At 49.0% G+C, this 57671-nt stretch carries 39 protein-coding genes (2 of these 39 only partly in view); 31 read left to right on the top strand and 8 right to left on the bottom strand.

Translation table 11 applies throughout. The features are described 5' to 3' along the window. Positions 1–206 carry the 3' portion of a stalk domain-containing protein gene (locus tag ACFQ0N_RS20900; protein WP_379329771.1) on the top strand. Its footprint begins 826 nt before the window's first position, so the window shows 206 of its 1032 coding nt (coding positions 827–1032); the start codon falls outside the window, past its left edge; it ends in the stop codon at positions 204–206. Between the two features lie 606 nt (positions 207–812). Here the strand turns inward: ACFQ0N_RS20900 and ACFQ0N_RS20895 are convergent. Beyond that, the gene (locus tag ACFQ0N_RS20895; RefSeq protein WP_379329768.1) at positions 813–1931 is read right to left on the bottom strand and encodes a GntR family transcriptional regulator; all 1119 of its coding nucleotides are present in this window, start codon (positions 1929–1931) and stop codon (positions 813–815) included. A gap of 220 nt (positions 1932–2151) precedes the next feature. On the opposite strand from ACFQ0N_RS20895, the gene ACFQ0N_RS20890 reads away from it, so the two are divergent. The 12 genes from ACFQ0N_RS20890 (at position 2152) to ACFQ0N_RS20835 (ending at position 27527) form a co-directional block, all read left to right on the top strand. After that, entirely contained in the window at positions 2152–2754 is a 603-nt protein-coding gene (locus ACFQ0N_RS20890; protein WP_379329766.1) for a TetR/AcrR family transcriptional regulator, read from the top strand. Beyond that, entirely contained in the window at positions 2729–3721 is a 993-nt protein-coding gene (locus ACFQ0N_RS20885) for a glycerophosphodiester phosphodiesterase family protein (RefSeq protein ID WP_379329764.1), read from the top strand. The genes ACFQ0N_RS20890 and ACFQ0N_RS20885 overlap by 26 nt, the downstream gene beginning before the upstream one ends. Further along, the gene (locus ACFQ0N_RS20880; RefSeq protein ID WP_379329762.1) at positions 3722–4084 is read left to right on the top strand and encodes a hypothetical protein; all 363 of its coding nucleotides are present in this window, start codon (positions 3722–3724) and stop codon (positions 4082–4084) included. It begins immediately after the preceding gene. A 454-nt stretch (positions 4085–4538) separates the two neighbouring features. Next, positions 4539–5432, top strand: coding sequence for an ABC transporter permease (locus tag ACFQ0N_RS20875; RefSeq protein WP_379329760.1), 894 nt, complete (start codon positions 4539–4541; stop codon positions 5430–5432). Between the two features lie 31 nt (positions 5433–5463). Further along, on the top strand, positions 5464–6345 hold the full coding sequence (locus tag ACFQ0N_RS20870; RefSeq protein ID WP_379329758.1) for a carbohydrate ABC transporter permease: 882 nt from the start codon (positions 5464–5466) through the stop codon (positions 6343–6345). A 76-nt stretch (positions 6346–6421) separates the two neighbouring features. After that, the gene (locus tag ACFQ0N_RS20865) at positions 6422–8059 is read left to right on the top strand and encodes an extracellular solute-binding protein (RefSeq protein WP_379329755.1); all 1638 of its coding nucleotides are present in this window, start codon (positions 6422–6424) and stop codon (positions 8057–8059) included. A 43-nt stretch (positions 8060–8102) separates the two neighbouring features. Continuing rightward, a complete protein-coding gene (locus ACFQ0N_RS20860) occupies positions 8103–10427 on the top strand; it encodes a helix-turn-helix domain-containing protein (RefSeq protein ID WP_379329753.1) in 2325 nt (774 codons plus the stop codon). A gap of 45 nt (positions 10428–10472) precedes the next feature. After that, on the top strand, positions 10473–16448 hold the full coding sequence (locus ACFQ0N_RS20855) for a CBM96 family carbohydrate-binding protein (protein ID WP_379329751.1): 5976 nt from the start codon (positions 10473–10475) through the stop codon (positions 16446–16448). 99 nt (positions 16449–16547) lie between these two features. Then, complete coding sequence (locus tag ACFQ0N_RS20850; RefSeq protein WP_379329749.1) at positions 16548–22796, top strand: CBM96 family carbohydrate-binding protein; 6249 nt, start codon at positions 16548–16550, stop codon at positions 22794–22796. A gap of 67 nt (positions 22797–22863) precedes the next feature. Then, on the top strand, positions 22864–24573 hold the full coding sequence (locus ACFQ0N_RS20845) for a hypothetical protein (protein ID WP_379329747.1): 1710 nt from the start codon (positions 22864–22866) through the stop codon (positions 24571–24573). Positions 24574–24953: 380 nt separating this feature from the next. Further along, on the top strand, positions 24954–25745 hold the full coding sequence (locus ACFQ0N_RS20840; protein ID WP_379329745.1) for a response regulator transcription factor: 792 nt from the start codon (positions 24954–24956) through the stop codon (positions 25743–25745). Positions 25746–25757: 12 nt separating this feature from the next. After that, complete coding sequence (locus ACFQ0N_RS20835) at positions 25758–27527, top strand: sensor histidine kinase (protein WP_379329743.1); 1770 nt, start codon at positions 25758–25760, stop codon at positions 27525–27527. Here ACFQ0N_RS20835 and ACFQ0N_RS20830 read toward each other — a convergent pair. Further along, entirely contained in the window at positions 27511–28446 is a 936-nt protein-coding gene (locus ACFQ0N_RS20830; protein ID WP_379329741.1) for a hypothetical protein, read from the bottom strand. The two genes, ACFQ0N_RS20835 and ACFQ0N_RS20830, sit on opposite strands and share 17 nt — an antisense overlap. 173 nt (positions 28447–28619) lie before the next feature. On the opposite strand from ACFQ0N_RS20830, the gene ACFQ0N_RS20825 reads away from it, so the two are divergent. From ACFQ0N_RS20825 to ACFQ0N_RS20805, 5 genes are all read left to right on the top strand, one after another. Next, positions 28620–30047 (top strand): ABC transporter substrate-binding protein, encoded by a 1428-nt coding sequence (locus ACFQ0N_RS20825; RefSeq protein WP_379329739.1) that lies wholly within the window; start codon positions 28620–28622, stop codon positions 30045–30047. 2 nt (positions 30048–30049) lie between these two features. Beyond that, positions 30050–30988, top strand: a complete 939-nt coding sequence (locus ACFQ0N_RS20820; protein ID WP_379329737.1) for a carbohydrate ABC transporter permease — start codon at positions 30050–30052, stop codon at positions 30986–30988. A gap of 10 nt (positions 30989–30998) precedes the next feature. Then, a complete protein-coding gene (locus ACFQ0N_RS20815; protein WP_379329735.1) occupies positions 30999–31877 on the top strand; it encodes a carbohydrate ABC transporter permease in 879 nt (292 codons plus the stop codon). A 27-nt stretch (positions 31878–31904) separates the two neighbouring features. Continuing rightward, a complete protein-coding gene (locus ACFQ0N_RS20810; protein WP_379329733.1) occupies positions 31905–37055 on the top strand; it encodes an S-layer homology domain-containing protein in 5151 nt (1716 codons plus the stop codon). A 68-nt stretch (positions 37056–37123) separates the two neighbouring features. Continuing rightward, positions 37124–37405, top strand: a complete 282-nt coding sequence (locus ACFQ0N_RS20805) for a hypothetical protein (RefSeq protein WP_379329731.1) — start codon at positions 37124–37126, stop codon at positions 37403–37405. 97 nt (positions 37406–37502) lie between these two features. Here ACFQ0N_RS20805 and uppS read toward each other — a convergent pair whose 3' ends face one another. After that, positions 37503–38210 (bottom strand): polyprenyl diphosphate synthase, encoded by a 708-nt coding sequence (gene uppS, locus ACFQ0N_RS20800; RefSeq protein ID WP_379329729.1) that lies wholly within the window; start codon positions 38208–38210, stop codon positions 37503–37505. A 568-nt stretch (positions 38211–38778) separates the two neighbouring features. On the opposite strand from uppS, the gene ACFQ0N_RS20795 reads away from it, so the two are divergent. After that, a complete protein-coding gene (locus ACFQ0N_RS20795; protein WP_379329727.1) occupies positions 38779–39279 on the top strand; it encodes a DinB family protein in 501 nt (166 codons plus the stop codon). Between the two features lie 118 nt (positions 39280–39397). Here the strand turns inward: ACFQ0N_RS20795 and ACFQ0N_RS20790 are convergent, their stop codons facing one another. Further along, entirely contained in the window at positions 39398–39547 is a 150-nt protein-coding gene (locus tag ACFQ0N_RS20790; protein WP_379329725.1) for a hypothetical protein, read from the bottom strand. Positions 39548–39657: 110 nt separating this feature from the next. On the opposite strand from ACFQ0N_RS20790, the gene ACFQ0N_RS20785 reads away from it, so the two are divergent. After that, positions 39658–40599: a helix-turn-helix transcriptional regulator gene (locus ACFQ0N_RS20785; RefSeq protein ID WP_379329723.1), complete on the top strand. Its 942-nt coding sequence runs from the start codon at positions 39658–39660 to the stop codon at positions 40597–40599. A 95-nt stretch (positions 40600–40694) separates the two neighbouring features. Here the strand turns inward: ACFQ0N_RS20785 and ACFQ0N_RS20780 are convergent, their stop codons facing one another. Further along, positions 40695–41837, bottom strand: coding sequence for an ROK family transcriptional regulator (locus ACFQ0N_RS20780; protein ID WP_379329721.1), 1143 nt, complete (start codon positions 41835–41837; stop codon positions 40695–40697). 375 nt (positions 41838–42212) lie between these two features. On the opposite strand from ACFQ0N_RS20780, the gene ACFQ0N_RS20775 reads away from it, so the two are divergent. The 8 genes from ACFQ0N_RS20775 (at position 42213) to ACFQ0N_RS20740 (ending at position 51140) form a co-directional block, all read left to right on the top strand. Further along, positions 42213–43505 carry an ABC transporter substrate-binding protein gene (locus ACFQ0N_RS20775; RefSeq protein WP_379329719.1) on the top strand — a complete coding sequence of 431 codons (1293 nt, stop codon included), beginning with the start codon at positions 42213–42215 and terminating at the stop codon, positions 43503–43505. 77 nt (positions 43506–43582) lie between these two features. After that, the gene (locus ACFQ0N_RS20770; protein ID WP_379329717.1) at positions 43583–44476 is read left to right on the top strand and encodes a carbohydrate ABC transporter permease; all 894 of its coding nucleotides are present in this window, start codon (positions 43583–43585) and stop codon (positions 44474–44476) included. A 23-nt stretch (positions 44477–44499) separates the two neighbouring features. Next, entirely contained in the window at positions 44500–45333 is an 834-nt protein-coding gene (locus ACFQ0N_RS20765) for a carbohydrate ABC transporter permease (protein ID WP_379329715.1), read from the top strand. Positions 45334–45432: 99 nt separating this feature from the next. After that, positions 45433–46629, top strand: a complete 1197-nt coding sequence (locus ACFQ0N_RS20760; protein WP_379329713.1) for a hypothetical protein — start codon at positions 45433–45435, stop codon at positions 46627–46629. A gap of 39 nt (positions 46630–46668) precedes the next feature. Then, positions 46669–47544 (top strand): sugar phosphate isomerase/epimerase family protein, encoded by an 876-nt coding sequence (locus tag ACFQ0N_RS20755; protein WP_379329711.1) that lies wholly within the window; start codon positions 46669–46671, stop codon positions 47542–47544. 34 nt (positions 47545–47578) lie between these two features. Next, positions 47579–48835, top strand: a complete 1257-nt coding sequence (locus tag ACFQ0N_RS20750) for a DegT/DnrJ/EryC1/StrS family aminotransferase (protein WP_379329709.1) — start codon at positions 47579–47581, stop codon at positions 48833–48835. A 57-nt stretch (positions 48836–48892) separates the two neighbouring features. After that, positions 48893–49933 carry a TIM barrel protein gene (locus ACFQ0N_RS20745; RefSeq protein ID WP_379329707.1) on the top strand — a complete coding sequence of 347 codons (1041 nt, stop codon included), beginning with the start codon at positions 48893–48895 and terminating at the stop codon, positions 49931–49933. Between the two features lie 34 nt (positions 49934–49967). Further along, complete coding sequence (locus tag ACFQ0N_RS20740; protein ID WP_379329705.1) at positions 49968–51140, top strand: Gfo/Idh/MocA family protein; 1173 nt, start codon at positions 49968–49970, stop codon at positions 51138–51140. A gap of 100 nt (positions 51141–51240) precedes the next feature. Here the strand turns inward: ACFQ0N_RS20740 and hxlB are convergent, their stop codons facing one another. Both hxlB and hxlA read right to left on the bottom strand, forming a co-directional pair. Continuing rightward, positions 51241–51825 (bottom strand): 6-phospho-3-hexuloisomerase, encoded by a 585-nt coding sequence (hxlB, locus tag ACFQ0N_RS20735; RefSeq protein ID WP_379329703.1) that lies wholly within the window; start codon positions 51823–51825, stop codon positions 51241–51243. A gap of 3 nt (positions 51826–51828) precedes the next feature. After that, on the bottom strand, positions 51829–52464 hold the full coding sequence (gene hxlA / locus ACFQ0N_RS20730; protein ID WP_379329701.1) for a 3-hexulose-6-phosphate synthase: 636 nt from the start codon (positions 52462–52464) through the stop codon (positions 51829–51831). Between the two features lie 183 nt (positions 52465–52647). Here hxlA and ACFQ0N_RS20725 point away from each other — a divergent pair, with 183 nt between their 5' ends. After that, positions 52648–53001 carry a winged helix-turn-helix transcriptional regulator gene (locus ACFQ0N_RS20725; protein ID WP_379329699.1) on the top strand — a complete coding sequence of 118 codons (354 nt, stop codon included), beginning with the start codon at positions 52648–52650 and terminating at the stop codon, positions 52999–53001. 310 nt (positions 53002–53311) lie between these two features. On the opposite strand, the gene ACFQ0N_RS20720 is transcribed toward ACFQ0N_RS20725, so the two are convergent. After that, positions 53312–53971 (bottom strand): YHYH domain-containing protein, encoded by a 660-nt coding sequence (locus ACFQ0N_RS20720; RefSeq protein ID WP_379329697.1) that lies wholly within the window; start codon positions 53969–53971, stop codon positions 53312–53314. Positions 53972–54138: 167 nt separating this feature from the next. Here ACFQ0N_RS20720 and ACFQ0N_RS20715 point away from each other — a divergent pair, with 167 nt between their 5' ends. Then, a complete protein-coding gene (locus tag ACFQ0N_RS20715) occupies positions 54139–56817 on the top strand; it encodes a YhgE/Pip domain-containing protein (RefSeq protein ID WP_379329695.1) in 2679 nt (892 codons plus the stop codon). A 78-nt stretch (positions 56818–56895) separates the two neighbouring features. Further along, a protein-coding gene (locus ACFQ0N_RS20710) for an MFS transporter (RefSeq protein WP_379329693.1) crosses the window boundary here: on the top strand, positions 56896–57671 show its 5' portion. 655 nt of this gene lie beyond the right edge of the window; only the first 776 of its 1431 coding nucleotides appear in the window; the start codon lies at positions 56896–56898; the stop codon falls past the right edge of the window.

The raw sequence follows: 57671 nt of genomic DNA, 5'->3' as shown, positions 1-57671 counted from the left end.
AGAAAGGCAAAGAGGTCAGTGTGGACGAGCTGCGAAAAGGCGATTTGCTGTTTTTTAGCGCCCGGGGGCTGCCGATCGGCCATGTCGGCATCTATGCAGGCAATAATCAAATTTTACATACCTACTCAAAAGAAAAAGGCGTTCATATCGGCGAGCTGGATGACAAGTGGATGAAGCGGTTTGTGACTGCGCGGAGAGTATATTGATTGGCGGATGTTCGCGGATTGTTGTATGTTGTACAACAATAAACGGTGCGAATGGGTCCGGGAGGGAGAATTGTTGTATGAAATACAAAAATTTGGGGTTCGTGTTGTGGTAGCGGGGGCAGATTGTTGCAAAACGTACAGCATTTTCGGAAAAAGTGTCCATCATAATGAAAAATATTGCGTTTTATACAACAATCCAGCCTGGAGAAAGCGTTGAGCCGTCTTCGCCGAGTCCCGAAAAGGTCAGCTAGGCGTGGGCCATGAGGCATGCGGACATATGTTCCGTTATTGCTCGAAAAACAGGCGATTGGATGCTTTCGCGGACAGAGGATCCGTTATTTGCGTCATTTTCATGATTTTCGCGGTGATTTGAGGCCAATAACGGAACCACGGTCCGCCGGCCTGCCGTTTCGGCACATTTGTTCACAGATAACGGAACGACGGTCCGTCTCAGGTCCGCCCAGTTTCTGCTCAGGTCCGCAACGCAACGTAATTAGTGGTGTTTGCCCGCTATTCGCGGCGCGATTTGCTGCGAATAACGGAACCTGTATCCACGCCCCGCCGTACCTGCCGTTTTGTGCACCAGCCGTTTCTTCACCGTGCCGCTCAGGTCGTGCGCCTTTCCCTGATCGACACTGGAAGGACAACTTCGCGGGTGAGGGAAGGTTCATCGATCGCACTGAGGAGAAGGGATAGCGCCTCTTCCCCCATCTTATCCACTTGTTGTTCGATACAGCTGAAGTAGCGGCCATGCAAGTCATGGACCGGCGGATTGTCATACGATAAAATGGCAAGCTCCTCCGGCACCTTCCTGCCCAGTTCGCTGGCGGCTCTTGCCACATAAACAGCCATCCCGCACGAAAAGGCGAAGACGGCAGTCAATTCCGGCTGGGACTGCAGCCACTCGGTAACGATGCGCTGGCTGGCTTCCGTATCCATATATGTAATTTCATCGGTCCGCGTCAGCCAATGGGCCGGCTCGATTTTTAGCCCGGCTTGCCCCGCCATTCCCAAATAACCGGAGAACCGGTCCTCGGAGCTGGAGGTTTTCGATCTAGTCCCCGAAACAATCCCGATTCGTTTATGGCCCTTTTGAATCAAATATTCGGTTCCCAGATAGCCGCCTTGGTAGTTGTCCGAATAGACGGCATTCGTCTTAATTCCGGGCAAATAGCGGTCGACCAGCACAAAAGGAAAGCCCGTGCTTTTCAAGCCCAAAATCGCATCGCTGTAGGCTTCGCCGTCTACAGGAAATATGAGCAAACCATCAACATCGGCTTCAAGCAGAAAGTTGATGCCGTCCCTTTCCTCCGATTGGGTAGTTGCTGTACGGACAATAAGGATTACATTTTGCTCTTTGCAGGCTTCCTCGATGCTTTGCAGCAGCTGCATGGAAAACTCGTCATTGGTGAAAGGGCTTAAAAAACCGATTTTCCGCTTATGCGCTGCCTGCTGGCGAGATACTGCCTTGATTGGAGCTGCAGCGGCGGCTTCTGCAGGATCGGCGACAAAGGTACCTTTGCCGGCAATGCGATAGACAAGATCCTCTTCGACCAACAGCTTGATCGCATTTTTAATGGTTATGCGGCTGACGCCGTATTGCTGCACAAGTTCGGCTTCAGTCGGAATTTGGTCGCCGGGCTGCAGCTCGCCTCGTTCGATCTTTTCTTTGAGCATGGCCCTGATTTGCAAATAGAGCGGCTGGTTGCCGGTTGGTTGTGTCATAGGGATGATGGAGTCCTTTCCTGAACATTGAAAGTATTATATTGTATTATATCATTTGCGGCTGCTGGCGGCTAGTAGCCGTATGACGAGAAAGATTCGCCTCTCTGATGTTGCCAGCAAGAATTTGTTGTTGCGCAAGAGCAGCATTAATTGTAAAATGACTACAGTCATATATGACTGTAGTCATTTTTTGTGCTGTTCGAATGTAGAGGTGAAATAGATGCGAAGAGAAGCGCGTAAAAAACAGATTGAGGAAACGATCATTAAGCAAGCCATCGCTTTGTTCAAGCAGAAAGGGTACGACAACGTTACAGTGGAGGAAATTACACTGCAAAGCGGTATAGCCAAGGGTACTTTTTTTAACTACTTTCCTAAAAAAGAGCATGTTTTGCTGCATGTGGCCACCTCACATATTAAGCTGATGGGAGAGATTGCTGCGCGTCATGCCGAAGGGGCTGTCAAAGATAGAGTGCTCCATATTTTCCGCGACCTGCTGGCCATTTATTTTCAACATGCGGAATTGTTGCGTCTGACATTGGTCGAGACGCTCAGGTCAGCGATCGAGTCTAAGGAAGAGACGTCCAATATCGCGATTTTTCAAGACACATTGCGCACGATCATTGAAGAAGCGAAGCAAAAGGGCGAATTTCGCTGCCGCTGGGATTCGGATATGGTGGCTTCGATTTTGGTCGGATTGTTTTTCAATGCGTTAATCGCTGGCTCTGCCAGAATGGACGAGCAAGCGATTTACGACTCGCTCTGTGCGCAGCTTCAAGCGATTTGGGAGGGGATTGCGAATGAACCGGCTGAAAAAAATAGCTAGAAGCAAAATCGTCATCGCGCTGCTGCTGCTGGTCGCATTTATCTACCTGAACAACAGCTCCTTACTGATGAAGGCGCGGAGCGGAGAGCCGCATTTGCTTGCGCATCGCGGGCTTGCCCAAACCTATCCGATGGACGGCATCGCCAATGATACCTGTACAGCGGAGAGAATCTACCCGCCGGAGCATTCATTTTTGGAAAATACGATTCCTTCGATGGAAGCGGCATTTCTGGCAGGGGCGGACGCTGTAGAATTTGATGTACATATTACGAAAGATGAGCAATTTGCCGTCTTTCATGATTGGACGCTGGATTGCCGCACGAATGCGGAAGGTGTGACGAGAGATTACACCATGGCCGAGCTGAAAAAACTGGATATCGGGTATGGCTACACCGCCGATCAAGGCAAGACCTATCCCTTCCGCGGAAAAGGGGTCAGTATGATGCCTTCTTTAACTGAGGTACTGGACCGATTTCCCGACAAAGCGCTGTTAATCGATATTAAAAGCAATGATCCGTATGAGGGAGAGCTGCTTGCCAAATATTTGTCAGCGCTGCCCAAGCAGCAGCAGGATTTGCTGGCTGTGTACGGAGGAGACAACCCGATCGCCGCCCTGAAGGAGAGAATGCCCGAGATGCGCGTCATGTCCAAGGCGACGATGAAAAGCTGCCTGATCCCTTATGTTGCTGCGGGATGGACAGGGTATATGCCGGCTGCATGTAAAAATACAGAGCTGCACATTCCGGAGAAAATTGCCCCTTGGCTTTGGGGGTGGCCGGACCGCTTCCTCGATCGTATGGACGATGCCGGGACTCGTACGATTGTAGTCGGAGGCGATGGCAGCGATTTTTCGAGCGGCTTCGATACGGCTGATGATCTCAAGCGGCTGCCTGAACAGTACAGCGGCTGGATTTGGACGAACCGGATTGACCGCATTGCACCTTTATACAGGGAGGCGGAGGATTGAATGGATGAGAAATTTTGGTTAGTGGTACAGTATCCCTTGAAAAGCGTAAAAGGAAACCAACGCGATGAATGGTTAAAAAATAAAGTAATGGAATATTTAAATATATATTTAGCCGAAGCTGAACTTGGCTATGTCGATGGTTTTGACATGGGGAAATGCGTGTCTGAGCCGTATAAATATGCACTTAACATATTTTGTGTCATTACGGATGAAAAACGGAGTATTGCCTTGATAAAAAAAGTATTAAGAGAACATAGGCTTGACTATACTCGAATAAAAATTGCAACTATGCCCTTTGAGGACGGAGATACATACACGCTTAAATATGCCTATAAGAAAGGCGTGACCGATTTTTCTCTATAACAGGATAGTGCGGGCCGCGCACGTTTTCATGCGGAGATGACAGGCTGATCCGCGCTGAGAAATGGATTTCTTATTTACCTACATAATATCCAGTTAGTGAATATGTCTAGTGGGAAGTAACCTATTGACGAATATCGTCATAATAGGTGCTTCCTTTTTTGTCATACGGTAGCCGTTAAAACATTGTGACGGAAATCATCGCCGATTTCGATGAGTGACTCATAATAACTGACGTCCTGACCAAGCGAAAAAAACATGTTCGGTAGTGTGTCCAAAAGCCCGAAAACACTGGAAAAAATCGAAAAGGAGTACCATCACAAAAATTGTAGATGGGGCATTCGGCGATAAGGAATAGCATCATAAAAACTGGAGATTTTCGAGCCGGGGCCGGGCATGGTAGGTTGAATGTGCAGCGTTGAATGAACGAACATACGAAAGGGGGAGAACCAAAACGATGAAGCATCTGTCGCAAAACCGGTTTCTCTATTTATTGTTAGTGCCGGTTGCCATCTATTTGCTGCTATTCAAATATGCGCCGATTGGCGGAGAGATCATCGCCTTCAAAAATTATCGTCTGGCTGACGGCATTTTGGGCAGTCCTTGGGTCGGCCTGGAGCAATTTGAAAAGCTGTTCGCAAGCAAGGAGTTTTACGTGGTCTTGAAAAATACGCTCCTGCTTAATTTGTATCATCTTTTGTTCGCCTTTCCGGCGCCCATTATATTGGCTCTCCTGCTTAACGAGGTCAGAGTAGAGTGGTATAAACGGACATTGCAAAACCTGCTGTACATCCCCCATTTTATTTCATGGGTGGTGCTGGGCAGCATCATCATTGCGCTTTTGTCGCCATCGACAGGCATCGTGAACTATGTGCTGCAGGCATTCGGCTTTGAGCCGATTTACTTTATGGCAGATAAGTTCTGGTGGCCGGTCAGCTTTATTGGGTCCGCCATTTGGAAGGAAGCAGGATTCGGAACGATTCTTTATTTGGCGGCGATGGCCGCAATTGATCCAACCTTGTACGAAGCGGCCAAAATCGATGGGGCCAACAAGCTTAGACAAATCTGGCACGTTACCCTGCCGGGCATTCGCTCCACAATTGCTATTCTGCTCATCTTGCAGGTAGGAAAAATGATGGACGTCGGCTTCGAGCAGGTGTATGCGCTGCGCAATCCGGCAGTAACAGGGGTTGCGGAAGTGATTAGTACGTATGTGTATACGCGCGGTCTTGTCAATTTGCAGTACAGTTATACGACAGCGCTAGGACTGTTTCAATCGCTGATCGCACTGATATTGATTATTTCGGTTAACCGGATCATTAAAAAGTTGGGAGAACGTGGACTCTGGTAGCCTGCCAATTCCGGAAAGGAGTGAGTAGAGCTTGAAAATACGCAGCCAAAAGACATCATCGTCATTTTTTCGTTGGCTCAATTATATTTTGCTGGCGCTTGCCGCCTATGCGACTATATTCCCTTTTATTAACATTATTGCTGTATCATTGAGCAGCAGCAGAGCGATTAATGCGGCAGAAGTATTTATGTGGCCGATCGATTTCAATGTAGAGGCATATAAGACTTTGCTCAAAGACGGACAGCTCGTCATTGCCATGAAAAACACGGTCATCATTACTATAGTTGGCACCTTTCTCAATATGCTGCTGACCATCATGGCAGCCTATCCGCTGTCCAAGCCGAGACTTAAAGGCAGAGGAATTATGCTGATGGCGATTTTATTCACGATGCTGTTCAGCGGAGGGCTGATCCCTAACTTTTTGCTGGCGAACAGCTTGGGACTCGTCAACACTTATTGGTCGCTATGGCTGCCTGCACTTATTAGCGCTTACAATATGTTCGTTATGAAGTCCTTTTTCGAGGGACTGCCGGAGGAGCTGGAAGAATCGGCTGCCATTGACGGCGCCAGCGAGGCCACGATTTTGTGGAAAATTATTTTGCCGCTATCGAAGCCGGTTATGGCCGCATTAACGTTATTTTACGCGGTTGGCTGGTGGAATTCCTATATGAATGTACTGATCTATATTCGCAGTACCGACAAATTATCTTTAATGGTGAAGCTGTACCAAATGATCGATCTCGTCAGTCCTGATTTGCTGCGCGGCGGGGAAGGTGTGAACCAGGTGATGATTACGCCTGAAGGGATACGGGCGGCGGCAGTCGTATTTGCGATCGTACCGATCCTGTGCGTCTACCCGTTTTTGCAGAAGCATTTCATCAAAGGTGTGCTGCTTGGTTCGATTAAAGGCTGACGGCAATGTCGAAAGATATCAACTGCGCATTTTAGTCGCATTTTGATATAATTAATAATATTCTAGGAGGTTGGCTATGAAGAAAGGTATGAAACATAGGGGGAAACTGGCCTTGATGGCTTGCATCGCTATTGCGATGCTGGGAACGACGGCTTGCTCAAGCAATAGCGGAGGCGACAGCGGCAACGGAGGCAAGGGAAGTAATGGCGGAACCGAACCGGTAAAACAAAACAACAATACCGGTGAGAATAAAGGGGATGCCGCCGATCCGTATGAAGGGTTGCCGAAAAAGATTAGCATTTCGACGTTTGACCGCGGCCAAGTATCGAGTGATGAGGGCACTTATGAAGACAATCGCTGGGTCAAATGGATTCGCGAGAAATCCGGTATTGATGTATCGATCGTGCCTGTCGCACGCAATCAGGCGCAGGATAAGCTGAATATATTGTTTGCTTCCAACCAGGCGCCGGATTTGGTATGGGAATATGACCGCGGTTATATCGGGAAGCTGGTTACACAAGGGGTTATTCAGCCGATTGGCGACTATATCGATAAATACAGCACCACATACAAAAAATATTTGGAAGAAAATCCGGATTTAAAGGCGCATCTCACGTTTAATGGTGAAATTTATGCCATTGCAACAAAGCGCCCGGTCACCCAAATTGCCAACCACGGGATCTGGATTCGCCAGGATTGGCTGGATGAGCTGAAGCTGGAAAGGCCGAAAACGATGGAGGAGCTTGTTAGTGTTGCCAAGGCCTTCAAGGAGCATTATGCCGACAGCACGCCAATTGTTGGTTATACGACCTTTGATGTTTACTCTGCGCTTTATGGCGCAATCAACTCGCAGTGGTATTTGGAAGACGGCAAAATGACTTATGGCGGGGTCCTGGATCGCTTCGCAGACGTTATCCAACTGGAGAAGGAGCTTTATGAGCAAGGGCTTGTGGATAAGGAATATTTGACGGACAACAACAACCAGCGTGCCAACCAGCTGTGGACGACAGGAAAAGCCGGTATTCTCATGGGTCAATGGGGCGGCGGTAATATCGATATTTTGATGAAGGACCTAATCGCTAACGTACCGACTGCCAAGCCGGAGCCGATGGAGTCGGTCTCGACGCAGTATGGTCACTATGGCGCTTATCAAGAATCCTCGCCGTTTATATATGTCGCGTTCAATAAGGAAATGAAAAATCCGAAGGCGGCAATTGAATACTTGGATTGGATTATGGAAAATGGCTGGTTTACGCTTGTGAATGGGGAAGAGGGCGTGCATTATCAACTGGTTGATGGTGTGGCGAAGCGTACTGACGTTGATAAATTCAACAAAGAGGTGCTGTACGCAGGCGAATACGGAGTTGTGCGGAAGGAAAATATGAAGCCGGAGGATTTGCTAATTCAGGCTGCAGAAGATGAGCTGTCGCAACGCATGGCTGCACTTTCGGTAGAATCCGTGAAATTGGCACTGAAAAACGAATTCCGACGCGATACGCCATATCAGCCGATTTTTGATGAAATTAATGAGATCCGTGCGACGCTGGATACTTTTATCCGTGAGACAAGAGCGACGGCAGTTACACAGGGTGACAAGTATACAGGCAAGTGGGCGCTTGAGGAAATTCGCAAGGAATGGGATCGTCTGGGCGGCGCCAAAGCTACAGAAGTTGCTCAGCAATGGTATGAGGATAACAAGGCAAGCTTTCAATAATTGAAGATGTACGATCAGAGAGAAGACAAGAGGGGGACTGGGCATGAATCTATTTCAAAACCGGCGTCTGGTTAAGGCGGCTGCGATTTTATCGATGATTCTGTTTCTCCTTGTCTTCTCTTCTATTTTTATTACGTACTTAGTGTTCAACGATCAATTGAAGCGTCAGCTTGCCGATACAAATATGGAACTGCTGCGGCAGCTTGACAACAAGTTGGAGCTGACATTAAAAAATTTGGATAAATCTGCGATTCAATTGATGAAGCATGATGAAGTGATTCGTTTTTTTGATCATGAGCTGGATGAGCAGGAGAGCCGGAACAATTCATTCCGAGTTTCCAACTTGATTACAAACATCGTGAACAGTACAGAGCAAATTTTTTCGATGGATTTATACTCCTATAGCAAACAGCGGCTTGTAAGCGGCAACACGTTGACAGAGCAGGATATGCTGCAGGACTTCAGCTGGATCAACCAATTTGCCGAATTTGAAGGCTTATCGCACTGGATGCCGACGCATAAAGTAAAAATGACCCTGACGAATTATCCAATTTACCGCAATGTGGTAACACTTGTCCGTACTTATCCGTTACTTCATACGCCTGGCTCGCGCAAAGGAGCGATCGCGGTCAATTTGAAGGAGGATGTGCTTTACAATTTGATCCGCAACACCGATAGGATGGAAGAAGGGCAAACCTTTGTCATTGACGGCGAAGGTGTCGTCATTCTTCATGCGGACAAAAGCAAGCTGGGCAAGGACATTAGCGAGTTTCCCTATATTAGCCGCCTTTTGCAGGGACAGCAGGACGGTTATTTTCAATCTGAGGTAGAGCATATCAATTCTTCTGTTTTCTATGTGCATGAAGCATACACGGACTGGAAAATTGTAAGAATCGTTCCTGAGGATCAATTGACAAGACCCCTAACGGTGGTTCGAAATGGGTTAATTATACTTGCGCTTGTGCTGTTTGTGGTGGCAACCGGGACAACTGCTATCGTCGGTCGGTGGACATATAAGCCTGTCAATCGCTTTATTCGCACGATGAGCAATCGGCTGGCCGTGCATCCGAGACAAAATAATGCTGATGAATTCCAATACTTTGAATCGACTGTGGAGCATATTTTGCAGGATCGCGAGCAATTGCATATGCAGGTCAATGAAAGCAAGCCTTTGCTTAAATGGCGGCTATTGTCAGAGCTATTATCCAATCAGCGCAGCAGTCTGCAAGCTGTCGAGCATTATATGGATCGGATCGGCATCCGGCTGCATCCGAATCGTTTTGTCGTTATGAGCGTTGATTTTGACAATAAGCAGGATATTGCCTCGCCAAGAGATCTGCAGCTCTATGCTTATGCGCTGTGCAATGTGGCGGAAGAGCTGATGAATGCGGAAAACCGGGGGATAGCCGCCGAAATGGATACCGGCAAGTGCGCGGTTATTATGAGCTTTGATGACAGCGACGAGGCAGAGGCGGAGCGCCACCTTATGCGGGCGGTTGCCGTAGCGGATCTGATGAAAAACTTTGTGCAGGAATACTTTAATCGCACCATTACAATTGGCATAGGCGATGTTGTAGAGCAAGTAGGCGCGATCCGCTATTCCTATAAGCAATCGCTTGAGGCGCTGCGCTATAAGCTCGTCATAGGCGGCAATACGATCATTACGCAGGAGGATATTGCAAGCGGTCAATCGCCGCAATTCCACCGGCTGCTTGTGATGACGGACGGAATGATCGCTTCCATTAAAGTGCTGGATGCTGAAAAATTGCGTCAGCAGGTGCGCAGATGGTTTGAAGCCTTTGCTGAGCATAGCGTTCCACCGGAAATGATTGTGCAGCTTATTGTGCAATTTTTGATGAAGGCTTCGACAGTAGCTGCGGAAATTGGTGTCGAAACCGAGGAGTTATTTCCCGAGCAATATCGGATTGAGCTGTTGAATCAGTATGAGCGGCTGGAGCATCTGGAGCAATATACGGTGAACGCCCTGGATATTTTTATTGAACGGATCAAGGAGAAGCGCAGCAGCCGGGAAAAAAATGATGTGATCGACCAAGTGCTGCTCTATATTCAGACGCATTACATGCGCAGTGATTTGTCGCTCAATTTGCTGGCCAGCGAGTTTCGCATTAGCGTCTCACATTTGAGCAAGCTGTTTAAGGAGCAAAAGGAGTGTAATTTTATCGATTTCCTGATGGAAATACGAATGAATAAAGCTAAAGAATTACTAGCAGAGTCGGAGGAGAAAATTCGCGATATTGCCGAGCAGGTCGGCTACACCAATGTAAACAGCTTTGTGCGGATTTTTAAAAAGATTACCGGGCTGACACCAACGGAATTCAGAAGCCGGGCGCAATCCGAAGACGCTTGATCAGAAAAGTATAGCTTCACCAATAAAAATTTGGGAGGCATGACGATGATTGGAGCAAGTCGATCGGCTAAGGCTGTAGCCAAAATGCTGGTGATGACGATGTTATGCTCATTATTTTGGCAAATAGGCGCAGTGAGTGCCGAGCCGCTGCCGACAGGAGCGGATGAAGGATCAGGAGCAGGAACTGGATCGCCGTCAACAGTAACGGAACAGGTCTATTTGACACCGGTGGCAGACGCTTATGTAAACGCCGGCAGTAAGAGTGCGAGCAATTATGGCGGCGAGCCCCTTTTGCTGGTTAAGAACAAAGCGGGAGACGGGGATCGTACACGGCAAAGCTATATGAAATTTGATCTCGGCAACATTCCTGGTGTGATCGAAGCGGCGACATTAAGAATTTTCGGCGAACTGACCGATGGCGAAGGCAACCAGGTGGACATTCAAGTCCATACAGTAGCGGATAATTCATGGAGTGAAAGCGGGATTAATTGGAACAACAAACCGCAGTATGACGCTGTTATTGGCACCATTGCGGCAACCAAGGCCAGTCCGGCAAAAAGATGGTATGAGGTTGATGTCACCGATTACATGAAAGAGCGAATGAACGGGGATCGTCTGGCCAGCCTCGCGCTCGCTCAAGCTGCAAGCAACGGGCTTATCGTTCAGTTCAACAGCAAAGAGAACAGCGCCAATCAGCCGGAGCTTAGCGTGACTTATACGCCGATTGCAGATACAGAACCGCCGGTGTGGCCGGCAGGCAGCCATGTAACGGCAGTCCCGGCGCAAAATGGCGGTATGCAATTGGAATGGACGCCTGCCGAAGATAATGTATGGGTAGCGAGCTACCGCATTTATCAGGATGGGCAGCAAATTGCCGAGGTGAGCGGCAGTACGCATACCTATATTGTGAACGGACTGAATATGGCGCAAAGCTACAGCTTTAAAGTTGTAGCTGGTGACGCTGCGGGCAACTGGTCGGCTGACGGTCCATCTGTTGCGGCTGCTTTGCCGAGAACAGAGCGTTTCAATGCCAGCGAGGATACGCATGTTAATGGCGGTTCATACAGTGTTTATAATTATGGTACGAATACAGAGCTCATCGTCAAAAATAATAGCAGCGATGCTGGCATGACACGCCGCGCTTTTATGAAATTTGATGTGGCAGCGTTTACAGAAGGGGTAGGCACGGCAACTCTGCACTATTACGGGATGGTCAATGATGGGCAGGGCAGCATTGTCGATACCGTTCTCTATGGCATGGATGATAATTCCTGGGAAGAGTCGTCGATGAACTGGGACAATCAGCCGGAGATGGATCACTATATTAAAGCTGTAACCATGAACAGTACCGCAAAATGGCACCAAGTCGATGTGACCTCTTATGTGAAACAAAAAATCGCGGAAGGAACTGTCAGCTTCGGATTTGCACAGCTTAAGCCGGCAGGTCTCGTGGTCAAAATCAACAGCCGGGAAAATGCGGCGAATCAGCCATACTTGGAATTATCCAGCGCCCGGCTGAACGATGCAGCACCAAAATGGCCTGCGGGCAGTGCTGTGCAAACGGTTCACATGACCGAGACAAGCGCAGATTTGCAATGGAGCGCGGCGGGTGACGCAGCGGCGGTTACTGCTTACAATGTGTATCAAGACGGCGTGCTTATTGCCGAGCTTAATGGACAGACACTGAACTATTCGGCAAGCGGTCTGCAATTAGGCGGCAAATATACGTTTAAAGTAGAGGCGGTAAACGCAGCAGGTCAAGCGAGCACGGACGGCCCCTATACGACAGTGAAGATTCCTGCGACAGAGCTGCAGCAGACGACGCTGGGCAATGTATTTATTGCCGGAACGCCAATTGTATTCAAAGTACCGACAGTAAGGGAACAGGTTGTATGGAAGGTGCACGATCTAAACGGTGCCTTGATGTCTGAGGGAACTGTGAATACGGCTAATTTGGAAGCTGTCATTGAGGTGCCGTTTACGAAGCTGGGCTATTTTATGCTGGAGGCTTCCGTCAATAGTCCAGGCAGCCAGCCGATTGTGCTGCGTACCCCATTTACGGTGTTGTCCGACTATGATTTTCGTGCTGTCGATGATTCCCCATTCGGTGTAGCGGCTCACTTGCATCGTACGATGTTTGGCTGGAGTGCCGATCTGGCCCAGCTGATCCGCTATATGGGAGCGAAGACGGCTCGCGGCGGCATGGAGTGGGCAAGTGTCGAGAAGGAAAAAGGCAAGTACACGCTGTCTCCTCAGCCCGAGTTATTTATGAACAAGCTGGAGGAAGAAGGCATCAAAGCGCTATTTGTGGCGGGTTACAATAATCCGTTCTATGACAATAACGGGACGCCTTATACAGATGAAGGCCGCAAAGGCTTTGCCGGCTATGCCAATGCTTATGTTAACGCCTACAAGGATCAGCTGATCGGCATGCAGGTGTATAACGAGTTCAACGGCGGATTCGGCAAGCGGGGCAACAGTCCGGCTAACTCTCAGCCGGATTACTATTTTGATTTGTTGAAGGAAACTTACAACACGATCAAGGCGGACAATCCGAATTTTACAGTGAGCGGCATGGTTACGGCGGGGGTGCCGATTACATGGATGGAAGAAGTATTCCAACTGGGCGGACTAAACTATCTGGATAATGTGGCGGTTCATCCGTATCGGTATCCGCAGACGCCAGAAGGTCTCGACGGGGTCCTCAAATCATTGCAGCAGCTCATTCGCCAGTACAATAACGGCAATTTGAAGCCGATCTGGATATCGGAGCTGGGCTGGCCAACGCATCAGGATGCAAGCGGTGTTGACGAAAAATCGCAAGCGGACTATCTCGTGCGCGCCTATGTCATTGCCCTGGCAAACAATGTAGATCGCATGTTCTGGTACGATCTGATGAATGACGGCATTAATCCGAACGACAATGAAAACAATTTCGGTCTTATCCGCAATAAGCTTGACGCGTTAGGAGCATATACGCCGAAGCCGGCTTATGTCTCTTATGGCGTTATGACAAGACAACTGACGGGCGCCGAATACGTGAGCAAAGACAACTTTGGCGCTAACATCCAAAGCTATGTCTTTGAACGCAACGGCCAGAAATCCCGTGTCATGTGGGCGCTTGAAGAGCAGCAAATTGCGCTGGAGACAAGCGCACCGCTCGCCATTACGAAGATGACAGGCGAAACGGAGCAATTTACTCCTTATAACGGCAAAGTATATTTAACGCTGACGGGAGAGCCGATTTATGTGCAAGGTGAGGTGCTGGGAGCAGCGGCAGACGCTACCTTTGCAATTGAGGGAGATGAAGCTTCACCAGGAATGCCTGTTCAATTGACGGTGTTGGTGAATAATCTGTTACCTGCGCCACTAACGCTGGATTTGTCTGTGGAAGGCAAGCAATATGGGATCACGGCTGAGCAAGGGAAGCAGACTTCCAAATTGATCGAGGTTGCTGGGGCAGAGGCAAACAGCTATCGTCTGGTTGTCGTAGATATTAAACAAGGTTCGAATAAGATTGGCGAGCTTCGTTACCGTCTTATTGCCCAGACGATGCACACGGTGAAAATTCGTCCTGACCTGGAAGCGAGCGGCGACGCATTCACACAAGCGCTGCGCATTGAGGTGGATAACGGAAGTAAAGTAAAAGAGCTTGCAGTAAGCAGCGTCAAATGGAGCATTGGCGAGCAGTTCGGGGAGGAAGCATGGGCTGCGGTTATTAAACCCGGAGAGAAGCAGCAGCTAGCCATTTCGCTGAAATCGCTGGAAACAGTGACGAATTATCCGGCCAAAGTAAGCGTTATTTTTGAAAATGCCGATGCCTATGAATATACGGGCAACATCAGCTTTAATCCGATTTATGAGCATACCGTGAACATGGCTGGCGAGTGGGATAAGGCAGTTGAAGCGCATGAGGCGACGATCAACAGCGATGACGGTCATATGCGCCTTAACGGCTATACGGGACCTGACGATATAAGCGGCAAAGTATGGCTGAACTATGACAAAGATTTCTTTTACTTGTCTGCCCAAATTACGGATGACGTACATTATGCGCCAATGAAGGGCTCAGAAATTTGGAACAATGACGGCCTGCAATTTTCATTGACGTCAGGTATACCAGGGGAGAGCCGCAGCTGGTATGAATACGGGATTTCCGATACGCCGGACGGCCCGCAAATTTACCGCTGGACGGTACCGGAAGGCAAGGAGGCAGGAATAGTTAAGAACGGTAAGCTGACTGTAACACGTGATGAAAATAGTAAACAGACATTCTACCAATTGGCGCTTCCTTGGTCGGAGCTCAAGCCGATTCAACCAGGCCACAAAGAAGCGATGAGCTTCTCGCTGGTGTTCAACGATAATGACGGAAAAGGCCGCAAAGGCTATATCGAATGGGGGTCAGGCATCGGATCAGAGAAAAGTCCAAAGCTGTTCAGAGCGATGCAGTGGATGCCTGCCGTTCAATCGGTTGCCCCAGTCGCGCATGACAGCTCATTTACCGTAAAGGCTGGCGAGACGCTGCAAGGCGTGCTGACAGCAGATGCGGCAGAGGCTGCTCTTGCTTATGAAATTGTCGATAACGGCAAGCAAGGGAAGGCGAAGCTGATGGATGCGGCGAACGGCAAATTTCAGTATGTATCGAAGCCTAATGCGGCGGGAACGGATCAATTTACGTTCCGCGTATTTGACGGCAGCAGCTATTCCAATACGGCCACCGTATCGATCACAATCGTGAAGGCAGGCGAGGATGCCACGCTCAAGGATTTGCAATTGGACGGGGTGACAGTGCCAGGATTTGCTCCGGATAAAACCTCTTACGATGTCGTGCTGGATAAAGGAGCTGCGCTGCCGAAAATTAGAGCTATTGCTGCAGATACTGAGGCGAATGTAGAGGTAGAGCCTGCGGCGGCAGTGCCGGGTAAAGCGACAATAAAAGTAATCTCAGCTGATGGAAAGCATAGTCAACAATATGTTATTTCCTTCACAGAGCGTCAGGTTGAGCCTCCTGTCAATCCGCCTTTCTATCCCGGAGCAATAGATCCTTATCAATCTTATTCGGGGCAGCTATACTTGCCAGCCGGAGTGGCGGGCGAGATCAGCCTTGGTCAGCAAATTAAGCTGACAATCCCGGCTGGAGCTACAGATACGAGCAGACAGCTTAAAATTGCCGAGCTAGAAGGGCAAAAGCTGCATGCTTTGCAAGCAGAGAATTTGCTTAGTCCGGTATTTGAGTTAAGTCAGGAGCCGGCAGGCGAGTTCAAGAAAAAGGCAACGCTGCGCATCGCCTTCGATGCGAGCAAGGCAGGGAAAGAGCAAGTGCCTGCCCTGATGCGTTATGATGACAAGCAAAAAACGTGGGTAAAAATGGATGGCAAGGTCGACGGAAACAGCTTCGTCGCCGAGATTGACCAACTGGGCATATATGCTGTTGCTGCTTTGAAAGATAAGAGCGCCGAGCCGCAGCCAGGGAATGAGCTGAAGGATATTGCCGGCCACTGGGGGCAGTCCTGGATTGAAAAAGCGGTGCAAGCAGGTATCGTAAAAGGCTATAGCGATCATACCTTCCGTCCGGATCAGGCTGTCAGCCGCCAAGAATTAGTGGCGATGCTGGTGCGGGCGCTGCAGCCGCAAGCTATCGGAGGCAAAGCTCAAAGCTTCACAGATGAAGGGCAGATCGGGAATTGGGCAGCGGATGCTGTAGCGGCAGCGGTGCAAGCCGGCTGGATTACCGGCTATAGCGATGGCAGCTTCCGGCCGCAGGAAGGCATGACGCGAGTGGAACTGGCAGCAGTGCTGGCGCGCGCATCAGCTAGCATGGGTGCTGAAGGAGCCGGACAGCTGAGCCAATTCCGCGATGCGGAGCAAATTCCGGCTTGGGCGAAAGGTTATGTTGCGGCAGTTGCAGATAGCAGCTTGATGGAGGGCACGGGAGGCGGGCTGTTCAAGCCGGCAGGCATCGTTACCCGAGCGGAAGCAGCGGCGATTGCTGTGAGATTGCTGGAACAGGTATCATCTTAGTTTGTGTACGAAAACTTGGTTAGTACTAGAAGCCCTCCGCAGCCTTATGTGCTGCGGGGGATCATTGGATAAAGGTAATTCAGACTGGGAGGATTGAACATGATTAGAATAATTCGTTCGTCCAGAGCTTTAGCTCAGATACTCATCCTGACCATGATATGCACTCTGTTTCAAATGAATGTCTCACCTATCTATGCGAATGAAGGTGCTTTAAAAGCAGATCAAGCAGGAGAAGCAAGGCTTCACTCATTCCAGTTGTTACCGTCAGATGATGCATATGTGCGAAGTTCGAATGCTTTAGCTGATAGCAACTTTGGTGAGGATAAGGCCTTGGTTATCAAGAAAGGCAACCCGGATTTAACCCGGGAAAGCTATATGAAATTCGACTTTGCAGGCTTCTCTGCAGAAGTGGAGTCTGTAACACTAGTTGTGTATGGTGCTGCCGGGGAAGGGAATCAAGCCAGTATTCAGCTTCACAAGGTGACGGATAATAATTGGTCTGAAAAGACGATCACCTGGAACACTAAACCATCGTATGAATCCCAAGCACTGTCCTCCATTACGTTGGATAAGACAGTAAAGAGCTACGAGATTGACATAACTGAACAAGTAATTGAACAACTGGCGGCGGATAAGATGGTTAGTATTGCCTTTGTCCAGCCTGAAATGCCAGGAGGGCAAGGTTTAGTAGTCATTCTGAACAGCAAGGAAAACACGATTCAACAACCTTATGTGGAAGTGAAATATAGAGCTCCGGAGGATGCTGCAGCGCCAGTCTGGCCGAGCGGCAGCGAGCTAAAAGCGATTCAGTCTGCAGATGATGCGGTTGATCTTCAATGGACATCGGCCGTAGACAATCAAATGGTTGTATCCTATCGGATTTATCAGGATGATATGCTGATAGCCACTGTGCCAACAACACAAAAGCATTATCGTGTAGAGGGATTGGCGCCGAAGCAAAGCTATTCCTTCAAGGTGGAAGCGGGAGATCCGTCGAACAATTGGTCACTGGACGGTCCGGAAGCAGCTGTAACCATGCCGAATCTTGTGAAGCTTCCTGCTATTGAGGACACCTATGTTAATGCAGGCGGCGCAAGTCAGATGAATTATGGAACGAGTGACAAACTGCTCGTTAAAAATATGAAAGCAGATCCGAATGTGACCCGCCAATCTTTCATCAAATTTGATACAGAAGCGCTTACGGATGAAATCGGCACGGCAACACTGAACTTTTATGGAGCAGTTGCAGATGGTGGAGGCAGTGCAATCGATACGGTTGTATTCGGATTGGAGGATCACTCCTGGAAGGAAGCTGAGATGACTTGGGCCACAAAACCGGAGGCAGTCCATTATCTCAGCAAGGTTCCAATGAATGTGACCCGGAAATGGCATCAGGTTGACGTTACATCCTATGTGAAGGATCAAATCAGGAAAGGAAAAGAGAAGGTTAGCTTTGGTTTGCTGCAATTGGTCGATGTTGGGCTCGTGGTCAGCATCAATAGCAGGGAAAATACAGAAAACCAGCCTTATCTATCGATCAGCAGCTCACAAGCGAACGCTGCAGCGCCAAGCTGGCCAGCGAGCAGCATCTTGAAGCTGCAGAACATGGAAGAGGAAGCTGTAGATTTACAATGGGGGGCTGCTGCAGACCCGGCAGGTGTGACACAATATCGCATCTATCAAAATGGTACATTGATTGACACTATTAGCAGTCAAGCGACTACCTATTCGGTTGAAGGCTTGACGGTAGGCGAGCGTTATACGTTCAAGGTAGAAGCAGGGAATGCGGCAGGAGAGTGGAGCCAGGATGGTCCGCTTCTAACCGTTACCCTGCCAAACACGAAGTTCAAGCAGACTGTGCTTGGCAATGTGTTTTTGAATAATGAGCCTGTTCAGTTCATCGTTGAGACAGTCAGACCGAATGTGAGCTGGAAAGCCTTCAATCTGAATGGCACGAAGGTTGCTGAGGGCACAGCACAAGCCCATAATGGGCAGGCAACGATTACAGTTCCCGATCGTGGGCTAGGATATTTCACACTCGAAGCACAGGCTGAAAATAGTGGCAGCTCGCCAATTATGTTGGAAACAACTTATTCCGTGCTTACACCTTTCACAGCACCGGCGAATGGCAATTCACCTTTCGGGTTTAATACGCATTTGCATCGCATTGCATACGGCTGGAATGCGGATCTTGTGAAGCTTGTGAAATATGCAGGTGCCACCTTTGTTCGTGATGGTGTAGAGTGGCAATATATTGAAAAAGAAAAAGGAATATATTCTTATTTTCCTGATCTGGAAAATTATATGGCTAGATTGAAGCAGGATGGCATTCCGATGCTGTTTGTTGCTGCTTATAATAACCAATTTTACGACAATAACGGAACCCCTTATACAGATGAAGGGCGACTAGGCATGGCGAATTACGCCAAAGCATATGTGGAGAAGTACAAGGACCAGATTATCGCCATGAATGTGTACAACGAGTTTAACGGCGGCTTTGGCAAGCGCGGCAACAGCCCGGCAAATTCACAACCCGACTATTATTATAAGTTATTGAAAAAAACCTATGAGGTTGTGCATGCAGAGCATCCGGACTTGCCGATTGTCGGTATTGTATCTGCTGGCATCAGCCTAGACTGGATAGAAGAAGTGCTCAAGCTGGGAGGTATGGATTATCTTGATGCCATTGCAGTACAGGAATATGTGTATCCCAACGCTCCTGAGGAACTCGCGAAGAAGCTGGAGGATCTGAAAGCATTAATTAAAAAGTATAATGATGGAAAGCTGGTTCCGATTTGGCTGACGGAGTTCGGGTGGCCAACCTATGTTGGTTCTCGTGGAATCAATGAGAAGCTGCAAGCAGATTATCTGCTGCGAGGGCATGTCATCGCATTAAGCAGCGGTGTGGATAAGATGATTTGGTACGATCTGATGGATGATGGCATGCAAACGGATCTGAATGAAGATAATTTCGGAATTATCCGAAATGAAAAAAGCTTGTTGGGGGCCCATACAGCCAAGCCGGCTTATGTCAGCTATGCGGTAATGACGCGAGAGCTGACCGGCGCACAATTTGAGGAAGTTGAGGCAGTCGATGAGCCGATTCACAGCTACCGCTTTGTTAAGGATCAGCAACCTGTGCGGGTTGTTTGGGCGACAGAGGATACGATCATCAATATTGCCACAGATACGCCAATCGAAATTACCGATCTGATGGGTAACACAGAGCTGTACGCGCCGCTCAACGGAAAAGTTATATTGTCCCTTACTGGCGAGCCGTACTATGTGAAAGGTGATGTCGGCCAAATCTCCGTGGAACCTTCCATTACAATTAATGGCGAAGCAACTGTGATAGGGGATGCAGGTCAATTTACAGTATCCATGACAAACACGGGCAAATCCAAACTTTCCTTCACAATGGATGTAGAAGGGAAAGCGCATTTGGTTACGATCGAACCAGGTCAATCTATTGAAAAAGCAATCACTGTAGAGGACACTCGCGAAGGCTATCGGTATATTCCGGTTTATTTAATGGTGGGAGAGCAGAAGGTTGGTAAGCTCGGATATGAACTTAAGGTTGATAAAGCCAAGGAAGTAAAGGTGCGTCCGATATTGGAGCAAGCAGAAGGTGCGGAAGGTCAGTATGATCAAGCATTGCATATTGAGGTGACAAACTTTAGTAAGCTGCATGCACTACAAGTAAAAGAAGTTGAGTGGAGTGTAGGTAATCAGTCTGGACGGCAGGCATGGAATATCAGTATTCCTCCAATGGCATCAGAGCAAATTCGTATTCCGCTGCCTGCATTTGGATTTGGAGAAAATTACAAGGCTTCTGTACGTGTGAAATTTAACGATTTGGATGTGTATCAATACGAAGGGAATTTTGGCTTTAACCCCATTCTGCAGCGTACTGTAAACATTAGTGGAGAGATTGAGCCAGAGCTTGAGGCTTTAGCTCCAACAATCGATTTATCAAAAGGCAAGGAAGTTCTACTGTCAGGTTTTAGCGGAAAGATCGATGTTCGCGGCAAGATATGGATGAATTATGACCGTGATCATCTCTATCTGACAGCACAAATTAAGGATGAGATTCACTCTGCAAAGGCTGTTGGAAACCAAATTTGGAATAATGACAGCATTCAATTTGCGGTTACATCCGGTGTACCTGGGGAAAGCAGCAGCTGGTATGAAATCGGCTTGTCGGATACGCCAGACGGTCCGCAAATGTATCGCTTTGCAGCTCCGCCGGGAATCGATAAAGGTCCTATTAAGAATGGCAAGCTCGTGGTAAAGCGAGATGAAAGCAAGAAAGTCACTGTATATCAAATGGCATTGCCGTGGTCTGAGCTGTCACCGGTGCTTCCGCTGCGTAATGAAGTGATGAGCTTCTCTTTGCTTGTCAATGACAACAATGGCAACGGAAGACGCGGATGGATGGAATGGGGATCAGGGATCGGTCTTGAGAAGCGCGCAAGTTTATTCCGTACAATGCAATGGGTGCATACGGAGCTTGCTCCGGTCGCCTTCGACGGATCCTATACCGTTAAAACCGGCTCGGAGCTGCAAGGAACGCTGCAAGCCGATCATGCCGAAGGAACCGCATTGACTTATGAAATTGTCGGGCAGAGCAAGCAGGGCACGGTAGAGCTGACCGATGCCGTCAAGGGCGAATTCGTCTATAAGCCGAATGTCTCGGCGTTGGGAGATGATGCGTTCACGTTCCGGGTTCATGACGGTTACGGCTATTCGAATACGGCGACGGTCAAGATCGCAATCGTGCGGCCTGGCGAGGACGCCTCGTTGAAGGAGCTCCAGCTGAACGGAGTCACGGTGGCTGGATTCGACCCTGACACAACAAAATATACCATAGTTTTGGATAAGGGGGCAGAGTTACCGGAAATAACAGCGGTCGCGGCAGATGAGAAGGCAACGGTGACCATCAAGCCTGCGAAGCAAGTGCCAGGGGTGGCCAAGGTGCAGGTAACATCGGAGAGCGGCGCGCAAACTCGGATCTATGAGATTCATTTTCAGCTTCGTCCTGTAGAACGGCCATTGCCGAAAGCGCACAACGCATCGTATACGACCAAGGCAGGGGTGCCAGTCGAAGGGCAGCTGAGGGCGGACCATGCGGAAGGAACGACGCTAATTTATGAGATTGCCGCAAGCGGCAAGAAGGGTACCGCAAAGCTGACCGACGCCGCGCAAGGGAAGTTCGTTTATACACCAACTGCTGGGGCTTCGGGCGAGGATACGTTCACATACCGCGTGCATGACGGGCATAACTATTCGAACACGGCAACGGTGACGATTGCGATTGAAAAAGCTCCAGTAGAACCATCGGTGGATCCGCCTGTGTATCCGGGTGTAATCGAGCCTGATGTTTACCGAACGAATACGGGTCAGTTATATTTGCCGGGCGGAGCGGCTGGCGAGGTGAGTCTAGGTCAGCAGATTACGCTGACGATTCCAGCCGGAGCTACGGATACCGGCAGCCGGATTATTATTGAAGAGCTTGAGAAGCTGGACGGTCCACAACTGCAACTGCTCAGTCCGATGTTTCAATTGCGAAGAGAGCCGGCGGGAGAACTGAAGAAAACAGCTGTGCTGCGTCTGGCGTTCGATGCCAAGCAGGTTGGGAAAGATCAGTATCCATCTCTTCAACGCTATGATGAGCAGCAGAAGAAATGGATTGAAATCGGCGGCAAAGTGGAAAATGGCGGCATAACTGCTGAGATCAGCCAGTTTGGAATCTATGCTGTATTCGCGCTGGAACGTCAGTCGGCGGGTCCGGAGCCTGAGAACGAATTGAAGGACATTGCCGGACATTGGGGACAGTCCTGGATCGAAAAGGCTGTGCAAGCAGGTATCGTAAAAGGCTATAGTGACAGCACCTTCCGTCCGGATCAGGCAGTCAGCCGCCAGGAACTAGTGGCGATGCTGGTACGGGCGCTGCAGCCGCAAGCTGGCACTGGCAAAGTTCAAAGCTTCACTGATCAAGCACGGATCGGAAACTGGGCGGCGGATGCAGTAGCGGCAGCGGCGCAAGCAGGCTGGATTACCGGCTACAGTGACGGCAGCTTCCGCCCGCAGGAAGGCATTACGCGAGTGGAGCTGGCAGCGGTGCTGGCACGTGCATCCGCTGGCCTGACTGCTGAAGGAGACGGACAGCTCAGCCAATTCCGCGATGCGGAGCAAATTCCGGCATGGGCGGCAAAATACGTTGCCGCAGCTGCAGCCAGCGGACTGATGGAGGGCACGGGAGCCGGGCTGTTCAAGCCAGCCGGAATCGTTACCCGGGCGGAAGCAGCGGCGATCGCGATGAGATTAATTGAACAAACAGCAAAATAAATTTTAGAAAAAGCACCCGCAGCCGCATCAGCAGATGAGGCTGCGGGAAACAAGGAGAGGAAATACCGTGAATAAACAACTTCAGCAACTAGAGGAACTGCAAATGCTGCGCCGGAAAATTGAATCAAAAGAGTCGGCGTATAATCCCGAGATTCAGATGCTCACCTCGCCATTCAGCAGCCCGGGGTACCATACGACGATCAAAAAAGCCGAAACCATTCATTCCACGCTCAACTCGCTTATTTATGCGCTTGGCTTGCTTGATACCGGGGAGGAGCGTTACCGGGAGCGCGCATGTGAGATTATCCTTCAGGTCGTTTCATTGCAGGATACAGACCGCAGCCGCGATACGTTTGGTATCTGGTCATGGTTTTATGAGGAGCCGCTGGACCAGATGTCGCCGCCGGACTGGAACTGGGCGGACTTCTGTGGCAAGCTTCTTGTACTGGCGCTGTCACGCCACGGCAATAAGTTTTCCGGAGAACAGTATGAGGCGGTGAAACAGGCGATCTATAACGCATGTGACGCGATTATAAAGCGTAATGTCGGGCCGGGCTATACCAATATTGCGATTATGGGCGCATTTGTCACCTTGATCGCCGGTGAGCTGTTTGGCGAAAAGAAATACGAGATGTATGGTTTGAACCGTCTGGAGAAGCTGCACCAGTTCACGCAGGTACGGCAAGCTTTTCAGGAGTATAACAGCCCGCCGTATACGACAGTGGCTATTCTGGAATTGTCCAAGCTGCACACGGAAACAAAGCTGGAGCGTGCCAAGCAGCTGAGCGGGGAACTGCTCGATATGACCTGGAATTCGGTAGCCGACTATTACCATACGGCTACAGGGCAATGGTCGGGGCCGCACAGCCGCTGCTACAGTACCTTATTAAGCGAAAATCATAAGGCGTTCCTGCAATATGCAACAAGAGGCAAGCTTAAATTCTATGAGTGGTCTGAGTTTCCGTATGAAGAGGAATGGTATAAAAGCGGTCTTCACTGCCCAGAGGACATTGCAGAGCGCATGCTGATCTCTGAAGAGCGGGAGCTGCGCAAATGCTTTGCCGTGAATGAACATGACCAATCGGAAAAATGGGCGACGACCTTTATGACGCCGGCCTATACGCTCGGCAGCTTTAATAAGGAGATCATGTGGAATCAGACGCGGACTGTGCTTGCTTATCTGGATAACGGCGGTCAGCCAACCTATATGCATCTGCGCTGTCTGCACGATGGGTACGACTATTGCTCAGCAATATTGAGCAGCGTACAGCGTAAAGAGCATGTGCTCTACGGCGTTCATTTTATGACGAATGGCGGGGACACACACCCGAATCTGGATAAAATCGACGGGACGATCGAGGCGGCAGATTTCCGGCTTCGTCTGGAGATTGGCGGCTCTATAGAGCGGGTTGAAAGCAAGCTGGAAGCGAAGGAGGCCATCATACGGATCGGCGGAGAAGCCGGGATTACGGTGCAGTTGTATAATTGGTTTGCCGCCTTTGATGACCGTCAGAGCGGAGATGCCTTCTGGCGCTGGGAAATCAATGAGGAGAATGGCGTGCTCGGCATTGATTGGGTCATTTACTCTGGAGAGCGGAGAACGATTGATTTTCGCGAGCTTAACAAGGCAGCTCTCCTATTCTCTATTATGCTGAACAATGAGGAGCAGAAATTCTCGCCGTCGGTTCAAGAATCAAACGGACAGGTGGCAGTTACAGGGACTTGGAACAATGAGGAGATGAGTTTGGCCATTCCGCTGCAGGCGACTGCGCGGTAAGCAAATATAAGCCGGTTCACAGCGTTATTAATGCGGTGAGTCGGCTTTTCCGTTAGGGCACGGTTATGCGCTAACGAAATAAATACTTTTAAGCCAATCCTCAGTCATCGGAATTTCGATGTGGGTTGGTTTTTTGGCCGCAAAAGAGTTTGGCTTGAAGGCTGTCCCATAAGTAGGTTTTAACTACCGGGGAAAAGCCCCTTTCTCGCTGGAATGTGAGGTAGGGGATTTTTGTAAGCATGGGAAAGTCCATGAGTATATGGCATAGATTTTTTTGTTATTATTCACCAAATATAATTTGTTAATTGTTGAAAAGAGAATCTGTAGGTAGAATAGGAGATGCAGCAAGAAGGAGATGCGGCAAGCGGGAGGGGTATTCGATGATTAAAGCATTGATTGTCGACGATGAGTATTTGGTGCGGCTCGGATTGCGTAAGACGATTGCTTGGGAGCAACTCGGGATTGAAATTGTCGGAGAGGCCGAGGATGGGCTTACAGGATATGAGGAAGCGATGAAGTGTAAGCCAGAGCTTATTATTACAGATATAAAGATGCCGTTTATGGACGGAATTGAGCTGATGAAGAAAGTTAAGGACAGCAAGCTTGAAGCCAGCTTTATCGTATTGAGCGGTTATGGAGACTTTGAATATGCCAAAGGAGCGATTCGTTATGGTGCTGTAGAATATTTGCTCAAGCCGATTGAAAATGTGCAGCTGGAAGAGGTGCTGCATCGTGTGGTAGAGCGGATTGCCGGCGAGCGGACAGTTGTACGGCTTGGAAAGGAAAAAGTGCTGGAGGATCTTGTAACCACATTAAAAAAGGTGCGCATGCAGAAGTCGAAGCCATCCTCCAAATTAATTGACGATGCACTCGCCTATATTCACAATTATTATGCTGAGGAGCTATCAATAGCAAGTATTGCTGATCATTTACATATAAGTGCTTCTTACCTGATGCATCTATTCAAGGAAGCAATGCAGTGTACCGTAATCGATTACGTAACTGAATACCGCATGAGTGAGGCGAAGAAGCTGCTAAAAACGCGCAATTACAAAATATATGAGGTTAGTACGTTGGTAGGCTACCAGGATCATCGTTATTTTGGCCAATTATTCAAGAAAGCAACGGGACTTACTCCACGAGAGTTTGTGAAAAGTACTTTATATGATTAGAGGAGAAATACTGTGAATGTACTGCGACGATGGAGGCATTGGAGCGTCGGAGCCAAGGTTCTAGCGCTGTTATTTGCTGTGGTGCTGCTGTCCTCAGTGCTTTTGTTTCAAACGACCAGTTGGTTGACACAGAAGGCAGTGCGTGAGTTTATGTACAATTATGTCATAGTTAATCAAGAAAAGGCACAGACGGGCTTTGAGTTTTTGATTGGTGAAATAAACATGCTGTCGGTTCGCTTGTTAACGAAAAATGAGATTTATCGGGCGATGAAGGATGAGAAGGCAAGCGAAGAAGAACGGGAAGCTGAGATCAGGCATTTGCTTGAGGATATGAGCATTAATCGTGATGTTGTTTGGCATGTTGCGATTGTAACGGAGGAGGGGCGTTACTTTGAATATGGGAACGAACACATCGTAGAGCGCCCTGATCCGCTTTTTATCGAGCAGATCAAGCAGTCGAACACGCCCGTGTGGGGAGACATTCGCAAAGATGAAACAGGAGATGCTTCGTTAATGCTGGGGAGAAAATATTACAATTTCTATACCGGCGAACGCATCGGCTATTTGGTCGTATATATTCGCGAACGTGCGCTTTATGAGGTGTACAAAAATATGGTGTCCGCCAATTGGGGTGACGCCATGCTGCTTGCGAATGGACGCTATGTGCTGTCAGCACCTGATCCGTTGTTGTCTGGAACAACGATCTATGACTCGCAATTGTTCGAGGTCGGTCAGGAGGGGTACAAACTTATTAAGCTTGAAGGGCGGCCGGTTATTATTTTTAATTATCAATTGACTGGCGATGTTCAAAAGAACAGATTGGACTGGAGAATAGTAAGTATCATCTCTCAGGAAGAGCTGTTTAAGCAACTGCAGCATATTAAGCGCTACAGCTATATTCTACAACTATTGTTAATTACCGGCGGTTTTATGGTGGCATGGTATATGGCTAATCGGATCGTCAATCCGGTTAATCGGCTGGCCAGAACGATTCGCAAATATCGGGAGGGCGGCAGCGGAGATGTGCTTGATCCGCGTGCTTACCGTCATAATCATGACGAGATTGCACTGCTTGAGACGAGCTTTAGCGATATGGTCATTCGTATTGAAGAGTTGATTGGCCGAATCAATGAAGACAAGGATAGGCAGCGGGAGACCGAATTGATAGCTTTGCAGGCACAAATTAATCCTCACTTTTTATATAATACGCTGGATGCGATCGGCTGGATTGCCAAATTGAACAGCCAGAAGGAAATTGAGAAGATGATCGTCGCTTTGGCAAGCTTTTATCGGCTTAGTCTGCATAAAGGAGATAAATCTATTACAGTTCGTGAAGAGATAGGCATCATTCGCAGCTATGAAACGTTGGAACAAATGCGTTTTCCGGGGAAATTCAGTATGGTCTATCAAGTGGAGGACGATATGCTAGATGAGGCGGTTTTGAAAATTATTTTGCAGCCGCTGGTAGAAAACGCGATTAAACATGGAATCAGCCAGAAGCGCGGGCATGGCAATGTATGGATCCATGGTTATCGTGAGGGACAGGATCTCGTGTTCGAGATTAGAGATGACGGGATCGGCTTTGATCCAGATATGCTTCATCGTCCAACAACTGCTAATAAGGAGTATAAGGGCGGCGGTTATGGGATTCGCAATGTAGATGAACGCATCAAGCTGGAGTATGGAGCAGAATATGGCGTCAACATCGATAGCCGATTGGGGGAGGGAACGACGGTCGTCGTCCGTCTCCGTTCCACCTCAAATGCTAGGCTGAAGAACTGAATTGTCGCATATTTTTGTATAGCTTGGCGAGCGGCTTGACAATACTGTCCCGCAAGCGCCGGAAGGTAAAGAAAGCAAGCACGATAGAAACAGCGGCAAGCAGTCCGATGGTCAGCGATAATTCGCGCATCGGCTGTTTGGCGTTGGCCATCGGCACGCTAAGCGTCAAATCGATATTAGATTCGTGAACTGAATTGCGAATAATAATATGTGTGCTGCTGCGGCTAATTGTTGGTGTGGCAGCATCAGCGGTGCTAGAAAAACGATTGGCGCGTCCAATGGTTGTCTCCGCATGTTGGAATAGTGCATTGGAGGATTCAAAATATTGCTCCAAGCGCATCGCATCCATATCGGCTATCATAATAGCCGAGGGCTGCTGTGTATGCTCGGGTATTTTGAGTACATAGGAAAAAATGCCGGTTGTCGCATACTTTTGCGAATAGTAGGATAGATCTTTGCCATCCCGGTATATCCATATACTGTGGGCGGAGGGATTGGTATAAAACTGTTCAAATTCAGCGTTAGCCCGCAATTGTTCTAGTGTCGGAATGTCTGAATAATTGGTTGGCGTGTAGCTGTAGCCTTGCAAGGTGTAGATGGTTGCACCGCGCAAATCCATATTTAACTTATAGACCATGCCATTCAACACCTCGATGACATCAGGCATATATTCAGGCGAGGAAATGGCGGTGGCAACAGAAGGGTGATTGGAAATAACCTTCAATGTCTCCTCTGTATATGTAAGATATCGGGTCAAATTGCTGGCGGAAGTGTTATAAAAATTGGCAGCAATATTGCTGAACTCGGAACGAATGAGATAGGTGGAAAAATAGTAGGATACGGCGCTTGCGATGGTCACACCGATCAAGGTAGTAAGCATACAGGCAAGGATAAGTCTTCTGGATAATTGCCTAAACAATAGGAGCACCTCCGAGAGTAGTATAGCATACAATCATCCTCTTTGTATGAAGCGCTTACTAAAAGAGCAGGATGGTACACTTTTTTAGAGGAATGTCTTATTTTTTTGTTATCTGGCAATCGCTACAATGGAAATCGTGAGTAAGTTTGCGAATGAAGAGAGGGTGTTGAGTTTTGAACAAAAAGTATAGTATTAGCCTGTTATGCATCATGATGTCGACTACGGCAGCACTGACGGCTTGTACGCCTGAGAAAAGCAACCCAAATGTTGAAAGCGGAACCTCGAAAGGGGACGGGAAGACGTCTGCTGCATCAGTCGTATTTACGAATGGCGATTGGCCAAAGCCGACAGACGCTTCACTGGCACAAAGCGAGGCCTGGAAAGCGACATTTGATGCAAAGTATCCGAATGTGGAGATGAAAACCGAGCATTTTGAGTTTGATACGAATACGTTTTTGCCGAAAGCCGAGAGTGGTCAGTTGCCGAATCTATTCACGACTTGGCTGACTGAACCGCAAAAGATTATTAATGCAGGCTACGCTGCCGATCTGACCGACGTCTTAAAGGAGTATGGCTATGATAGCGTACTCAATCCGGATATGCTGTCGATGATGCAGAAGGACGGACGTACATATGGTATCCCGACCAATGGCTACTATATGGGCGTCTGGTATAATGTGAACTTGCTGAAGCAGGCAGGTTTGATGGAGGAAGGCGGTGTGCCGAAATTTCCTCAAACGTATGAGGAGTTAGTGGAAATGGCCAAAACGATCAAGGAGAAGACGGGCAAGCCGGGATTTTTTCTGCCAACGAAAAATAATCAGGGCGGATGGCAGTTTATGAACATCGCATGGTCTTACGGTACGGAGTTTGTCGTGCAGGAAGACGGAAAGTGGAAAGCGGTATTCAACAGCCCGGAAGCAGTGGCAGCGCTGCAATTGATCAAGGATATGAAGTGGAAGCATAATGTGCTGACTGATAACGTATTGGTCGATATTAATGATTTGTTCAGATTGTTCGGAACCGATCAAGTGGGCATGAGCTTCGGCACGCTGGATTGGAAAAATGACCCGATCAATGATTACAAGATGAGTAGAGACAATTTGGCGATGTCTAAAGTGCCTGGCGGCCCGGCAGGCCGTTATACACTGACAGGCGGCGGTCTCTACATGTTCTCGCCAAGCAGCTCTCCTGAACAAATTCGGGCAGGTCTTGACTGGTTGAAAATCAAAGGCTTCTCTCCGGAAGTTGCAGCTGAGTCTTTGCAAGGCTTGGAAGAACAGCTTAAAGGTGATGCGGAGCTGGGACGTGTCGTCGGACCGCGCGGACTGAAGATGTGGATCAATGAAGACCGTCTGCAGGCGGAGCAAGCGATCTATGACAAGTTTACGAATGTCGACATGGCACTCTGGAATGATTATATCAACAATGAAGGCGTAACGATCCGACCGGAGGTTCCGGTGAATGCACAGGAATTGTACAAGCTGCTCGATGGCGTCATTCAAGCCGTCTTAACGAAGGAAAACGCTGATCCGCAAGCTTTGCTGGACAAGGCTGCTGCTGATTTCCAGCGTGATTATCTCGATAAGGTGGAACAATAGCAATGAATGGTTCGAATCCTGAATTGTCGTCACCGCTGCCGATGGGAACAGGCCGGGCGCGCCGGCAATTCAAACAATTATTGCGGGAGTTGCCGTCCTGGTTATTAATTCTGCCTAGTATTGTATTTTTTACGGTATTTTCGTGGCAACCGCTGTTATCGGGTTTCTATTTATCCTTTCAGCAGACGAGAGGCTATGATGCCGTTAAGTTTATCGGTTTGCAAAATTATATCGATGTGATCAGCAACTCGGTCTTTCAACAAACATTCATAAATACGATTGTTTATGTTTTCTGGTCGGTTGTGATCGGGTTTGCTGTCCCGATTATTGTTGCTATTCTCATCAATGAAATGATGCACTGGCAGTCCATTTTTAAATTTTCAGTTTATTTTCCCAGTATGGTACCAGGTATTGCTGCCGCCTTATTGTGGGTCTTCATATTTGATCCAGGACCAAGCGGATTACTCAATATGCTGATGGATAAGCTGGGAATTGCTTCGGCCTCCTGGCTTCAAAACCCTGACTGGACGATTCTGCTTATTGTCATTACGATGACTTGGCGTGGCTTTGGCACGACGGTTATTTTATATCTGGCCAGCCTGCAAGGAGTCAACCCGGAACTGTATGAGGCTGCATCGATTGACGGGGCAGGGATTTGGAGACGGATCTGGCATATTACCTTGCCGCAAATTGCCCCAATTATTTCGATTATGCTCGTGCTGCAAATGATTGGTGTATTCCAAGTGATGTATGAACCGCTGACAATGACAGAGGGCGGGCCGAACAATGCTTCAATGTCCTTGATGCTGCAAAGCTATTTTTACGCCTTCCGCTACTTTGAGGCAGGCCGATCACTGGCTGTTGGTGTGATTACATTTTTATTTTTGCTTGTATTCACAATTATCTACTTCCGGTTAAGCAAAAAAATTAGTGATCAATAGAGGTGATACGATGGGCAAGCCGATGACGGGCATTATTGGAGTGCTCGATTTGAAACGGCCGGGCGTAAAGCTGCTATATTGGGCGGTATTTGCTATTATGATAGGCGTCTCGCTTCTTTGTCTGTTGCCGCCGTTATGGATTATGCTTTCAAGTTTGAAGGACGTCAAAGAGTTTTTCACAATTCCGCCAACCATTATTCCGCAAACACTTGATCTATCCAAAATCGTTAGTACGTGGAAACTGCTTGATTTTGGGAGATTATACTTGAACACTTTCATTATGACAGCAGGATGTCTGTTATTTGCCCTGGTGTTCAATGGTTTGCTAGGCTATTTTCTTTCCAAGCTGCGGCCGCGAGGAAGCTCCTTTATTTTTGGGATGGTGCTGTGGACGATGCTGCTGCCGAATACATTGGGCATGGTTCCTATTTTTAAAAATATTATCGATTTTCCCGTCCTTCACATCAATTTCAGCAACACGTTTTGGCCGATGTGGATGATGATTGGGGCGAACGCTTTTTATGTGATCGTCTTCAAAGGCTTCTTCGATAATATTCCTCATGCGCTTGTTGAAGCGGCACGGATCGATGGCTGCAGCCTGCTAGGCATTTTTTGGCGGATTGTACTGCCTCTTAGCAAGCCTGTTATGATGGCGATTACGATCTTTACCATTCAGGCGACATGGTCGGATTTCTTTTGGCCTTATATGGTGTTGAAGGATCAGTCGCTATGGACGGTGATTGTCGCCATCTTTAATTTGAAAGGAACGACAACGCTGGATATTCAGTTTGTTGCATTAACCTTTTCGATTATTCCGCCGGCGATTTTATTTCTATTTTTCCAAAAATATATTATGCAAGGATTTACGTTCTCTGGTATTAAAGGTTAATTCATCTGGAGGAAAGGGAGAAGTGCTATGATTCGTTGCTGCCAAAGGCCGCTGCTCGCCATACTTACACTTGCACTTGTTGTTACATCTATTGGATTTACTGCATGGGGAGAAAATCGGACATACGCTGCATCTATTGTAACAGAAGAGATGATCAGCCAGTTTGAACAGGAGGATGAAGGCTGGAGCCTGAATTTGGGGACGGAGTTTCCTGGAGCTGCAGGTGCGCTGGAGCGGGTGACAGATGATTCCTACGCCGGAAACTTCGCCGGCAGGCTGTCCGGTGATTTTACTGCTGGCGGCGCATATGTCAGCATTGAGAAAGAATTGAATCATCTAGATATACAGCAGCTTGATTTCATGGTGAAGACGACGGATTTAAGTGCGATTCGGATTCGGATTACAGATGCAACCGGACAGGTGCATCAGCAATCGCTGCCGTTGAGCTCGGCTGACGAATGGCAAGCAGTGACAATTACAGAGTTTGCTGGCGGTATGAATTATGGGCACTGGAGCGGGGCGAATGATGGTGTCTATCATGCTCCGGCCAAAGAGATTGCATTCCTGATGGAGCGCTCGGAGCTGAACGCAGGCAAGCAACGAGGGGCTATTTTGCTCGATCAGATTGTCGCCAAAGTGCAGCTGCCGCCGCTAGTAATTGAGCAGCAGAAGCTGGGCAATGTGTTTACTGATCAAGATGAGGTGGCCTTCCGGCTGAAAACGTCTGGTGATCTGGTACGCTGGACGGTTCATAATATGTGGGGAGAACAAGTAAGACATGGCGTGCAAACGATTGCAAGCGGTAGCGGCGCCATACTTACAATTCCGCAAGTTGAAAGCGGCTATTATCGTCTTCATCTTACGGCTGAATTGGAAGGTTCTCCGACTGCTTCTGCCGAAACGGTGTTTGCGGTGCTGGCTCCATTTGATCTGGGACAGGTGAGCGATTCGCCATTTGGAGCCGCGACGCATTTTGGCCAATGGTGGGAGCCTGAGCTTATCCCGCTTATTCGTCAAGCAGGTATGAAGAACGTCAGAGACGAGATGTATTGGGGCTATGTTGAGCCGCAAAAGGATGTCTATCAATTTCCAGAATCCTATGACAAGTATATGAATCAATTGAAAGTCCATGATCTTGATCCGTTGATTGTATTTTCCTATACCAACAATCTTTATGATGGCGGCAGTACACCGTATACAGATGAAGGAAGGCAAGGATTTGCCAACTATGGTCAAGCGATATTACGGCAATATGACGATCAGATCAAATGGGTGGAAGTGTACAATGAATTTAATATCGGACCTGGTGATCTAGGCGACGGTCCTGCCGATTCCAAACCAGAGTATTATTACAAACTTCTGGAAAAAACGTACAATACCGTGAAGGCGGAAGATCCGAATATCATCGTTGTTGGGCCGACAGCTGCCCAAATTCCATGGGAGTGGATGGAGGAACTGTTTGCATTGGGCGGGTTGAGATATATGGATGCCGTCTCGGTTCATCCTTACCGTTATCCGGATACACCAGAAGGCTTGGTAGCGGAATTAACCCGTCTGCAAAATTTGATACGGAAGTATAATAATGGACAACCAAAGCCGATCTGGATGACGGAGATGGGCTGGCCGACCCAGCTCGATCATCGTGGTGTTACTGAAACGAGGCAAGCTTCTTATGTTGTAAGAAGCCATGTTGGTGCGCTGGCTAATGGTGTGGAAAAATATTTTTGGTATGATTTTATGAATGATGGCTTGCAAACTGACAATAGTGAGGATAATTTTGGTCTTATTCGTCATCCGAAAGATCCGCTTGGCGCCTATACTCCCAAACCGGGATATGTCTCGTACAGTGTAATGGCTCGAGAGTTGACGGGGGCAAATTATGTCGCCCAAGACAGTTACGGCGATGACATTATGAGTTATCTATTTAATAAAAATGGCGAAGCGCTGCGTGTCATGTGGGCACTGGAAGACTATATTGTTGCAGTGGAGACTGATCAGCCATTAGAAGTTACCGACATCATGGGCAATCGTGAAACATTTATACCTCAACAAGGGAAAGTGTATTTAACACTATCAGGCGAACCGCTTTATGTAAAAGGCAACGTGAATAAAGTAACCGCAGATGGTACAATCGCCGTATCTGGCGAAGAAGCGTTTAAAGGGGAGCCGGTTGAGCTCATTGTCGCATTAAATAATACGACTTCTGGCAAACCGCTGGCTATGACGATGGAAGTTGAAGGCAAGCGATATGAATTGGCTGTTTCGCAGGGACAGACGAAGAACCAAGCGATTACTTCTTACGGCGTCCAAGGAGAGGACTCTCGGATCGTTTTCATTTACTTGCTGGATGGGGACAGCAAGGTTGGCAAGCTGCGATACAAAGTACAAACGGGGATTTCACATCAGGTTAAGGTACGTCCGTTAATTGAGATGAAAAAAGATCAGCTGGAGCAATCACTGAATATCCAAGTGGACAATGTGAGCAAGTCAAGAGAGTTAGTAGTAGAGGGTGCAGAATGGCGTATTGGTGATCAAAGCGGAGTTATCGACTGGAATACTTTGTTATTGCCTGAAGAAAGTCGCAGATTTACAATCCCGCTAAAAACGTTAGCGGCGGAAAGCGACTATCCAGTCGCTGTTCGTATCAAATTTGCTGGTAGAGAAGACTATGTTTATGAAGGAAGTTTCGGATTTAATTTGATTATACCAGCGACGGAAGCAATGGCAGAGTTAGGTCAGAGTGATCCGGCATCGGGTGGACAACAGGCGACAATTGATTTATCCGGAGCGGCAGTGAAAATGGCGGATTATGCCGGAAGTGATGATTTGAGTGGCCGCATTTGGCTGCATTATGACAAGGATTATTTTTATTTGACAGCTCAAATTATCGATGATGTTCATTCGGCAGAAGCAAAAGCAGCTGACATATGGACGAATGACAGTATTCAGTTTGCCATGTCGCCTGGTGTGCCAGGCGAGAGCAGGGAATGGTACGAATACGGCATTTCCGACACACCGGCTGGGCCGCAAATTTATCGTTGGACGGCACCCGGCGGAATGGCGACAGGCCTTGTCGAAAATGGAAAGCTGACGGTTAAGCGGGATGAAAAACGGAAAATGACAATCTATGGACTTAAGCTCCCTTGGACGGAATTAGCTCCGGTTCGTCCTGTACGCAACGAAGTGATGAGCTTCTCGCTTCTGGTCAATGATAACGATGGTAAAGGTAGAAAAGGTTGGCTGGAGTGGGGCTCTGGAATCGGCAATGAGAAGAGGCCGAACCTGTTCCGGTCGATGCAGTGGATGTATGATCAGGCACCTCCAGCCACCTACGATGCTGCTTATAACGTCAAAGCGGGTCAAATAGTGCAAGGTATATTGCATGCGAAGCATGCAGAAGGGGCAGAGGTGAATTTTGAAATTGTTGAGAATGGAGAGCAGGGAACGGCTGCAATTGTCGATAGCGGAACAGGAGAGTTTGTCTACACGCCTCTGGCAACGGCATCAGGAGAAGATTCCTTCACCTTCCGCGTGTCCAACCGTTACGAGTATTCGAAAATAGCAAAAGTAACGGTAACGATCGATCGTCCCGATGCGCCTGGTGACGATGCTTCGTTAAAGTCACTTTACCTGAATGGTGAGTCGGTCGCAGGATTTGCTCCGGAGAAGCTGCAGTACACGGTCGTCCTGGAGAAAGGAGCAATGCTGCCGGAAATAACGGCGACTGCGAACGATGCGAAAGCGACGGTGGGCATTGAACCGGCCAAACAGGTGCCGGGCACAGCCAAGGTGGTCGTTACTTCCGAGAGCGCCGCTGTGGTGCAGGAATATCGCATCGCATTTGAGTATCGTAAAGCTGAGCCAGTGATACCTAGAGCGCATAACGGTTCGTACATAACCCCAGCGTTCAAAGCTGTCTCTGGGCAGTTAACTGCCGAGCATACAGAGGGGACGAAACTGACTTATGAAATTGTTGCAAACGGAAAGCTGGGAACGGTGAAGCTCAGCGATGCGGCGACAGGGAAATTCGTGTATACGCCGTATGACGATGCAACTGGAGAAGACCGGTTTACCTTCCGGGTTCACGACGGCCATAATTATTCGAACACAGCGGCTGTGGTCGTTACAATCGATGCCTTACCAGTTGTCGAGCCTCCATTCTATTCGGAAGCAATGGATCGCTATCAATCCTATTCCGGGCAATTATACTTGCCAGCAGGGATTGCAGGCGAGGTCAGCCTGGGCCAGCAAATTAAGCTGACAATCCCAGCTGGGGCAACAAACACAAGCGGACAGCTTAAAATTGTCGAGCTTGAGGGGCAAAAACTGCAAGATTTGCAAACGCAAACAGTGAACCTGCTTAGTCCGGTATTTGAGCTGAGCCAAGATCCGGCTGGTCAGTTCAAGAAAAAAGCAATTCTGAGCATTGATTTCGATGCGGGCAAAGCAGGGAAGGAGCAAGTACCCACTCTTATGCGTTATGATGACAAGCAGAAAACATGGGTAAAAGCGGATGGCAAGGTAGACGGAAATAGCTTCGTCGCCAAGATTGACCAGCTTGGCGTATATGCCGTTGTAGCCTTGAGTGATGAGGCGGTTGAACTGCAGCCGGCAAGTGAGCTGAAAGATATCGCAGGCCATTGGGGCCAAGCCTGGATTGAAAAAGCGGTGCAAGCAGGTATCGTAAAAGGTTACAGCGACAGCACATTCCGTCCGGATCAGGCTGTCAGCTGCCAGGAATTAGTGGCGATGCTGGTGCGGGCGTTGCAGCCGCAAGCTGCGGGCAGCATCCAAAGCGCAGACAGCGTTCAACGCTTCACGGATCAAGCGCGGATCGGAAACTGGGCGGCGGATGCCGTAGCGGCAGCGGTGCAAGCAGGCTGGATTACCGGCTATAGCGACGGCAGCTTCCGCCCGCAGGAAGGCATAACGCGGGTAGAGCTGGCAGCTGTTCTGGCGCGTGCATCAGCTGGCATCGCCGCTGACGGAGACGGACAGCTCAGCCAATTCCGCGATGCGGAGCAAATTCCGGCATGGGCGAAAGATTATGTTGCCACAGTTGCAGCCAGCGGCTTGATGGAGGGCACGGGAACCGGGCTGTTCAAGCCGGCGGGCATCGTTACCCGGGCGGAAGCAGCAGCAATCGCGATGAGATTAATGGAACAAACAGCAAAGTAAACGTTAGAAGAAGGACCCGCGGCCGCGTCAGCAGATGCGGCTGCGGGAAATAAGAAGAGGAAAATACCATGAATAAACAGATTAAGCAACAAAAGGAATTACAAATGCTGCGCGGTAAAATTGCTTCAAAAGAATTGGCTTATAATCCCGAAATTCAGATGCTCACTTCCCCATTCAGCAGCCCGGGGTACCATACGACGATCAAAAAAGCCGAAACGATACATTCCACGCTCGAATCGCTTATTTATGCGCTGGGCTTGCTTGATACCGAGGAGGAGCGTTATCGAGAATGCGCGTGTGACATTATTCTTTCAGGTCGTTTCTTTGCAGGATACGAAGCGCAGTCATGATACGTTCGGTATCTAGCCATGGATTTACGAGGAGCCGCTGGACCGGATGTCGCCGCCGGACTGGAACTGGGCAGATATCTGCATGGGTATCCCTCTTTTATTCCATAGACCTTGACTTACGCTGCTGGTAATCGACAATTGCCTGAAGTAATAGATGTCTATTAAAGCTGGGCCACATCGTATCTGTAAACCATATTTCCGCTTGCGCGGACTGCCACAAAAGGAAACCGCTGAGCCGTTTTTCCCCGCTGGTTCGAATAACCAGTTCAGGTGATGGACAAGCGGAAGTGTACAAATATCGCTCAAAATCTGCTTCGCCAAGCTCATTCGCGCTATCGGCCTCAATTGCCAGCTTTACCGCACGGACAATCTCGCTGCGCCCGCCATAATTCATCGCAAAATTGACGGTCATCCCTTTATTCAAGCTTGTTGAGGCTGCTGCCTGCTCCATCAATCGCTGCGTATTTTTAGGGAAACGTTGCAAATCGCCTATAAAATGGACACTGATATCGTTGCTGTTCATTTCCTCAATAAGCTTGTCATTTACAAATTGATCAATCAGGCTAATGATGTAGTCTACTTCCTGCTTTGGCCTTTTCCAGTTCTCCGTAGAAAAAGCGTATAAAGTTAAATATTTTATATTTATATCCCGGCAATTGCGGATCGTTTCTTTCATTGTATTCATGCCGGCATAGTGGCCTGCAGCACGGGACAATCCTTTACTTTTTCCCCACCTTCCATTTCCATCCATCATAATAGCAATATGTTGAGGGAAGTCATGATGCCAATCAATTCGTTTTTCCAATCGCCTTGTTGTGATTCCTTCAAAAATACGCAACAATGCCACATCTATCACCAGCCAGTTTTTTTATATTTTCCATAATTTCGACATTATTTAGGCAGCTTCCTGCTTCTGGAATCTGGAAACTGTATAAGAAATGCGTTCCCTCCATCGGCGACCTCTTATTGAGGAACTATCCTGAAAATTACCCCGATGTTGGCGCGAGTTTCATTCTTCTGATGGTGCCAGGAGAGTGGTGCGGACGTCTAACTGTATTTTATGCGGATAGATCCAAGCGAATGGCCGAAAGGGAGGAGACTAACTAGAAAAATGCATTTAATATGGATGATTCTTTGTCCCTATGGATAGCGGAAATTTTTTATTGGCGATAAAAACTGCCTCATGCTGAATAACTATGACAATCCTTGTCACTATTAGCCATTATGCTTGAGCTAGAGGGGAGGGGAGGGGAGGGGAAAACATATGCTGGATTCGGACTATGAAATCGCAGAAGCGTTCACGGCGTCCACCCGGAGGATTTAAAAGGTTGTTACCATGTAGTGAAAGAATTTCAAGAAGGAGATGAACCGATATGTATATAACAGTTTCGGATTTTATCACAGAATGGAAAAACGAAGCGGCACTGACTCAAAAGGTTTTAGACAGTTTAACAGATGAATCGTTACTCCAGCAAGTATATCCTGAAGGCCGCACCTTGGGAAGAATTGCGTGGCATTTTGTAACGAATATCCCTGATTACTTGACTGAGTTTGGACTTGTAATCGATAAGGTTCAACATTCAGAGGAAGTGCCATCTGCCCAAGAAATTGCTGAGACCTTTAAAAACGTAAGCTCTAATGCAGCTCAAGTTGTTAAAGAACAATGGACAGATGATGCTTTAAAGCAAGTACAAAATTCTTTTGGAAGGCAGGAATCGAATGCCACTATCTTTATGGGATTGATTAAGCACATTGTCCATCATAGAGGACAAGTTACTGTTCTTATGCGTCAAGCGGGGCTGAAAATACCGGCGGTATATGGTCCTTCAAAGGAAGGTTGGATAAAGATTGGTGTAGCAACCCCGCCACTTTGAAAGGAGGTCACTGAAAAAGTTCCTTTCATGCAAAAAGGTATAACCACTTGTGAAAATGAGGAGGTTATACCTTTTTTCTGAATCGAAGTCACGCTGTTTATGACCTTGCGCGGTGCGCTTAGGAAGCGGATGCCGATTCCTGGGCAGAATGTTCCGTTTTCCCCTGAAGTACATTGCCGAACAGGAATGTTCCAAGTGAGACTGCAAGGCATACCGCCGAGAAGATGCCGATCGATGAATATCCGCCGAACTGGACATAGAGTATCATACATTGATCACTCCCAATCATTTATTATTGCTTGCTCAATTATCTTAAGGCATAATGATGACAATACTTGACATGAATTCATTTATTCCTCTAAAAAGAAGGTATTCGGAATGTCCAAATCGAAACGGCAAATCGAATTGATGATGACGGTTAATCGTAAACGGCGATTCAAGGTTCAGGAGCTTGCGGACGAATTCGGCGTCTCAAAGCGCACGATTCTGAGAGACTTGCAAGAATTGAGCGAGCTGGGGGTGCCGCTCTACTCTGAAGTGGGGCCGCATGGGGGCTATCAGGTGGTAAGGGAAAGGGTGCTGCCTCCGATCGCATTTACGGAGGGGGAGGCCGTGGCGATGTTTTTTGCGGTTCACGCCCTGCGCCACTATTCTTCACTGCCATTTGAAGCAGAGTCCGCTTCCGCGCTGAGCAAGTTCTATCTCCATATGCCTGGGGACGTCCGGGACCGGATCGATAGCATGAAGGATCGGGTCGACTTCATTACGCCGACCAGGCGGGGCGATGCGCCCTGTTTATCCGTTCTCCTTGATTCAGCTATTCATCGAAAGGTGCTTGATATCAAGTACAATTCAAAGGGTGAGGGGATGAGCAATCGGCTGATTCAGCCTGTATGCATCTATGCGAGTAACGGTTTCTGGTATTGTACAGCCTATTGCTTCCTGCGCCATGGTTTTCGCGTATTCCGGTGTGACCGAATTCGTGAGGCGGTCTATGACACGACCGGTGTGGAGCCGCTCGATCTGGGCGACATCCGCCTTAGCCGGCGGGAGGTAGCCAAGCCGCGGGAGCTCATTCACCTTCGTGCAAAGTTGAGCCGAACCGGCGTCCAGCGATGTGAAGCCGAACTGTGGCTAGCTCCAATGCTGGTCGTGGACGAAGATGGAAGCGGCGTGATCGATACGGACGTGCCCCGCAGCGACATTCCTTTTTTTACGGAGTTCTTCATTGCACTGGGGAATGAAGTCATTCTGCAGGAGCCGGCGGAATTGAAGGATTCGATCCGAACCAGACTGTCCGAGTTGTTGGCTTATTACTAATGAACAGGAACAAACACCTTCAAGTGCATTCGTTCATGTCGTAAGACATGAAGAAGCTTGAAGGTGTTTTGTAATAAATGCAGCAGGCGGCCGCTTCAAGGCGTATAGTCGGAAAGCTCGCGAATAAGACGGGATTTAGCCAATGCCAGAGTGCCTACGATGCCTTGCCTGCCGCCGAAGGAGGTGTTCTCCAGCTTCAGGCTCAAGGTCGAGAAGCGATTAGCGCGCAAGGTGATGGTTCGTTTCGTCTCATCCAGCATAAGCGGCATTTCGGTGAACATGGGACCGCCGATGAAGATCGTATCCGGATTGAACAGATTGACCACATTGCTCAAGGCAATGCCTAAAGCTTGACCGGCATCGATGCATACGTCGAGGGCGATCTTGTCGTTTTGCCGGTACGCTTCGATAAGCAAGCCGGAGCCCCCTCGTTCCTTGAAGTCTTTTTCCAGCATCGGAAAGGTTATGATATTTTCCAGGCAGCCATAGTTGCCACATGTGCAGCGGGAGCCATGAGGGTCGGCGGTAATATGGCCCAGCAACCCGGCTGTATTGTTGACACCACGCAGCAATTGCCCGTTAATCATAATGCCCGCGGCAATTCCGTAGCCCACCTGAACGACGATAAAATCGGCGATATCGCTCGCTTTGCCCGTCATTTGTTCGGCTATGGCCATCGTCCGCCCGCCCTCGTCAAGGAAGACGGGGCAGCCAAAGTGTTTGTGCACGAGGGAAACCAGATTGATGTCATCCCAATAAGGTGCGTTTGGCATGTTCAACACGATTTGCCCGCCTGCATCGACGATCCCGGTAATGCCAATGCCGATTGCATCGAGCGACGCTGCATCGGCCCCGCATTTCGCTAAAAACTCATCCAGCTTGCGCAGAAGAGCTTCTGCCCGATTTTCTTGAGGCAGCAAATCTTTCATCAAGCATTCGTCCTCGTGCAGTAAATCCAGGCAGTTGTCAGACAGCGCAAAGCGAACGGCATGCCCCCCGATATCGACGCCAAGATAAGTGAATTTGCGCGGGTTGGCATACAGCAGTACCTCTTTTCTTCCCATCCCGCTGCCGATCCGCTCGCCTTCGACAATAAAATGGTGCTCGAGCAGCAGCTTCGTCATATTCGTGATCGACCCCTGCGTCATGTTCAGCAGCTCTGCAATTCTTTTGCGCGATATTCCCTGCCCGAAACTGATTAGCTCCAATATTTGTTTTTCTGAAGAATTTAATTTCATAAAGCAGCGATCCTTTCTGCGCAATAAGTACGTGTAATTATTGTACCGCATTTCTGATGAAAAGTTAATTTATAAACCTAAATTTGTAGAAAACAGTTGGAATATCCGCTAAATTTAATGAGAAGCGCTTGATTGTAAGTCGATATGCAGCCAGATTTTTATAAAATGAAAGCCTTTACACAAAGGTAGTGTTATTATATAATTAAAAAAATAAATTAATTGAATAGGCTTCACGCTGTACCCTGCACCTGATTATGGATTCAAATGAATCACACCTATTATCCATAGCGGCAACAAGCTTGTCTTAAGGCGATAGCAAGCCGTCTGCAGGAAGCAGATCGCTTACTATAAAACTATTTTGCTGGGGGTATCGAAATGGTGAAAAGGTTTGGAGTATTGTTTTTGGCATTATCGATTGGACTCATCGTTTTTGCAGGCTGCAGCACGGGGACATCGTCGAACGATTCGAAGCCGGGGGAAGATGCGGACGGTAAAGCCGTAGAAGGGAAAAAGGTGACCCTTACATTCTGGAAGGCTCCGCACGTCAAGACGGAAAAAGAGCTGTGGGCAAAGATCATTGAGAAATTCGAAGCAGAAAATCCGAATATTAAGGTTGAGTTTCTGGAAACGCCGTGGGACGGATGGGATCAGAAGTATACGGCTGCATTTGCCGGAAGCAATCCGCCCGACGTTTCTTATATGTCTGAATATTTCGTGAAATTCGCGCAAAACGGCAAGCTTGCCGATCTCACGAACTACTTCTCCGAAGAGGAGAAAAGCAAATATTCGCCAAGTGTCATTGATTATTTGACGATTAACGGGAAGGTTTACACGAAGCCGTTTTTGGCGGGAACTTCCGTTGTTTTTTACAACAAAGAGCTTTTCGAAAAAGAAAAGATTGAAATTCCGCAAACATGGGATGAGCTTGTTGAAGCGGCCAAAAAGCTGACCAAAGCGCCGGACCAATGGGGGATCGGAAATCTGGATGCGCTGAATGCGGTTGCTTTTATGGGGCAGGCCGGGGCCAATTTGTATGCGGATAACAACAAAGACGTGACAAAACTGGGATTTGATACGCCAGAGGGCATAGCCGGGCTGCAATTTTATACCGATCTGGTGCTGAAGCATGCGGCAGCTCCGCCAATGGATTTCTACAGTACGTCGGAACAGGAAAATCAGGCGTTCTTCGACGGTAAAATCGGCATGCTCTTATCACAAGTTTCCTTTAGCTCTACGATTAAAACGAACGCGCCCAATTTAAAATTCGGGGCATTTCTGAATCCTGCAGGTCCAGCAAGCGATCCGGCAAAACAAAGGGAGGCCTATGCGGGCATAGGGACGCTGGCGATTGCCGAGGCATCGAAGCATAAGGATGAAGCCTGGAAGTTTATCGAATTCGTTACCGCGCCGGAAAACGCCAAAATGTATCTTGAGCCTGCGGGCTTCTTCTCCCCGCTGCCGGATGCGAACGAGGAAATGTACGCAGGTGATGAGGTGATGGAGGTTGCGAAAGAATCCATTAAAAATATGATTTTGTGGACGCCGAATGAAAAGTTTGGCAAGGTTCTCGATATTATCAAACAAATGAGAGAAGCCGCTTTCAGAGGCGTGAAGACGCCGGAACAGGCGATTAAGGATGCAGTGAAGGAATTTGAGAGCCAGTCTTAAAACGCCTTGTGCAAGGATGCAAGGCTGGGATAGCTCTCAACCTTATATGCGGAATTAGTTTACAAGAACTGGGGGCGATGAACATCGTTTCGCTGAATGCCAAAGTAAAGCATCATCTCATTTCGTATTCGTTCATACTGCCGTATATGCTTTTTGCCGTTTTGTTTACCTTTCTTCCCTTTTTCGTCATTATTGTACTCAGCTTTTACCAAGGTACGCTGCTTGATCTTTCCAGTCTGAAGTTCGTAGGGTTTGCAAACTTTGCCAAAGTATTCTCCAATGCCTCTACTTATTTAAGCGCTTTCTATAACTCTTTGTTTTATGCTGCCGTTATTATCCCAGCGGGGCAAATAACCGCCCTGGTGCTCGCTTTTTTGATTCGCAGAAAAAGTAAATTGAACGCCTTTTATGAAACGGTCTTTTTCAGTCCGATTATCATTTCGATGACGGCGGCTGGCGTTATCTTGGCCTATGTGCTGGCGAAAACCGGTCCTTTAAATTATTTGCTGTCGCTGGCAGGCTTTCCGGAAATCAATTGGTTTGGCGATCCGGTCATGGCCAAATTGGGAGTCGGCGTGCTGGAGATATGGAAGGGGGCGACCTTCTATACGTTTATCTACATTGCCGCATTAAGAAACATTCCGGCGGATTATTTGGATGCAGCGAAGATTGACGGGGCGAATTGGTGGCAGGAGATATGGAGTATCTCGCTGCCGCTCATTAAAAATGCGATTTTGCTCGGGATTGTGATGACGACGATTTTCATGTTTCAAATTTACGATTCGATTTACATTTTAACGGGCGGAGGTCCGCTCAGAGGAAGCGAAAGCGTCGTATTCTTCATCTATCGCATTACGCTGCTGGATGATCAGATCGGACTTGGAGCCGCGATGTCGATCTTATTTTTGATTTTTATTTTAATCGTTTCTTTAGTGCAATTAAAACTGCTGAAATCCGACACCGAATACTGATGAAAAGCAAGGTGGTGATGCAGATGCAAAAAACTCACTATGTATTATCGTTTCTGAAAGCTGTCGTGCTGCTGTCGGCCGTTTGCGGCATTGTTCTGCCCGTCTGGCTGCTGTTTGTCTCATCGTTCCGGGAGACGACGAATGTGCTGACCTACCCTCCGAAGCTGTGGCCGGATGACGGGAGCTTTGCCAACTATTTGGAGCTGTTTGCCGGAACGACCTACCATTTTGACAAATGGTTTTTGAACAGTGTTATTGTAGCTGGAATTAGTACGATTTTGAGCTTATTGATATGCGCGATGGCCGGATATGCGTTTGCGAGAAGGGCGTTTCCGGGCAAAACGATTTTGTTTATGCTGATTATGTCCACCATGATGGTGCCGGGGATCGTCAGCTTGATTCCCAGCTTTTTGATTGTCGATAAGCTGGGCTGGACGAATTCCTATATGGGGCTGATCTTTCCGACGGTCGCCAGTGCTTTCGGCGTCTTTTTGATGCGGCAGTTTATTCAAGTGCTTCCGAAGGAGCTGGAGGAATCGGCAAAGCTGGATGGCTGCAGCGATTACGGTACATTTTTCAAAATTATTTTGCCAATTACTGGCCCCTCATTAGGCGTGCTGGCCATTTTCCACTTTGTTGGCAATTGGGGAAGCCTGATATGGCCGCTTGTCATTACGACAGATGTGACGATGCAGACGCTCCCTGTCGGAATTGCCGGCATGAAAACATATGAGTCGAACTCGTCCGGGACGATTATGGCAGCGACGTTTTTATCGTTTGTTCCGTTATTTATCGTCTTTTTGTTTGCGAGGGAAAAGTTTATTGAAGGGGTTACGGCAGGGGCGGTAAAAGGTTGATTAGCTCTATATTTATTAATTTTTAAAAATATATTCCGAAAAACATCTTGATATAATTTAAAAAATAAATTATATTGCAATTAAGGGATGGTGATGATGATGGCATCTGTGTTAAGGGCCGCATTTGGTAAAGTGAACATTACGCCGGAAGAGACGGCTCCGCTGCAAGGGTATGACCCTGAATTATATGTGGCCGACCCGGAAACCGGAATTTTGGATGATCTGTACGCAAGAATCGCGATGCTTGACGACGGCCGGTGCCGAACGGTTATTGTAAGTGTCGATTGCGGCCTGACGAATGAAGACTTTGTAGCGGTGCCCGATCCGGGCGAGCGCAAATGGATCTATCGCGGGTTTGTCAATACGTTTCCGCCGGGAACGAGGCGATCTTGGGCGGAGGCGGCCGGGACGGGCGAAGCGTGCATTTCTGTCCATGCCACCCATACCCATAGCGCGCCCGCTCATTTCCCGAAGAAATATACAGCCCGTATCCAGGCCGAAATTGCCGAATTGGCGAAGCGTCTCGTTCCGGTTACTGTCAGTATAGGCACTGGCAGCAGCGGTCTTGCCGTTGCCCGCAGGCCGTACTTGAAGGCGAATGAGGATATACCGATCGACAAGTCGCTCCATGTCGTGCTGTTTCGAACGATGCAGGGGGAGGCGCTCGGCAGCTTCGTGAACTATGCCGTTCACCCAACGGTGTTATGGAATCCGCCGAACCGGGTAAGTGCAGAGATGGTGGGGCTGGCGATGGAAAAGCTGGAGCGCGAGCAGGGGAACGGCTTCATTTCCTTGTTTATTCAAGGCTTTCAAGGAGATGTGGGACCGCGTGTATGCGGACCAACATCGGGCAGCGGGGAAGATACGTACCCGTTGGTCCAGCAGAACGCGCAGCAATTGTACACCGATATTGCCGCGGCGATGCAGCATTTGCGCGAAATTCGGGAAGTGCCGCTGGCGGCGAAGCAGGCAACGGTCGCTTTGCCTGCACGCGAAACCTATCACCGTCCGGAAATAGACGTTACGTTAATGGGAATCCGCATTGGCGATATTGCGCTGCTAGCAGTCAGCGGAGAAATTTTTAACGGGTATGTCGGGCAGCTGCGGCCAGCCTCCCAATTTCCATACACGCTGTTCTCCGCCTGCGCCAACGGGTACGCCGGCTATCTTCCGACTTATGAGGCCTTTTATGACGGGCTGGGTGGCTACGAGATGAGTACGACACCATTTACGGACCAGGCTTGCGACCGATTTGTTAGCGCTTGTGCAGAGGTATTGCAGCAGCTGCGGCAATAAGGCATCCAACGAGGGAAAACGAGAGGAGCAGAAGGGGAAATGAGCAAATTTGCCGGAAAAATATCGGTCCATGCGATTACATGGGGGCAGGAGCATATAAAGGCGATGGAGGAGGCGGCGCGGCTCGGTTTTCGGGCGATGGAGCCGTGGCCAAGCTTTGCTTTGCAGTACGCCGACCGGCCCGATGAGTTAAAGGAACTGCTTGATCGCCATGGACTTATCATGAGCGCTTTATACGGCGGGGCTTCGGGCGAAAGCGGCCGCAGATTCAGCGATCCGGCAAGCCGGCAAAGCATTATCGATTACAACGTCCGGCTGGCAAAAGTGGCTGCGGCCTGCGGCGCCGGCCATCTTGTATTCGGTCCGGGCGGACCGCGCAACGCCGCTGCGACGCTTGACGAGCTGAAGACAGCGGCGGAGACGATCAGCGAAGCGGCGAAGCGGACGCTGGAGTTGGGCGTGAAGGCTTGCGTCCATCCGCATTTGTGGACGGAGCTGCAGGACGAGAATGAGCTGGATGCGATTATGGAGATGTGCGACCCGGAAACGGTATTTTTTGCGCCGGACACCGCGCATTTGACGGGAGCAGGGATGGATGCGGCGGAAATGATCCGCCGTTACAAGGAGCGGGTCGCCTATGTCCATCTGAAGGATTTGATGCCGGAGGATGCACGCAAGGAAGATTTTCCGATGCTGCTGGGCAATGAAGCGCTGCCTGTATTTTGCGAGCTCGGTCTGGGACCGATTAACTTCCAGCCGATTATCCAGGCGCTGATGGAGATCGGCTATACCGGCTGGATGACAGTAGAAATTGACCAGTCGACGAGCACGCCATACCGCAGTCTGGAAATTTGCCGCGATTTTGTGGAGCAGCAATTGGGGATTCCGATTCAGGGCGTTTCGGTGAGCCAGTAATGAAATCATCAGGTAAAAGGAGAGATAACAACCTATGAAAATAAATCATGATCAAACGCCTGTACGTACGAAGCCGTGGGCGCCGCCTTTTCTAAGCTCGGAGGAGTTTGACGATACGGAAAAGGAGTATGTGCTGCAGGTCATCGACAAGAAGCGGGTGTTCCGTTTTTACGGCAATCAGGAGGAGTCGGAAACCGCGAGGCTCGAAGAGCTTTACCGCCAGCGGCTGAACGTGCGCCACTGTCTTGCCGTTAATGCCGGCACTTCCGCGCTGATCGCCGCAATGATCGGCGCCGGCATCGGGCCGGGGGATGAAGTCATTGTGCCGGCATATACCTATATTGCGACCGCATCGGCTGTCCTGATCGCCGGCGCCGTTCCGGTTATCGTTGAGGTGGACGATACGCTAACCTTGGATCCGCAAGCATTCGAAGCGGCGATAACACCTTATACGAAGGCGGTCGTACCGGTTCATATGAAAGGCTTTCCTTGTCAAATGGATGAAATTATGGCAATCGCCCATAAACATGGATTGATTGTCATTGAAGATGTCGCCCAAGCGAACGGCGGCGCCTACAAAGGGAAACAGCTTGGCTCGATCGGCGATGCGGGCTGCTTCAGCTTTCAGCAGTTTAAGCTGATCACGGCCGGCGAAGGCGGTATGGTCGCGACCAATTCGGATACCGTTTATGCGCGTGCAAGTATTTATCATGATTCCGCATACGGATTTTGGGGAACGCGGCAGTATCCGGAGGTCGAGCTGTTTCCCGGGCAAAATTACCGCATGAGCGAGCTTAACGCAGCAATGGGATTGGCGCAATCTCAGAGAATTGATGCCGTGATTTCCCGATTGCGGCATATTAAAAAAACGATTGTGGAAGGCATTCAGGATATACAGTTGTTGAAGCTGCAGCGGCTGTCCGATCCAGAAGGCGATTGCGGATATAGTCTTGTCTTTTTTCTCCCGAATGCGGAGATGGCGGGCCAATTCTCCAGCCTGCTGGCAGCGGAAGGGATCCCGAACGGGACGATCGACAACAATGGCTTCGCCGATCGCCATATTTTTAAAAACTGGACGTATATATTAGAAAAACGCGGCGCGTCGGAACGCGAAACGCCGTGGACTTGCGCCAGCTACAAAGGCAACGTGCACTATTCGCCGGATATGTGCCCGAATACGCTCGACTGGCTTAGCCGCGCAGTCTCGATCAGTCTGCATCAGAGTCTGACGGATGAAGATTGCGGTGACGCCATCGCGGCGATTCGCAAAGTGTCTGCGATGCTGGAATAAGAGCGTGTCTATGACGCGCTGAATAACACTTATTTACGAGGAGGATTTATAACCGATATGAAAACGAGCTCCAAAACATTTCGTTATTCGGTAGGACCGTGGAATATCCACACTGGAGCGGACCCGTTCGGCCCGCCGATTCGGCGGGAAGTGCCGTTCGCCCGCAAACTGGAAATGATGAAGGAGATCGGCTTTGATGCGATCCAGCTGCATGATGACGATGCCGTTCCGAACATTCACGATTACGACGATGCGACGTTGCGCGTCAAAGCGCGGGAGCTGAAGCGCGAGCTCGACGCTGCCGGGTTGGCGGCAGAGTTCATCGCCCCCCGTTTGTGGGAGGATGCCAGGACGCGCGACGGAGCTTACACCGCGAACCTGAAGCAATTGCGTGAATATGCGGATGAACGCAGCAAACGGGCGATTGACATTGCCGGAGAGCTGGGCACGAACCTTATTGTGCTGTGGCTGGCGCGGGAGGGCAATTTTGTGCCGGAGAGCAAGTGTGCCGTGAGATCGTTCGAATATTTAGCGGAAGCGATCAACCGGATGCTGGAATATAACAAGGATATACGCATCTTGATCGAGCCGAAGCCGAATGAGCCGGTCGACAAATCGTTTATCCCGACCGTGGGCCATGCCTTGGCCCTCAGCCATGTTACGAGCGATCCGGGCCGGGTTGGCGTCCTTATTGAATCGGCGCATTCGCTCCTGGCGGGGATCGATCCGGCGGACGATATGGCGTTTGCCCTGGCACAGAAAAAGCTGTGGGGCGTTCATCTTAATGATCAGAACGGGCTGAAGTTTGACCAGGACCGCTCGTTCGGCTCAGTCAATTTGCGGCAGGCATTCAATCAGGTTCGCGTACTTCTGGACAACGATTATGGGCAGAACGGCGAATATGTCGGACTAGATGTGAAAGCGCTTCGTACGCAAAGCGATGAGAAAGCTTACAAACATTTGGCCAATTCATTATTTGTCGTGGAGCGGCTGGTTGAGAAAGCGAGATCGCTGGATAAGGAAGAACTGGCGGCAAGGCGGCTGGATATGGATTATGAGGAGCTTGACCGGTATATGATCAATCATTTATTAGGCTGATACATTTCTGAAAACTTCGGAACAGGAGGCGTCTATGGGGCGGAGCAAAAAGAAAGTGCGTGTCGGCATGATTGGATATAAATTTATGGGCAAGGCGCACAGTCTTGCATACCGGAACCTGCCGTTCTTTTTCGATTCAGATGCCGAGCCTGTCATGCAGGCAATTGCCGGGCGCGACGAAGCGGGCGTGAAGGCGGCTGCGGAGAAGCTGGGATGGTCTTCGTACGAGACTGATTGGCGCCGTTTGCTTGAACGCGACGATATTGATTTGATCGACATCGGTTCGCCGAACAACACCCATGCGGAGATCGCGATTGCGGCAGCGGAAGCAGGGAAACATATTCTTTGCGAAAAGCCACTATGTATGAATATGGAGGAAGCGGTCCGCATGCAGCAGGCGGCTCACAAGGCGGGAATCGTGCACATGATTTGTCATAACTACCGCTACGTACCGGCTATCCGCTATGCGAAGAAGCTGATCGACGGAGGCAGGCTCGGAACGATCTATCATATGCGCGCGACCTATTTGCAGGATTGGATTATGGACCCGCAGTTTCCGCTCGTGTGGCGTTTGCGCAAAGAAGTATGCGGCTCAGGAACGCATGGCGATTTAATGGCGCATTCGATTGATTTGGCGCGTTATCTTGTCGGTGAGATGACAGAAGTGTCCGGTATGATGGAGACCTTTATCAAACAACGGCCCCTTGGCGAGATGTCCGGCGGCTTGCAGGCGGCGGCCAGCGGAACCGCCGAATATGGGGAGGTTGACGTCGATGATGCCGTAGCCTTTCTGGCACGTTTTGCAAGCGGTGCATTGGGCGTCTTCGAGGCCACCCGGTTTGGCAAGGGCAATCGCAATGGAAATACCCTGGAAATAAACGGATCAAAGGGCTCGCTCCGCTGGGATATGGAGAACATGAACAACCTCCATTTATATTTGGATGAGGATGAGCGCGGCATGCAAGGCTTCCGAACAATCAATTGCACGGAGCCGGAGCACCCTTTTGCCGGAGCATATTGGCCGCCCGGGCATATTATCGGCTATGAGCATACCTTCATCAACCTGATAAGCGATTTGATGCAGGGCATTGCCGGCGGTTACAGCCCTTCACCTAATTTCGATGATGGCATACGCAATCAGTTGGTGCTGACAGCTATTGAACAATCGGCCCGCAGCAAGCAATGGGGGAGCATACCGGAGTTCTGAGACGAAGACAACACCAGGTTTACAAGCATTTTAGACGATAATAGAGAACTCCAAGAAGCCTCCAATCTGCAATGATGGAGGCTTCTTGGCATGTAGTCAGTTATTCCAAGTTAGCATGCCGCCCGAACATAGCCGCAGCATCGATGTTCATCCGCTCCATATAGCGGAGGACAATGGCATCGAACAGCAGCAGCAGGCTTTGCTCGAACAGAGAACCCATAGGCTGAATCGTCGTGATGCCGCTGCCGGCGCCGCTACCGGTGCTGCCTTCTTTAGCAGCAGCGGGCACCAGAATGACGGTATCGGCCAGTTTGCCGATCGTCGATTCCGGGCGTACGGTGGCGATGGCGACCTGGGCGTTCAGCTTCTTTGCCTTAGACGCCATATTGACGAGACTGCCGGTTTCACCGGATCCGGAACCGATAATGAGCAGATCATCCGCTTCCAGCCCCGGGGTCGTCGTATCGCCGACAACATGCACCTGCAGGCCGCTATGCATCAAGCGCATTGCGAAGGCCCGCATCATCAGTCCAGAGCGTCCGGCTCCGGCGACGAAGATCCGTTTTGCTGCCGCGATCTGGTCGATTAGCTGCTCAATATCGTCTTCAGGGATGGATTTCACTGTGACATTCAGCTCATGAATAATACTATGAGTAATCGCAGTTAGTGCGGCCAGCTTTGTCATTGTTCAGTTTCCTTGAGCAACGAGCTGCCGCATTTGCTGAGCGGTTTCTTTTTTGTCTGCCGCTCCGGTAATGCCGCCGCCGACGATTACGAGGTCGGGCTGGGCCTGGATGACTTCCGGCAGTGTATCGAGCTTGATGCCGCCGGCAATCGCCGTTTTGGCCTGCTTGACGACGCGCTTGATGGCAGCCAAATCCTCGAAAGAGTTCTTGCCGTCAGCTTGATGGTCATAGCCGGAATGTACACAGATGTAGTCAACGCCCATCGCGTCAATTTGCAGTGCGCGCGCCTCGATGTCGGGGACGTTAATCATATCGACCATAATTTTGCGGCCTTGCTTGCGCGCTTCCTCTACAGCGCCGCGAATGGTAGAGTCGTCAGATACACCAAGCACTGTAATAATGTCGGCTCCGGCTTCGGAGGCTTTCATCACTTCATAGCCGCCGGCATCCATAATTTTCAGATCAGCCAGAACCTTCAGGTTTGGGAAAGCTTCTTTAATTGCTTTAACGGCATGCAAGCCTTCGTTAATGACGACAGGCGTGCCAATTTCTACAATATCAATGTAGGATTCGACCTCTTTTACCACTTCCTTCGCTTCCGGGATGTTGACCAGGTCGAGTGCCAATTGCAGTTCCATTTTATATTCGCTCCTTCAGATAAAATGTAATTCAGGTGTTGTGTTTTTTTGTAACACGCTTTATTCTAATTCTTGAGTTTCAATTGAGGAAGTACGCACTTTGAAGTGATGTAGTTACCGTAAGGATACTATTGAGAGAATTCAAGGGATAAAGAGAGCGATAAAAATAGGAGGGAGCGCATAATGGCGAATGAATTGAAGGAGCGAATCAATTTAAAGGAAATCAATTGCGAGAAGGAGCTGACGCTTGCTGTCATTGGCGGAAAATGGAAGCTCATTATATTATGGCATTTGGGGCTTGAGGGAACAAAGCGCTTTAGCGAGCTGAAGAAAAGGATCCCCTCGATTACGCAGAAAATGCTGACCAATCAATTGCGCGAGCTGGAGGAGGATCAGCTTGTTTCGCGAAAAGTATATGCGGAGGTACCGCCGCGCGTTGAATATTCGCTTACTTCTTACGGCGAAAGCTTAATGCCGATTCTGCAGATGATGTACAGCTGGGGCAAGGATTATGGCGAGAAGGTGGTATGGAAGTGAGGGGGAAACGGGCTGCCTAAGGCATGATTTGCAACAGCCCTGCAGGTTTTTGCAATATTCTCCGGCAAAAGGAAAGGGGGAAAATGACGTAGAAATTTGGCTGGGCCTTAAACTAACTGGGTTTTATGTAGGTAGTCGGCCAAAGAACGATCTGTCAAGGATATTCGAGTCAATTCCATAATACCGCTGGCCGCTGTAATCAAGGCTAGATGTTGAGCAAAGCAAATTTATTTGTCTGCATCATTATGAAATTGACTCTTTTCTACAACAATTTCTTGCGAATCTCGAATCTAGGTCACTGGAAGGCCTATTATTTAGCTTTTACAGCTTTGGAGCTGATATGTACAGTTTCTCCATCGGCTTTCGAAATGGAAGCCCCGGTGGACTGGACGGCAAAGCGCAGCGGCAAATAAGTGAGACCGCCAATGGTGACGGAGTTGAACCCGGAATATTTGCCGTTCAGATCGATTTTGTTCGTACTCGTGTGGATCTTTAAAGAATATCCTTTCTTTGATAAAATGATATTCTTGGATTTGTCTGTATCTAAAGTTAAATTGAATACTTTGGCAAAATCCCTTACATAGATATAAGTATTATTTTGAACGGAGACCAGTTTCTTGTCTGTCGCTGCCGCTTTGTTATCGAGCTTCAGCGTTGTATTGAGGCTGCTGTATTCGACCCCTTTATCGGTTACAGGGGAGGCCGGTTTTGCTTTAGGCTTTGGCGCGGCCGCGGTTGTGGTCGTTGATTTTTTCTTTGTAGTAGACGAACTGGCCTTAGGTTTAGATGAAGTGGCGTTTGGGCCCCGATGATAGTGGTAGCCGGTGCACAGTCCTTTGCGCTTGGATTTTTCTGAGCAGTTGTGACCGCCGTTGCTGTCCAGCCTTCCCGAATGCGCAAATGCCGCAGCAGGAATGAGGAGAGCCGCTAATAAACTAGCAATTACAACTGTGATAGACAATCTTTTCAAATCTAGACACCTCTTTATTATTATATAGTGACGAGCTAGAACGAGCTCTTTCAAAATCATAGCACAAACTTATGGGAAATAATAGATTATATTCATCGTATTGGAATGATGGACGCAGGATACATTAATACAGGTGGAATGCCGCAAAAGGTGGAGTTGAAGTTTACATGAAAAATATTTTACATATATTCAAAACAGATTTAGTCAATATCGGAAAAAATCCGACAGGCCTGCTGCTAATGATCGCACTGGCATTTTTACCTTCCATCTATGCATGGATTAATTTAGAAGCAATGTGGGATCCCTATAAAAATACTTCTGGCATTAAAATCGCGGTCACCAGTCAGGACGAGGGGACGGAGATTAAAGGGAAATCGTTTAATATCGGGGATGAGGTTGTTGAAAGCTTGCGCAAAAATACAAATCTCGGCTGGACGTTCGTATCAGCCGAGGAAGCGCGCCGCGGCTTAGAGCATGGAGATTATTATGCCAGCTTGTTGATCCCGGCCGATTTTTCACGCAATATTGCAAGTGTAATCGAGGGCAATATACAAAAACCAGAAATCGAGTATACCGTTAATGAAAAGCTGAACGCGGTCGCCCCGAAAATAACAGAGAAGGGAGCCTCCAGCGTATCGTCGCAAATTAGCCAAAACTTTATCAAAACCGTTAGTGAAACCGTGCTGGCGCGGATGAAGGAGGAAGGGCTGCAAATTGAGCGGCAGCTTCCGACTTTGCGCAAGATGGAGGCGCGGATTTTGGAGCTGGAAAGCCGGCTGCCGGAAATTGAGGAAATTGGCGACAAGGCGCTGGATCTGGAAGCCAAATGGCCGGACATTCGCAAGCAGACCGATAAAATTTTGACGTTGGAAACGATGATCCCGGAAATTAATAAAGCCGGAGATACGATTCTCAAAATCGAAGAGCGGTGGCCGCTTGTAATGGAAGCTGCGCAGGAAGTGCTGGTCATTCAGAAAAAAATGCCGGAAATCCAGCAAACGGCGGAGCGTGTGAAAGAGCTCGACAAAAATTATGATGCCATTGAGAAAGCGCTGGACAAAGCGATCGCCGACGCGAAGGCTGCGCACGATATTGTCGGCACGGCACTTGAAACACTGCCTAAGCTGGAGACAATTGCGGCTACAGGCGGGGCTTTCGCTGATGATATGCAGCAATATTTGCATAATACCGGGGCTGCATTCGATTCGTTGATTCCTGTAATGAAGCAAAATGTGATTTTGATCATGCAGACGGCTGATGCGGTGCAGCAAATTACGTCCTTATTGAAAAATGCGGACATTGATCCGGAGCCGGTGCTGAAGGCTATGGACGTGTTGGCGAACCGCCTGTCCAAGGCGCAGCAAGCTTTGGAACGAATGATCGGCCTGCTCACTACGCTTAACAATCATTTGCCGAATGGCGGACTGTCCTCCAAAATCGATCAGTTGAACAAGATTAACACCAATTTGAAAGGTCAAATTTCGACGATCAATAAAATATCGCAAGCGATTCGCCAAGGCCAGCAGCCGGCGGAGACGCTCGTAAACAATTTGAATACATTGTCCAAAGACGCCATGTTGATGCTGGCCAACTTTTTGAATACCTTCGATAATGAAATAACGCCTGCCGTTAATAAAGCTTTAGACCAATTGCTGACAATTTCCGAACAATCGTCAGATGTGCTGCAAAAATTGCAGGCGAAATTTCCGGATATTAAGCAAATTTTGCTGGATGCTCAATCCGGCATCGATTACGCGCAATCGGGATTGGATAAGGTGCAGAAGGGCTTGCCGGAGGCGCGTGCACGACTGCATGCTGCCGCGCAAACGATCGATACCAAAATGAAGGCTTTTACCGATGCTTTGAATAAGGCTGCGCCATTTGTAAAAAATGACTTGCCGAAGGTGGAGAGCAAGGTCCATGAAGCAGCGACCTTTGTCAGGAACGACCTTCCGACCGCGGAACAGCAATTGCATAAGGTGGCGGATTTGTATAAGACGAAGCTGCCGGAGGTGGAAAAGGCAATCCACGATGTAGCCTCGCTTGTCCGCAACGAAATGCCGGAGTTTGAACAGGCGGTACACAAGACGGCGGACCGCATTCGCGAGCTGAGCAAGGGCGAAAGCCTTGATATGCTGCTAAAGCTGCTCAAGACCGATATTGAGAAGGAAAGCGACTTCCTTGCCTCACCTGTTTCAATCAACGAGCATCGCCTGTATCCGATTCCGAACTATGGCTCGGCGATGTCGCCGTTTTATACGACGCTGTCACTGTGGGTTGGAGCGATGCTGCTGATCTCGATGCTGCGGGTCGAACCGGAAGCGGCGGAGGGAAGGACGTACAAGAGCTATGAAATTTATTTTGGCCGGCTTTGCATCTTTTTGGTGATCGGCATATTTCAGGCGATTATCGTTACGAGCGGCGATTTGCTGTTATTAGGCACGTATGTTGCCAATAAAGTCTGGTTCATCGTCTTTGCGATATTGATCGGCAGTGTGTTCATTACGATTACCTATACGCTTGTATCGGTATTCGGCAATATTGGCAAGGGACTTGCGATCATTTTTCTTGTGCTGCAGTTCTCGAGTTCCGGAGGCACATTCCCGATCACGATGACCTCAACGTTTTTCCAGACGCTAAATCCGTTTATGCCGTTTACGTACGCGGTTGGTCTGATGCGGGAAGCGGTGGGCGGCATCAATTGGGGGATCGTTTGGAAGGATGTCATGTATCTGTTCATTTTTATCGGTATTTGCTATGTAGTAGCATTGGCATTAAAAAAACCTTTAAGCTCGTATACGAAGCGTGTAGCCGAAAAGGCCGAGCGGACGAAGCTTATTTCATAGCCTGAAAATCAATGAGCCGAAAGGGCAAGCTGCGACCGGCTTGTCCTTTTTGCTCCCGGATTGGAATGGAGGAGAGTTATGGCACGGGAGCGACAGCCGAATCGATGGCTTGTACTGGCCAATGTCTCGATCGGCACCTTTATGTCCACCTTGGACGGCAGTATTGCCAATGTTGCGCTGCCGACGATTGCCGGTGAACTGCAGGCGCCAATTCACGCTGTGCAATGGGTGCTGACCGCCTATTTATTAACGATTTGCGCAACATTGCCGATTATGGGCAAAATATCGGATCTTGTTGGCAGAAGCCGGATTTATAACTACGGGTTTCTGCTGTTTGCCTTTGGTTCCTTGCTGTGCGCCTGGTCGGGGACGCTTGCTTTGCTCATCGCATCGCGGGTGGTGCAAGCTTTGGGAGCGGCTTGTCTGATGAGCAATAGCCAAGCACTGGTTGCTTCTATTTTTACAGCAGGGGAACGGGGGAGAGCGCTCGGCATCGTCGGCACAACAGTGTCGCTTGGCGTGCTTGCGGGACCTGGAATTGGCGGTATTCTTGTAGATTGGCTGGGCTGGCCGTCGATTTTTTGGATAAATGTGCCGATCGGCATTATCGGCTTTATCGCCGGCTTGTATTTGCTGCCCAAGGACCGGAGCGAGAAGGGGAAAGAGCCGTTTGATTATGCCGGATCGGCGTTATTTATGCTTGGTATCGTCTTGTTTTTGTATACGCTGTCTAATGGTCAAGAGTGGGGCTGGAGCTCCGCGGCGACCTTGTCGGGAGGGCTGGCCGCGTTAATCTTGCTGACCGGCTTCTACCTGTGGGAACGGCGTGTCGCTCACCCGATGCTCGATTTTTC

It is taken from the genome of Paenibacillus sp. GCM10027626, assembly GCF_042676285.1.
GTDB lineage: Bacteria > Bacillota > Bacilli > Paenibacillales > Paenibacillaceae > Paenibacillus_Z.
The sequence above is the reverse complement of the archived record's forward strand: the minus strand, read 5'-3'. Positions and strand labels throughout refer to the sequence as shown.

What these genes read in the sequence shown, in the direction of transcription:
- ACFQ0N_RS20895 (WP_379329768.1), bottom strand. Translation starts at nt 1,931, where the DNA reads ATGACACAACCAACCGGCAACCAGCCGCTCTATTTGCAAATCAGGGCC.
- ACFQ0N_RS20890 (WP_379329766.1), top strand. Translation starts at nt 2,152, where the DNA reads ATGCGAAGAGAAGCGCGTAAAAAACAGATTGAGGAAACGATCATTAAG.
- ACFQ0N_RS20885 (WP_379329764.1), top strand. Translation starts at nt 2,729, where the DNA reads ATGAACCGGCTGAAAAAAATAGCTAGAAGCAAAATCGTCATCGCGCTG.
- ACFQ0N_RS20880 (WP_379329762.1), top strand. Translation starts at nt 3,722, where the DNA reads ATGGATGAGAAATTTTGGTTAGTGGTACAGTATCCCTTGAAAAGCGTA.
- ACFQ0N_RS20875 (WP_379329760.1), top strand. Translation starts at nt 4,539, where the DNA reads ATGAAGCATCTGTCGCAAAACCGGTTTCTCTATTTATTGTTAGTGCCG.
- ACFQ0N_RS20865 (WP_379329755.1), top strand. Translation starts at nt 6,422, where the DNA reads ATGAAGAAAGGTATGAAACATAGGGGGAAACTGGCCTTGATGGCTTGC.
- ACFQ0N_RS20860 (WP_379329753.1), top strand. Translation starts at nt 8,103, where the DNA reads ATGAATCTATTTCAAAACCGGCGTCTGGTTAAGGCGGCTGCGATTTTA.
- ACFQ0N_RS20855 (WP_379329751.1), top strand. Translation starts at nt 10,473, where the DNA reads ATGATTGGAGCAAGTCGATCGGCTAAGGCTGTAGCCAAAATGCTGGTG.
- ACFQ0N_RS20850 (WP_379329749.1), top strand. Translation starts at nt 16,548, where the DNA reads ATGATTAGAATAATTCGTTCGTCCAGAGCTTTAGCTCAGATACTCATC.
- ACFQ0N_RS20840 (WP_379329745.1), top strand. Translation starts at nt 24,954, where the DNA reads ATGATTAAAGCATTGATTGTCGACGATGAGTATTTGGTGCGGCTCGGA.
- ACFQ0N_RS20820 (WP_379329737.1), top strand. Translation starts at nt 30,050, where the DNA reads ATGAATGGTTCGAATCCTGAATTGTCGTCACCGCTGCCGATGGGAACA.
- ACFQ0N_RS20815 (WP_379329735.1), top strand. Translation starts at nt 30,999, where the DNA reads ATGGGCAAGCCGATGACGGGCATTATTGGAGTGCTCGATTTGAAACGG.
- ACFQ0N_RS20810 (WP_379329733.1), top strand. Translation starts at nt 31,905, where the DNA reads ATGATTCGTTGCTGCCAAAGGCCGCTGCTCGCCATACTTACACTTGCA.
- ACFQ0N_RS20805 (WP_379329731.1), top strand. Translation starts at nt 37,124, where the DNA reads ATGAATAAACAGATTAAGCAACAAAAGGAATTACAAATGCTGCGCGGT.
- ACFQ0N_RS20795 (WP_379329727.1), top strand. Translation starts at nt 38,779, where the DNA reads ATGTATATAACAGTTTCGGATTTTATCACAGAATGGAAAAACGAAGCG.
- ACFQ0N_RS20790 (WP_379329725.1), bottom strand. Translation starts at nt 39,547, where the DNA reads ATGATACTCTATGTCCAGTTCGGCGGATATTCATCGATCGGCATCTTC.
- ACFQ0N_RS20785 (WP_379329723.1), top strand. Translation starts at nt 39,658, where the DNA reads ATGTCCAAATCGAAACGGCAAATCGAATTGATGATGACGGTTAATCGT.
- ACFQ0N_RS20780 (WP_379329721.1), bottom strand. Translation starts at nt 41,837, where the DNA reads ATGAAATTAAATTCTTCAGAAAAACAAATATTGGAGCTAATCAGTTTC.
- ACFQ0N_RS20775 (WP_379329719.1), top strand. Translation starts at nt 42,213, where the DNA reads ATGGTGAAAAGGTTTGGAGTATTGTTTTTGGCATTATCGATTGGACTC.
- ACFQ0N_RS20770 (WP_379329717.1), top strand. Translation starts at nt 43,583, where the DNA reads ATGAACATCGTTTCGCTGAATGCCAAAGTAAAGCATCATCTCATTTCG.
- ACFQ0N_RS20765 (WP_379329715.1), top strand. Translation starts at nt 44,500, where the DNA reads ATGCAAAAAACTCACTATGTATTATCGTTTCTGAAAGCTGTCGTGCTG.
- ACFQ0N_RS20760 (WP_379329713.1), top strand. Translation starts at nt 45,433, where the DNA reads ATGGCATCTGTGTTAAGGGCCGCATTTGGTAAAGTGAACATTACGCCG.
- ACFQ0N_RS20755 (WP_379329711.1), top strand. Translation starts at nt 46,669, where the DNA reads ATGAGCAAATTTGCCGGAAAAATATCGGTCCATGCGATTACATGGGGG.
- ACFQ0N_RS20750 (WP_379329709.1), top strand. Translation starts at nt 47,579, where the DNA reads ATGAAAATAAATCATGATCAAACGCCTGTACGTACGAAGCCGTGGGCG.
- ACFQ0N_RS20745 (WP_379329707.1), top strand. Translation starts at nt 48,893, where the DNA reads ATGAAAACGAGCTCCAAAACATTTCGTTATTCGGTAGGACCGTGGAAT.
- ACFQ0N_RS20740 (WP_379329705.1), top strand. Translation starts at nt 49,968, where the DNA reads ATGGGGCGGAGCAAAAAGAAAGTGCGTGTCGGCATGATTGGATATAAA.
- hxlB (WP_379329703.1), bottom strand. Translation starts at nt 51,825, where the DNA reads ATGACAAAGCTGGCCGCACTAACTGCGATTACTCATAGTATTATTCAT.
- hxlA (WP_379329701.1), bottom strand. Translation starts at nt 52,464, where the DNA reads ATGGAACTGCAATTGGCACTCGACCTGGTCAACATCCCGGAAGCGAAG.
- ACFQ0N_RS20725 (WP_379329699.1), top strand. Translation starts at nt 52,648, where the DNA reads ATGGCGAATGAATTGAAGGAGCGAATCAATTTAAAGGAAATCAATTGC.
- ACFQ0N_RS20715 (WP_379329695.1), top strand. Translation starts at nt 54,139, where the DNA reads ATGAAAAATATTTTACATATATTCAAAACAGATTTAGTCAATATCGGA.